The sequence below is a fragment of the Eximiradius proteiniborus genome (genome assembly GCF_058546985.1).
Map to the genome: position 1 here is coordinate 519,043 of NZ_CM178592.1, position 57,671 is coordinate 576,713.

Sequence of the window (57,671 nt, forward strand, 5' to 3'; positions counted from 1 at the left end):
ATTCGAAATTTAATAAAACGAAAGACGAACAAGCATACTTGAAAGGAGTTACATTTACACAAATCGGTGCATTTTATATGCCGAGAATTGTTGATTTCTACATAATCGAAGCAAGTCTTCACGAACTAAAAGGCGACCAGGAAAAAGCAATGGAAGCTTATAACAAATATGTAGAAAATATTAAACCTGAATTAGATTTTGCAAAAGCAAACAGTATTTATATTAATTTCCCGACTGAAAAATTAAGTGAAAAGTTTGGGAAACCATCGAAAGTAAATTCTTCAATCAATATGTCGGGCGATTCGATAAGAACGGATACATATATTGTTAAAGGTCGTACTGTTTACTTTTTCTCCGATAAGGCAAACGGACAGTGGCAAGTTGCAGGCTGGCGTGTGAACCCACCAAGAGATTGGTTACCTACTGAACAAACACAATTTACTCCTCTAAATAGTTCTCCGATTGGCGCTCTTGCTTCATATTATTATCATAATGTGAAAAATAAGGAAGCTGCTCTCAACTATGTCAAATTGCTGACGATTTTAGAACCATATAATGCTGATGCCAATACATCGCTTATTAATCTCTATATTGAATTGGATAAAAAAGATGTTGCTATTAAAGAAATGGAAGAGTTAATTAAAGCTGAACCCGAAAATAAAATTTATTGGGAGCAATATGGTTCTCTATTAATGAATTTCGGTGATTATGATAGTGCAATTGAAAAATATCAAAAATCACTTTCAATCGACCCCAATTATGATTTTGCACTAAGAAATATTGCTTCTGCGTATAAAAACAAAGCTTATAAAATCCAAGTTGCAGAACAAGACAAATTGGACAAAGATCCGAAATATAAAATTAATGTTGAAGCATTTATGCCTTATCTTAGAAATTCCGCAGATTACTTTGAACGCTCTCTAAATACTCAACAATTCAAAGATGATATGGACGTTCTTGCAGAGCTTGCTAACATTTATTTAGTAACGAACGAAAAAAATAAATTAGATGTTGTCGTTTCTAAATTAGAAGCAATTGAAAATAAAATTGACGATAGTAAAAAATCTAATTATTATCTTAAAATGATTAAAATTTACAGCGATATGAAGAACGAAAAGAAACTAAAAGAAGTTCAATCAAAGTTTGAAAGTATTAAATAATTAAGGTGTTTTTATGGATAAAAAAGAAAATCAGCCACAACAAATCAGTATAGAACTTGGTGAAAAAGAAGCTGAAGGTATTTATTCAAATTTGGCGATTATTTCTCATTCTCCAGCAGAGTTTGTATTTGATTTTACTCGCTTGCTTCCGGGAGTGCCGAAAGCAAAAGTTATGTCTCGGATTATTATGACACCACAACATGCGAAATTACTACTTCGTGCTTTGAATGATAATATTCGTAAGTACGAAGCTACTTTCGGCGAAATCAATGTAGATGGACCTATGGGCAAACTGTTTGAAGGTTTCGGTTCTGGAACACCAAAGGTCAATTAATTTTGATGTAGTTGTAAAAGAGGCTGATTTTTTATCAGCCTCTTTTTTTATTTAGTTATTTCCAAACTCAAATATTAATATTCGGAATATCTTCAGAAAAATAATCAATGGAGGTTAATAATATGTTAATTTTTTTGTAATTTTCGTATAAATCAATTGCAAAATAACAAAGGTGAAAAATGATTGAAAATTTTGATGATTTAAGAAAATATGATACTTCCAAAATGTTTCAGGTATTACTTGATTTTCCTGAACAAATAAAAGAAGCAATTGAAATTGCTCATAATTGCCATACATTTAAAAATACTGACATTTTGCCGACAAAATTTCTAATACTTGGAATGGGAGGTTCAGCAATTGGTGGGGATTTGCTTCGTTCCTTTTGTAGAGAAGTTCCCGGAGCTAATCATCTTCAGATTATCATTAATAGGAGCTATGAAATTCCTGCTTTTATCGACGAAAGTTGGTTTGTGATTGCTTCATCTTATTCCGGAGGGACAGAGGAAACAATTTCAGCGTATAATTTTGCAAAATGTAGAACAAAAAATATTATAGCTATTACAAGTGGTGGGCAACTTGAAGAATTAGCAAGACAAGATGGTTTCCCAGTAATAAATATTCCTTCTGGCTTTATGCCAAGATGTGCGTTGGGTTATTCTTTCTTTATATTACTTTTGTTGCTGATTCGCATCAATGCTATAGATAGTAATCTCGCTAAGTCAATATTAAACAATACTGAAAGAACTATAGAATTATTAATAAATAAGTCAAAAATCTATTCAGAAAATACGGGCAATAATCTTTCATTATTAATTGCTAATAAAATTAAAGGGAAAATCCCTGTCATTTATTCATCTGAAAATATTCTTGATGTTGTTAATTTACGTTGGCGAGGTCAAATCCAGGAAAATTCCAAGAATTTGGCTTTTGGTGGTTTTCTTCCGGAAATGAATCATAACGAAATTAATTCCTGGATTGAACCAAGTTCCTTAATCCATCACTTTGTTTTCATTCTGTTGCGTGATAAAGAGGAAAATCAGCAAATTTCAAAACGTTTTGAGGCAATTAAGCAGATTTTTTCTGAAATGGGTAATGAAGTCATTGAACTTCAAAGTGATGCTGATAATTTGCTTGCACGAATTTTTGATTTGATATATTTAGGTGACTGGGTAAGCTATTGGCTTGCTTTGCTGAATGGGCAGGATCCCACTCCAATACCGCTTATTTCTAAAATGAAAGAAATTTTAAGTAAATGATTTTGCATTTCTAAATTCTTTTTTGAAGTGATGATACAGAAGCAAGTTGCTATTGTTTTACATTCTTTTGATTTTGGTGAATCGAGCAAAATTATTTCAGCATTTACCCGCGAAAAAGGAAGAATTTCACTTATTGGTAAAGGTTTACGAAATCCCAAAAGTAAATTGCATTTTGCTTCGCAACCGTTGAGCATTTTGGAAATTACCTACTATGAAAAAAATAGGGAAGGGCTACACTTGCTTTCAACTGCTTCGAATTTTATTCCTATGAATGCAATCTTATCTTCGCTTGAACATATTACTTGTGGAATGATGATGCTCGAATCAATATATCATACCTTAGGTGAAAATAATCCATTTGAAGACTTATTTGATTATTGTATTGAAGTGCTCAAATTATTGAACAATGTTGCTCCCAATCCATTCAACTTTTTTATAGCTTCACAGTTTAAACTTGCAGAAACTCTTGGTTTTTGGTTGCAGTTCGATTTTATGCTCGATGATGATGTTAATAGAAGTGAAAAGTATGCTTTTTCTATTGAAGATGGTCGCCCAATAAAGTTAGGTTCAAATCTGAAAAATTCATTTATTTTTGACTATCATACTGCTTTTTATTTACAAAAAATATTTAGATTGCCATTGGAAGATTTACATTCTGTTTCTGAAGATAAATCGTCTTATTCAAAAATAATTTCATTTTTCGAAAAATATTTTAGCTTTCATCTTGAAAAATTTTTTGAATATAAGTCATTTAACTTAATTCGATTGATTTAGTTTTTATTTAATTTATCTTGGAGTGTGATAATGATAAACGGTTATTTTGAATTTTTAGAAGGTTATCTGGCACAAATACAAAAAGATTTTGAAAATTATCAAAATAATTATTTCCCAAAACGTAGTCCTGAGTTTTTCTGTTTAGAATTGAACGGTGAAGCAGGAGAATTAGCAAATTTAGAGAAAAAAATCTGGAAAGGTAAGCATATTCAAATGTGTGAAATCGCAGATGAAGCGGCTGATACTTTTATTGCCTTACTAAATTATGTCAATTCTCGTAAAATTAATCTTGCCGAAGCAGTTGCAAATAAACTGAAAATAATAGAGAAAAAAAGATTGGAACTTGCTCAAAAAGGTGAGGATTACTAATGTTCGATATTGTTATTGCACTTATTATTGGCATTATTGCTGGTGTCGCGGCAGGTATGTTTGGCATAGGTGGTGGAGTAGTTATCGTTCCGGCTTTAATTATTATATTTTCATTACCTTTGCATATGGCAACGGGAACTTCTCTGGCATCGCTTTTATTACCTGTCGGTATTTTTGCTTGTATAAAATTCTACAAATCTGGATTTTTAAATATTAAAGTTGCTGCTTTGATTGCTTTTGGATTATTAATTGGAGTATATTTTGGAGCAGAAGCGGTTGTAGCAATAAGCCCTAATATTCTTAAAACAATATACGGCTTTTTTCTATTATTTGTAAGTTTCTATTTTATTAAGCCATTAGAGATAATTAAAAAAAATAAGTCTGAAAAAATTGTATATGAATATAAAAATACGGTTTCACCGTTATTCCCGTTTCTTGTTGGAGTATTAGCAGGAATTCTTTCAGGAATGTTTGGAATTGGAGGTGGGCTTGTAATTACACCGTTTTTAATGTATGTGCTTCGATTCCATCCAAAAAATGCAATTGGAACATCATTAGGTGCGTTGCTACTGCCTGTTGGATTGCCGGGTGTAATAGTATATCTGAATAATGGTTTTATTGTATTAAATATTGCTGTTGCTATTGCAGTTGGCATTGTTTTTGGGGCAATTATTGGAGCAAAAATAACATTATCTTTAAAGACAAAATATGTAAAGTTTGTTTATGGTGTTTTTTTATTACTAATGGCATTGGATTTTATTGTTGGAGGCTCGATAGCAAATAAAATATAAATATTTATGCTATTTTGTTAATTTTGTATAAATGCTTATAGGGAAATAATGGTAACAATAAATGTTGAATACTTAGGCGATTTACATTGCAAGGTTACTCACGAACCTTCCAAAACAAGTTTTTTTACTGATGCACCTTTGGATAATCAGGGACGTGCTGAATATATATCGCCAACTGATTTGACGGCTGCCTCTATTGCTTCATGTATTGCTACAATTATGGGAATTGCTGCTCGTGCCCGTAATATTGATATTCAAGGTTTGCATATCTCTGCTAAAAAGGAAATGACTAACGTTCCATTCAGAAGAATTTCTGCTATTTATCTTGATATTGATTTTCCTATTGAACTTGATGAAGAATCTAAGAAATTATTTATTAACATTATTAAAAATTGTCCTGTTTCAAGAAGTTTAAACCCAGAAATTAAGATAGAAACTACTTTCAAAATTAAAGGTGAATTCGTCGATATTAATGAGTATTTGAAATGAAAAAATACATTTTTTTTATTTTTATCTATTCCATTTGCTTGGCAAATGCTCAATTGAGTAAGGATATTTCATTAATTTTTAATGAGTCAGTTCGAGAGTATAACAACAAAAATTATCAATCTGCTTTATTGCTAATCGATAGTGTTCTTTTGCATGCTCAAAATGAACACACTTACAATCTTAAAGGGGTGATATTATTTGCAATGGATAGTGCTAGTTTAGCTGAATGGTATTTCAGAAAAGCCATTGAGTTAGATAGCAGTTCCATTGAATATCGGGAAAATTTAGTGCAATCATTAATGAAACAAAAAAAATTCGACGAATCGATAGATGAAATTAATAAAATAATAAAGATAGACCCAGAAAAATCATCTACTTATTATAGTCGTGGTGTTCTTCATTCAGAAAAAAAAGATTATCAGAAAGCAATTGCAGATTTTTCTGCTGCAATAAATCTTAGTCCAAATAATCCTAATTACTATCAAGCCCGTGCTGAAATGTATTATCTTATTGCTGAATATCAAAGGGCTTTATCCGATATATCCCAATCTATCAAGCTAAACCCGGACCAAATTTCCAATTTGCGTCTGCGTGCTTTTATACTTTCGCAACTAAATAATTATAAAGATGCTCTTAGTGATTTTAATAAATATCTTCAATCAAGTCCTAATGATAAAGATGCTTTGCTCGGTCGTGCAATTGCCTTGTATGAAACAGGGAAAAAAATTGATGCTCTTAGTGATTTAGATAAAGTAATTGAACAAAATAGCGTTAATGAAAATGCTTTACTTAATCGAGCTGCGATATATTTTGAACTTGAAATGTACGATCGTGCTTTGAGTGATTATGACAAAGTATTGCAAATCGATCCATTGAATTTTAATGCTAATTTTGGTCTTGGAGAAATCTTTTTTGAGAAAAACGAATTTGAAAAAGCTTTAGCATATTATTACAAGGCAATTGATATTTCCCGGGATAATTCAAATCTTTTTATCAAGGCAGGCAATGCTGAATACAACTTGAAAAATTATTCCAAAGCAGTAGATAATTTTTCTCGAGCCTTGTCGATAAATTCAAATCAGCCGCAAGTATTCTTCAATAGGGCTCTGGCTTATAAAATGCTCGGTCAAAATGAGAATGCTATTAATGATTTTTCTGAATTCATTAAAATAGCAAAAAATCTACCTGAACTTTCTTCTTATAAAGAAAAAGCAGAAAAAGAAATTAAACAACTTAAATCCAAATAATTATGAAAGATAAATTTATCATCATTGCCGGTCCGTGCCTTGCTGAAAGTGAGGAAATTGTTGCCCAAACAACTGAGCAATTATCACAAATTGCTGGTAAATATAATATTGATTTTTATTATAAAGCATCATTTAGAAAGGCAAATCGAACGAGTATTAATTCATTTCAAGGTGTTGGTGATGAACTTGCACTTGAGTGGATAAAAAAATACTCTTCAAAATATAACCTAAGGTCTCTTACTGATATTCATACTCCTGATAATGCTCAGCTTGCAGCCAAATATGTAGATGTGTTGCAAATTCCTGCTTTTCTTTCTCGTCAAACTGATTTACTTATTGCTGCAGGTAATACCGGTAAAATAATAAATATTAAAAAAGCACAATTTATGGCACCGAAAGATGTTATAAAAGCTGCTGAAAAAGTGATTTCAACTGGCAACAATCAAGTTTGGTTAACTGAACGTGGTACTTTTTTTGGCTATCATGATTTGGTTGTTGATATGCGTTCTTTAATAGTTATGAAAAGTAGTGGTTTGCCTGTGATTTATGACGCAACACACTCACTTCAGCAACCATCGGTTGGCGAACAATCTGGTGGTTACCGTCAGTTTATTAAATCACTTGTTCGTTCAGCTGTTGCAATTGGAATAGACGGAGTATTTTTTGAAACACATCCTAAGCCGGAAAAAGCAGAAAGCGATTCTGCTACTCAGATTAAGCTTGATGAGGCAGACAATTTCATTTACAATATATTAGAATTAAATGAATTTATTAAACGGCAATTGAATGCTTAAATTATTGATAAAAAATGTTATTTATTTAATTATTTTTCTAACGATTATTTTTGTAGCTACATCCTGCAATGAGAAAAAAGCTGCAAAGCCCAATACTCTTGATTCGCTTGATTTAGATATTCAACCTGATCAGGTAGCAATGAATTTTAATATAAGATTTATTGATTCAAACTGGACGCGTGCAATTCTCATCGGGAAGCGAGGCAGGATTTTTTCTTCTCGTAATGAAACTTTAATTGATGGTGGATTGAAGCTTGAATTATTCAATAAAGATCAAGTATTAACTACTTGGCTAATAGCTGATAGTGCTCGTGTTGATGATAACAGTCGCGATATGTTTGCTTTTGGGAACATTGTGGTTTATTCTGATAGCACACACACGCGATTGGAAACATCTTTTTTACAATGGAGTCATTCCCAACAGAAGTTCTTTTCTAACGTTTTTGTTCGAATTACTTCTCCAACTGAAATTATTGAGGGATTTGGCTTCGAATCAGACCAAGATCTAAAAAATTATAAAATATATAAAGTAAGTGGAGTGAAACAATGAAAAATATGTTGATAGCCGGCAATTGGAAAATGAATACTAATGTATTCGAATCGCAAAAGCTTGTTGAATACATCCTTGGATTTGTAAAGACTAATGCAACTCTAAAATCGAAAGTTTTGGTTTGTCCTCCTTTTACTAGTGTTTATGCTATTGGGCAGATGATTGAAAACACAAAACTGCTATTAGGTGCTCAGAATTGTTATTATGAAGAAAAAGGAGCGTTTACAGGAGAAATTTCAATTCCGATGCTTGAATATTGTGGCGTTAGTCATATAATTATAGGTCATTCAGAACGACGTTCTTACTTTAAGGAGGAAGACGAAATAATTAATAAGAAACTGTTAGCTATATTAGAACATAATTTAACACCAATTTTGTGTATTGGTGAAACACTCGACGAAAGAAACAAAGGCAGGACTTTCGATATTCTACAGAATCAATTAGATAAAGATTTAGCTGGTTTAACAGGTGATACAATTGAAAGAGTTGTAATTGCTTACGAACCTGTTTGGGCAATCGGAACCGGTATTTCTGCTACGCGAGAGCAAGTTCAAGAGGCACATGATTTTTTACGTAATTTAATAGTAAACAAATTTGGTGCAAAGGCAAATAGAGTTTATCTATTATATGGAGGTAGTCTGTCTGAAAAAAATGCAGATGAGATTTTATCAATAGAAAATGTAAATGGTGGGCTGATTGGAGGAGCTTCGCTAAAAGGTGATAGTTTTTGCAGCATTATTCAAACAGCCGAAAAATACATAATATGATAAACAAAATACCTAATATTCTTACTTTTTTTAGAGCTTTGGCAGCACCGTTTTTTTTTGTGTTGTTTTTGAGTAATAATAGAGATTTGATTCTTTTAGCTGCGATTATTTTTGTATTAGCTGCAATTACTGATTTTTTTGATGGCTATTTGGCAAGAAAAATGAATGTTACTTCTGAATGGGGGGCTTTTGCAGATCCACTTGCGGATAAATTCCTGACTACATCGGTTTTTATTGCTTTTGTAATTATTAAAATAGTGCCACTTTGGATGGTCGCTATAATACTATTACGTGATTTTTCAACAACTTTCTTGAGGCTGGTGAAAATATCTAATAGAAAAATTAGGACTTCTTTAACTGCAAAATTCAAAACTTCTCTTCAAATGATATTTATTTTTGTAATTCTCTTTCTTTATATATCAGGTTTATTTTTAAATGGTGGTATTGCTATAACACTTCGAAACATTGTTTTTTCTGATTATGTTTATTACTCAATGCTGTTGATAACTATTATTTCATTAGTTTCACTAATTGAATATGTCTATCAATTACTAATTCCTAAAACTGATGCTTAAAAGATACGACATCTTAAACTTTTGGGGCATAGGGGAGTTAAAGCATTTTTCTTTAGCTTTATCGGTTTTAATTGTTTATTTTATTTTTTCTCTTATTCCATATGATTATCGAATTATTTTTATTAATCTCTTTTCGTTAGCTTCAATACCGGTTTCTTTAGTAATAATTTCTAATGAAAGAAAATCTTTTGTTAGCAGAAAAATCAATTTTGATAAGATATTACCATTTATTTTGATAAGTAATTTTGATTTTGTGAGTATTGATGAGTTAAGGTACCTGATTTTTGCACTTCTCTATATTTTTTTGCTTAATTTACCGATTATCAAGTATAATTTTTATAAATCTCGTCCAATAGAAATAATTAGTAAATTAACTTTTGCAACTCTTTTATCATTATTTATTGCACAATTAATTGCTTTAGGATTATTACTCTTGCAGATTTCATTATATAATAAATAATTATTTTTTATTACTCAATTTTGTATTATTTTTGATAATTACATTAAAAGTGTATTTATCGTATGGCTAATCGTCGGCAATATAAAATTTCTGGAAGTGAAGGGGAAGTTAAGTCCAATTTTTCAGTTGAGCAGAAAGAATACATCGAAACACTTGAAAATACTGTTAATTACTTGAAAAATGAAATTGAGAGACTTAAATCTGATACCAATAATGTTGAGGTCTATCAAAAATATCACTATTTTCAGAACTTGATAAATTCAGCAATTGACATTTCTTTATCTACATCGGACAAAGAATTTGCTGACAAAACTCATAAATTATTTGTGCAGAATGCATCTGCAATTGAAAGTAATTTCTATTTTTATAATAAAAACAGCGAATTAAAGCCGATTAGTATTTCCGAAACTTCTGCTTTTTTGGATAACTATATTAATCATTTGGAAGAACAAGGCATTTTGGATTGGATTTTCGAACAAAATTGTTTAAAAGTAATACCAAACTTAGATGAAACTGCAATCAAACAAAATTCTATCTTTATTTTTCCTATTGCTCGAAATGAAAAGCGTTTTGGAGTTTTTCTCGCAAGCACAATACTTCACCACGATGCTATTGAAGACGAATTGTTATCTGTTTTTCAAAACACCTTATTAATAATATCTACAGCATTATTGAATTTAATATTATTAAAGCAAATTGAGGACATTTCTAATAAGTTTAATGTATTAAATCATCAATTGCTGAATACCTCGATTTTAATGTCTGTAGGTGAAATTTCGGGTGTTGTTGCACGCGAGATGGATAGTCCCATTAATATTATTCAAGCTAATGTTGATTTAATTACTCGATCGATTGGGAATATTGAACGTCGTGCTGAAATTATTCAAACAAATATTAAACGTATTGAATATCTGAATAGTTTTATTAAGAACTTGATTAATACTGGTGAATCCAAAGAGATCATTAATTTGCAAGAATTGATAAAAGAGACAATTTCAATTCTACAATATCAAATTGAAAATAAAGATGTTAAAATTATTGCTTCTTTTGACACTGATAATATATTTTGCGAATGTTATCGCAACCAAATCCAACACGTTCTGCTAAATATTTTGCTAAATGCTCGTGATGCTATGCCTAATGGTGGTTCAATAACTATTGGTTGTTTCAAGCAAAGCGATAAGAAAGTATCAATTAGTATTGCTGACACTGGAGAAGGTATTTCAGAAGAAGACTTCCAAAATATTTTTGAACCTCATTTTACTAATAAATCGGGTTCTGAAAAACTCGCAATCAATCTTTATATTTCAAAACTTATTATTGATAACCATAAAGGACGAATTTCATTTGCTTCTGAGCTGGGAAAAGGCACTACTTTCAAGATTGTATTACCTATCGCAAGAACTGAGTGAAAATTAATTACAAAATATTGATTTTTGTTTTTTCTTTGTTTTTTTGCGGGAATGTTCTTTTTTCGCAACAAATGTTGAGAAATATTTCTATCGATAATAAAAATAATGTCTTTCTATTTTTCAGGAATTATCCAATAAACTTTAAATCCAATTTGTCTGACGACAAAATGAAAATTATTCTCAACCTTAATAATTGTCTTGTTGCTGATTCTGTTCGTATGAAACAAGGGAAAGGCATTATTAATGACGTTTACGTTAATTCACAAAAAAATGGAATAACAGTATATGTTTCCTTAAATGAACAAACAGGATATACTGCTGTTTCGTTGCCTTTTACACGTTCAATACTTGTTGAAACTTTCCGTTGGGTTCAATTAACACCATCAGAAGATACACTTCGGCAAGGGTTACTTGCGTTAGAAGATAATATTACGGAGGTTGCTCAACGGTTGTTGTTTGCTGCTAGTGTTCGTCAAGAGCCGTTAGCTGCATTTCACCTTGGACTTCTGTATTTACAACAAGGTAAAATTAATTCTGCTTTGCACAACTTACGTTTTGCTGGGCTTCACGGAGTGGATATCCCTGATTTATATGCTGCTCTATCGCAAATCTATTCGATAAAAGACCAATTAGATAGTGCTTCGAAGTATGCTAAATTATTTCAATCTAAAACTGGGTTTTCTTATTCTCCCAAAATTCCGATTGCAAACATTATTGAAACTGACACAATTTGTTTGGAACCTGTTTCACATTTAAAGTTGGTTCCCAGAGTTTCTCAAGATACCTTATCGACAAAAGATACTAGTGAATTAGCAAAGAAATTTGAAGCTATATTGAAAGATACAGTTAAAACTGAGGATGAGATTCCCGCAATATATAAACAAATTCTTACATACATTGGTGGTGTAGCTGCAGGATTAATCTTGCTAATAGTATACTTGTATCTTCGTTGGCGGCAGAAAAAGCAGAAAGAAGTTATGAACAAATCACGCCAGCCAAAAAATAAAAACACTTCCGCAAAAACAGAACAAAAGAAAAATAATGACATCACAGCTAAATTAATGGCAGCACGTGCTTACTCAAAGTCGCAAAAAAATACTATTGATGAAAAAAAGCAAGAAAAAACTGAATTAAAGACTGAAAATATTAAATTTGAAGATAAGCAAAAAGCAATTGAAAATATTATTGAAGAAATACGTTCCGAACAAGCTGAAAAAGAGACAGATACTCAAATTAGTGATATTGAACCGATCCCTCAGCCCAAGAAAGTTGTTCCCGCAAAATTTGAAATTGCTATGAATCTTGTTGAAGAGCAAAGAAAAATAAAACAGAAGAATATTGAGAAGCTCGGGAAAGAATTTATCATCGAAACATCAAGATTAAATGAAATTGCTCGTTCGCTTGGAATCGAAAAAGGAAGTTTAGAAACTCGTAAAGCAATTGAAAATATCGAAAAAGATCCAGAAAGAATGCAAAAATTACTCGAACAATTCAAAAAAGATTAGCGATTATAATGTCGTTCTCCGAAAATTGCTGTTCCAATACGCACCATTGTAGCTCCCTCTTCAATTGCAATTTCATAATCGTGACTCATTCCCATAGATAGTTCATTCAAGTTTAAACCAAGTTTATCGTTGATTTCTTCTAATTTACTTCTGAGTAATCTAAACTCTTTTCTAATAATTGTCTCATCATCAGAAAATGTGCCGATAGTCATAAGCCCTTTGAGCTTGACGTTTGGCAATGAAGAAACTTTCTTAGCAAGAGTTATTGCTTCATCGGGCTCGCAGCCAAATTTTGAAATTTCTCCGGAAGTATTAATTTGCAACAGAATATCAATTGTTCGATTGTTCTTTTCTGCTTGACGAGAAATTTCAGAAGCTAATTTTTCGCTATCAACCGAATGAATTAAAGATACGAACGGAGCAATATATTTAACTTTGTTGGTTTGTAAGTGTCCAATGAAGTGCCATTCAGGGAAAATACCTTTTTTTGACAAAAGAGATTGCTTCTCTACTAACTCCTGAACATAATTTTCACCAAAAATCGTTGCTCCACCGTAGAATGCAGCAGAAATTGCTTCAATTGACTGTGTTTTGCTTACAGCAATAATTTTAATTTTTTCTACATTTCTAGAAAATTTTTTCGCTGCTTGTTCGATATTACTTTTAATTAATGAAATGTTTTGTTTTATATTTTCATTATTCATAATTTCACCTATGCTTTTTTGACAAAAATAGTAATTCAATTTGAGATAATCAATTTAAATGGAAACTCTATTAGGAATAGACTTATATTTGTTCAAATTGTTCAATCAAGCCTTTGTCAACCCAGTTTTTGATGTGATAATGCCAATTCTCACAAAGGAAAAGAATTTATTGCCTGTGTATGCTATTGCTCTGTTTATACTGATATGGAGAGGTGGACGTCGCGGACAAATTGTTGCATTGCTTTTAATTATTACCATTGTGATATCTGACCAGTTGAGCAGCACTGTTATCAAAAATCTTGTTGAAAGATGGCGACCTTGCCACGAACTAATTGATGTTCGATTATTAGTTAGCTGTGGTAGCGGCAAGTCGTTTCCTTCCTCTCACGCAGTTAATAATTTTGCAGCAGCGATTTTGTTGTCTGGATTTTTCAAACGATATTGGTATATTTTTATTTCAATTGCTGTAATTATTGCATATACACGAGTTTACTGTGGGGTGCACTATCCATCAGATGTGCTCGCTGGTGCATTGATCGGTTCTATGATTGGCTACCTGTGTTATAGATTATTTCTTATGGTAAAAAATAAATTTAATATTGTTTTTTAGCGTTTTTTTCTTATATTAACTCGTGAGATTACTTTCTGATTGTAGATATTTTGTAGTATTTAGGAGATTATTTATAATAGTATTATTATCAAATATGTGATTTTATTAATGGGAAAAGATGTTTATTGATTTTCTTTACTTTTTTTATTTTGTCATAAATTATTTTACCATAGTATTTTTAACAATATAAAAGGTTCTTTATGTTTAATTTTTTCAAACGATTTTATTTAATATTAGCAATTGCTTTGGGTGCTGCTTCATTTGCAAGTGCGCAAGTGATGATTGATGGCATTCAATACAGCAATCTAAAAGCAGCTTTCGATGCTATTAATGCTGGTACGCATCAGGGCAATATCAATGTCGAGATTATCGGCAATACAACTGAAACAGCTACAGCTGTTCTTAATGCCTCTGGTGTGGGTGCTGCTAATTACACACAAGTTTTCATTTATCCTACTACTACTGCAACAATTACAAGTAGTGTACAATACGGTATTATCGAATTGCAGGATGCCGATTTTGTTACTATTGATGGCCGTATTAATATGGCTGGTTCCACACCTGCACTTACAATTCAAAGTACGGCTACTTCTAATGGCGTTTGCGTAAGATTGACTAAGTCAGCATCTGGCGATGGTCCTAAAAATAACACTATTCAATATGTTAATTTTGTTGGTGCATCTGCCACTGCTTCAACTATCTACGGTATTCTTGCAGGTGCAATGGGTACTACTTTGACTACAGGAGCAACTGGTATTGACAACTTAACAATCCAATACAATAATTTCCGCACATTATACTACGGTATTCGTATTAATGGGATAAGCGGTGGTCTTGCTCAAAATGCAAATATATCAAACAATAATTTTGGAAATAACGCTACGGTGGGTAACGGGCTTTATTATTCAATTTATTTAAGTTATTGTTCTGCTCCGAATGTTAGTGGTAACATTTTCAATGTCAATACGGCATCCGCACAATACGGCATTTACCTCTCATATTCTTCAAATGCTGTTATAACAAATAATACATTAGAAAACAGTGTTACTACTGGTAGTAATTCATATTATCCTATGTATTTTACATCCTCTACTGGTGCAACAGTTTCAAATAATACTATTAAAAACATTACCAGTTCTTCTTATTTTTATGGTATCTATTTTACAAGCTCAAGTGGCAACTTCAATGTATCAAACAACTTAATTGAAAACTGTGCTGGTTCTACTTTCTATGGTATCTATGCTAGCTCAAGTTCCGGAAATACTTTTAACAATATTATAAGAAGTTGCAATACTTCATCAACTACTTATGGAATTTATTATTCTTCAAGTGCTAATAGTAATATTTCTAATAATACTATTTCAAATATTAATTCAACAAGCACTTGCGGAGGTATTTATCTTTCTAGTTCGGGTACATCAAATGTTTCTCAAAATACAATTAGTAATATTACTGGTGGTGGTGATGTTCGAGGAATATATTCATCCGGTTCTGCAAGCGTAAATTTCAACAGCAATATTATTAAAAATATTACTTCTACTTCAACATCAACTTCCAGTCAAGCTGAAGGAATTTGGATTGGTGGAACTAGTCCAAATAACTGTATTCTTGTTAATAATGAAATTGCGGGTGTTTTCGATAATTCGAATAAAACTACTGTATCTTACGCACTTGCTGGAATTAGAATTGTTGCTGGAACAGGACATCAAATTTATCACAATAGTGTGAATTTGTTTGGCACAGCAACTGCTACAAATGCTGCAGCAAACTTATCAGCAGCCTTATTTATTACATCTACATCAACTAATGGTTTGGACATACGTAATAATATTTTTGTGAACTCAAGAGAAGGTTACACCGGTTCAAAAGCGTATGCTATTTATTTGGCTGGCACTGGCAACTTGACAAGCTCCACGATTAATTATAATGATTATTACGTCTCTGGCTCTCAGGCAGTTTTGGGATTTGTGGGTAACGATTGTGTTTCGCTCAACGATTGGCAGGCAGTCGTTACTCAAGACTTAAATTCTGTAACACTTAATCCATTGTTTAATTCTAATATTAAGTTAATACCTTTTACTGGTTCACCAGTAGTTGGATTAGGTACTCCAATAGCAACAGTTACAACCGACATACTTGGTAATGCACGTTCAGCGACGGCACCAACTTTAGGTGCTTATGAACAAGCGGGTGATTTTGTTCCTCCAACAATTACATTTACACCACTTGGTAATACTGCATTGCTTACAAATAGAACATTATCTGCTGTTATTACAGACTTAAGTGGTATCAATGCAGGGAACTTACCACGTATTTATTACAGAAAAACAACTAACGCTAACACATTTATTGATAACACAAATACAACAGATGGATGGAAATACTCTATAGCTAATCCTGGCGGACCCGATGAATACATCTTTACTATTGATAATTCATTGATTTATGGTGGCGTCCAGGCAGGTGATGTTATTCAATACTTTATCGTTGCTCAGGATGCTTCTGCAAATGCTCTATTGAGGGTTTCCAGCGGTACTTTTGCTACAGCTCCAACATCTACTGATTTAACTGCCGCTAACTTTCCAATAACTGGTGTGTCTACAAGTTATAATATTTCTTTTGCTTTAAGTGGCACATATCAAGTTGGTGATGGGCAAACTTTTACAACATTAACTGGCACAAATGGCTTCTTTGCTATGTTAAACAATAATGTTGTAACCGGAAACGTAACTGTTGAAATTGTTTCTGATATTAGTGAGCCTGGCACAGTAACACTTAATCAACAGATCGAAGAAGGTGGTGGCGGATTTACTATCACGATTAAACCTGTTGGTGCTCCACGCACATTAACATTCAATAAATCCGGCTCTTGCATTGTTATTAATCAAGCTGATAGGATTACAATCGATGGTTTATTAAATAACCAGAATGGTTTAACAATCATTAACATCAATCCAGCTACAAGTTCCAATAACATTGAAATTATAGGAAGTGCTACAAATGGTGCAACTGATATTACATTGAAAAACCTAAATATTATCGGTACAGTTGGCACTGGCTCTAGTGTGTATGGTATTCTACTCCGCGATGCTTCTGGTGCAGCAAATAATAATTCTACCAGTCATAATGTAAATATTCTTAATAACAATATTAAAAAAGCATACCATGGTATTAGAATACTTGGTAGTGGGTTAAATGGAGTGCAAATTATAGGGAACAAAATTGGTGACATTGTTGACACAATGACAGTTCGTGTCCGAGGCATTATTCTAAACGGTTGTAATGCTCCAATAATAAGAAATAATGAAATTTTTAACCTTGTTTTGAGCACGAGCCCGAATTTAGCAGCTATCGAGCTTGCTGCTGGTAATATTCCAAATCCTGTTATTGAAGGCAATATTATTAGAGATATGGCTAATACTTCTACTAGTGGTTATGGTGCTTGGGGAATAAATATTGCTGCAAATGTAACAAATGCAACAATTGCAAATAATATGATATCAAATCTCTACTCATTTGGTTGGAATAACACAAGCACATCTGATAACGATTTTGCAATTCGTATTGCTGCTTCATCCGATGGAGTAAATATTTATCATAATACAATAAATATGGCAGGGACAATCCAGACAAACACGCAAACACCACGTAATGCTGCTGTTTTTGTAACTACAAATACTGTTAAAAACGTAAAAATCAGGAATAATATAATCATTAACTCAACTCAGCATGTTGCAGCTGCTGCTCAAGCTGTAATTTATTGGCTTAATTTTACATATCATGACTCGCTTGGCTATTATGTAGACTACAACCATTACTTTAATGGTGGCAATAAGCCTGTTTTCGCAGTTTTAGGCTCCTCGACTTATTCTACATTCGATGCTTATAAGACTGCTGTGGCTCCTTTAGGTTTCGACCAGAATTCAACATATGGTAGCTTGAACTTTATTGCACATAACAATCCTATTGTTCAAGGTACATCTTTACTTGATTTAACGTTACGCAAGCCATTATTCACCGGTATGCCTGCTTTGGATATCCACGGTGAAACTCGTACAGAAATCAATAACCTTGCTGGTGCAGACATTGCTAATCCATCAGCTATCACAGTTCAAACAGATCTGCCTGCTCTTACAAAGAAAGGCTCCAATGCTACATTTGAATTAACATTTGTTCCTGCCATAACTGCTTTTGCTGATGGTCTTACTCGTTCTGTTCCTGAAGGGCATTATCCTGGTTTCACATATCAATGGTTATTTAACAATAATCCGATAACAAGTGGAGTAAACGATATAACTCTCAACAATAATATATTATTCATTTCACAGACAAATCCAACGCATGCTGGAACATATAAAGCAATTGTTAGCTACGGTGCGATTTCTGCTCAAACTGGAAATAGTGTTCTTGAAATTGAAACACTCGAACCAGAATTACTATCACCTGCAAATAATTCAACTGATCACCCAATTGAAGAAGTTACATTGACTTGGGTGCCAGCTCTTGATGCAACAGCATACATTTTGCAGGTTTCTACAGATCCAAACTTCAATACAATCCTTGTTCAAGTTGATACTACAGGAACATCTTATAAACTAACTAACTTGCAATATTATACTGATTACTATTGGCGCGTTAAAGGATATAATTCGCAAAATCAAAGTGCATTTACAACACCTTGGAAATTCACTACTCGTCCAGCAATTTATCCTGTAGCTCTTGTTTTACCTGAAAATAATGCTCAAAACTTACCAATACAAAGTACATTCTCTTGGAATTCGAACGTTGATGCTACTGAGTATGAAATACAAATTGCAACTGATGCAAGCTTCACTAATGTTTTCTACACAACAATCACTACAAACCTGAGTGTAACTGTAGATATGCAATATGAAACTAATTACTGGTGGCGTGTACGTGGGAAAAATCCAAATTATACAGGTCTTTGGTCAGAAACACGTACTTTTGCCACACGTCCGGCAATATTCCCTGTCGTGTTACTTACACCTGCAAATAATGCTACTGGTATGAACATAAACGTAACATTTACCTGGCAAAACAATGTTGATGCAACTGGTTACATTCTTGAAATTTATTCTGATTCTCTTATTACAAAAGTAGGTGAAATAAATACAAGTAGTTTATCTCACACTTATTATGGCTTGGACTTCAATCAATCATATTGGTGGAGAGTACGAGCATATAATGCTCAATATCAGAGTGCCTGGAGCCAAGTTCGTAATTTTACAACTGCTGCAACACCTCTTGCTCAGATTACTATTGGAACCGGAACAAGTGGACAGTCATATCCATTGGATAGATACTATAAAATGAGCGCCTCAGAGGCTATTTATCTATCATCTGAAATTGGCATGCCAGCTACTATTACTTCTATTGCATACAATAAAGTTAGTGGAACAGATGTTAATCCTATTGGACCTGTTTCTATATTTATGAAACACACAACTGATAACTCACTTGCTACAGGTACTTATGATACTACTACTTTTACTCGAGTATATCACGGCAGTTTCCCGAACAATGCGACTTCAGGTTGGATGCAAGTGAATTTGTCCACACCTTTTGCATATAATGGAACAAATAATCTTGCTGTTCTTGTTGTTAAACATTATCAAGATTGGATTTCGGCTTATCCAAATTATGCTTATACGACAGTTACTCCTAATCGCCATCGTGCAGCTCGCGATGACAATAATATGCCTACTTCTTTAACAGCAAGTAGCAGTTTACCTAATGTTCGTTTTGGTTTTTCAGTGCAACCTTTGTCAACTCCTGTGCTTGTTTCGCCAGCAAATAATGCTGTCGATGTGCTTGCAAACGTTACATTCACTTGGCAAACCGTGAGCGATGCCTTAATGTATCGCATTCAAGTTGCAACTGATGTTAACTTCACAAATATTGTTGAAAGCAAGGTCGTATCAACTAATTCAGCAACTATACAACTTGGTTATACTACAACTTACTACTGGCGTGTAAGAGCAATTAATGCAATAAATGTATCACCTTGGAGTGAAACTCGTTCATTTACAACTGCACCATATGTATTAATGGGGACTTACTACATTGGTGACGCAGAAAATGCTCATTTCCCAACATTTACTGCTTTCTTCAACGAAATAAACAATAACGGTGCATTAGTAGGTGGCGACGTTACACTTGTTGCAGTTTCTGATATTACTGAGCCTGCTCAGGTTAATATTCCTGAGTTTCCAGAATACTTCGGTACTGGTCACTCAATTACAATTACTACTGATAATGTTGCATTAAGAACAGTTTCTGCAAACGTACCTGATGGTGCAGTATTCAAATTATTGGGTGCTGATAGAATTGAATTCAACGGTGGCAATCATAATTTGAAGATTATTAACACTGCAACTACAAATGGTGTTGCAATTTGGCTTGCTTCTACAAATACTGATGCGGCCGGTGCTGAAAATATTGAAATTGAGAATACTATTTTAGCCACTGCGACTGAAGATATTAACTTATATAATACTGCAGGTATTTTCTCAGGTGCTTCAACTACAATTGGTGCAACTCCAATTGCTCCGAACAATAATGTTGTTATTGAAAACAATATATTCTATAACGCAAAACGTGGTTTTCTTTTCCAGGGGCATGTTGCTAACCGACCTACAGGTATTGAAATAAAAGATAACATATTCGGTGATGAAGAGTTCGATGGGTTGTTATACAATGGCTTTGAACTATATAGTTTAAATGCACCTATTGTTGAAAACAACACTGTTATTAATCCTCAAAACATTGGTATAGTAATTAACTCAGCAAACAATGCTCTTGTTAAAGATAATGAAATCTTTACTTCTAAACCTGAGCTATATCCTGGTGCTCAATACGGTATAAACCTTGTTAGCTCTGCTAATGCCGTTGTTGAACATAATATTATTAAACACTTCCGTTTATACGGTATTTTCGTTCAAACAAGTGCAAATGCCCAAATATTGAAAAACTCAATTACTAATGCTGGTTTGTTGAACAATAACATTGCAAACGTAAGCGGTATATTTATTTCAACAGGTGCTAATCAAGGCTTAACTGTAAAAGGCAATAAGATATTCGATTTGAACAGCACATTATTTACCGCTGCTGCTAATGGAAGTGCATATGGTATTAACATAAGTGGTAATGCAGTCAATAGTGCATCAACTCCAATTATTATTGAAAACAATATGATTTGGGGTATTTCCGGATATGGCAGCGTAAATCCAACTTATGTTCAAAATAACCCTTATGCTATTCTTATTAGTAATGGTCGTTACATAAACATTTATAACAATACTGTGCTTATGAATGGAATGCTTCATAGCGGAGTAGGCTATTCTGGTGTTCTGTTTGTAAGTAATGCTGCAGTTCAGGATGTTGATGTAAGAAATAACCTTTTTGTAAATAAGACTTCAGCATCAACTGCTCAAAACTATATCTATTATGTTCACAGTGCAAATGTATTCAATAATTTAGACCATAATATCTACCAGTTAGCAGGTTCATCAAACTTGAGAATCGGTTATACAATCAACAATACAACTGTACATACTTCACTTTCGGCTTGGCAGACAGCAACCTCAAAAGATGCAAATGCTAAAATGAAAGTTGTTCCATTCCAAACTAGTATGCCATTTGTTACTTATGCAGTATTGTCAGATCCTGATTTCATCAGTCCTTCACTTTTGACAACTACAGATATTTATGGAGTAGCAAGAAATAGTACCAATAACATTAAAGGGGCAAACATCCCAGAAAATAATGATGTTGCTGCTCGCTTTATTGTATTCAGTAATATCGGCACAACTTCATTAAATGCTTCCTGGATAAATGGTAATGGCCAAGGAAGATTAGTTCTTGTTTCTCCAGACGAACTGTCTTCAAACGATTGGTATGAATTGATCGCAACTTTGAGCAATGATCTTTCAAGCTTTGCTTCTACTGATGGCAATCTTTCAAATGCTGTTGAACTGCGCTATGGTAGCAAACGTGCTTATGTAGTAAAGCATCTTACAGGTTCTGCTCGTACTGTTTCAATTTCTGGATTAATACCTTCGACCCGCTACAATGTATTTGTTGTCGAATACTATACTAATGCTGGTGTTCGTTACAATCCATTTGCCGGTGTGATGAATCCACGCTTTGTTGAAACAGCATTTGATGTTACTCCTCCAACAGTTGCTCCTGCAACAAATGTATCTTTCGATATGTTTACTGCTAACTGGAACTACAACGTATCTCAGCCAATTGATGGATTTGAACTTTGGTTGAATAACGATATTGTTGATGTTGGCAATGCTACTTCTAACGGTTCGTATTTTGCAGACTTATTCGCAACTGCTAATACTCAATATCAATACAAAGTACGTGCTAAACGTGGTTTGGCTGTATCAGAATGGTCGGCAATACAGAACGTTAATACATATCCTGTAAATCCAATTTCAGGTCCAAATGCAGTTTGTATTGGTTCCTCAAATGCTTACACTATTAGTCTCGGTAATGTTTCTGTTGCAAATATTAACTGGACTTCTAACTTAAATGCACAGTTTTTAGCAAATGCAAACGGTGTTAATGCTATTTGGAATGAATTTGGCAATGCTACATTAGTTGCTAATATTACTGATACATATGGTAATACTGGTGCTGCATATTATGCAGTTCTTGTAAATTCGCTACCAATTGTAACTGCACCAGCTGATTTTGAAATTTGTGCATTAGGTACTCCACAAACATTAACCGGTGGATTGCCAGTTGGTGGTACTTACAGTGGTCCTGGTGTTTCCAACGGTGTATTTAATCCATCTGTTGCTGGTGTTGGTGCACATACTATTACTTATACGTACACAGATGCCAATGGCTGCACAAATTCAGCTGAATTTACAATTACAGTTATTAATTCAATTGTAGTTACTGCTCCTAATAATATCGAAGTTTGTATTGATGCAGATCCAATTACTCTATCTGGTGCTACCCCAGTAGGTGGTGTTTATACATTGAATGGTAATCCAGTAACTACATTTAATCCTGCTACTGCTGGTGCTGGTGTTCATACTATTACTTACACTTACACAGATCAATATAATTGCACAAATTCAGCACAGTTTACAATTACAGTAAATCCATTGCCTCAAATTTCTGTTCCACAAGACATTTCCGTATGTGTTGATGCACCAATCTTTACTCTTACAGGTGCTACACCAACAGGTGGAACATACACAATTAATGGCAACGCTGTTACTCAATTCAATCCATCAGTTGCTGGAGTTGGTGAACATACTGTAACTTATACTTATACAGATGAAAATGGATGTACAAACTCGGCTCAATTTACAATTACTGTTAATCCATTACCTACAATCAATGTTCCTAACAACCTCACTAAGTGCATTATTGATGCTCCATTTGCATTAACTGGTGCTGGCGGAACATATTCAGGTAATGGTGTAGCAAATAACATCTTCGATCCAGCAGCAGCTGGTGCAGGCACACACACTATTACTTACACATATACTGACAACAATGGATGTGTTAATTCTGGTACATTCGAAATAACAGTTATTCCTCTTCCAGTAATTACAACTCAACCAACAGATGTTTATGCACAAGAATTCTCTAATGTTACATTAACAGTCGCTACTGCAAATCCAACAAATACTATTCAATGGCAGGTTAAGCCTTATGGTAGCAATGATTGGACTGATATTCCCGGTGCTACATCCAATACATTATCACTTAATTACATTTTGAATAGTATGAACGGGAACCAATACCGTGCATTAGTTACTAGTTGTGCGACAATTGCAAGCAATGTTGCTACACTCTACGTTGTTACTCTGCCAAATCAAGCTACTCAAATCAATTGGATTAACTGGGGTCGTACACAAATTACATTCAACTGGACTAATGGTAATGGTAACGGTCGCATTGTAGTAGCTACTAAACAAGGTAGCTGGCCCGCAATTGCTTTCGTTCCTCAAAATAATGTTTATTATGATGCAGATCCATTATTTGGCAATGCAAGTACTAAACATACAGTTGATGGTAATGATTATTATGTAGTTTACAATGGAACTGGTAATGGACCGGTTACTGTAACAGGTCTTGAACGCTTACAAAATTACACATTCCACGTATTTGAATATAACCAAAACGGTGGAACAATTATTTACAATACTTCTTCTGAGTTATTAGCAAACAACCCACGTACTCGCCAGACTTCGCGTAAAGATGCAGACGAAATTGAAGTTGCAACTTCATTGCAGATTTCTTCTGTAACTCCAAATCCTGCAACAGATAGAATTTCGTTTGTTCTTGATGTTGAAAACGCTGGTTTGTATCGTGTTGAACTTGTAAATGTAATTGGTGAAACAGTTTATGTTAATAACGTGAACTTAAATACAGGTTCTCATAACTTTATGATAGAATTATCAAACGCAACTGGTCAATTGCCAAGTGGCAATTACTTCTTACGAGTTTCTGGAAACGGTGAAACTGCTGTTCATAACGTTGTAATAGTGAAATAATATTACTGAACATAACAATCAAAAGCTGCCTCTCAACTTTGAGAGGCAGCTTTTTTTGTATTTTGTAATGATATTATAAATAAGTTCTTATAATAAAAAAATGATTGTCCCCAAAATATCTCCAACTTGATAAGAATATGTAAAAAAAATAATATGATATGAGAAGATAATGATGATAGATTATTAACAAAAAAAGCCTTGAAAATAGATACTTTCCAAGGCTTTTTTCAGCTCCTGAGGAGGGACTTGAACCCCCGACCCTCTGATTAACAGTCAGATGCTCTAACCAGCTGAGCTACTCAGGAATTATTTCGAAATCAAAGAACAATCATCATTAATGAGGATACAAAATTACGGCATATTTTTTAAAAAAGCAAATATTTTTTCGTAAAAAAGTATTTTTTTTTAATTTTTTTTTATTCTAAATTTGCCGAAAAAACTAAAGGTTCATATTTATGCCTGAAGTAATTTTTAAAGGTAAATCTGTTTTTTATAAGTTTTTTGCTAATCTTCTTTGGGTGGTTGGCATTGTAAATATCTTTTATGGTATTTTTTTGGTTATATTCTCATTGATTGAAAAGGATATAGGACTGGCAGGTCCTTTTATTTTGGTAGGTGCCTTATTTGGGCTGGTGCCTTTTTATTTTGGTCACAAAATGCGTAAAAAATATAAATCATATGATAATTTTGGAGTTCTCCGAAAATATGAACAGCTTGTTTTGCGATGCATAGCAGAAAATGAAAATGTTATTAATGCCGCTACTTTAAGTTTAAAAACAGGTTTATCACTTGCAGAAGCAAATTATGCACTTGAACAACTTACAAAAAACGGCTTTCTGACCCCTGAAATAGATGAAAATGGCTCTGTATATTACGTTTGTTCTCAATTTATTAAAAAATAATAAATATCCTTGCTTAATTAGTACGCTGCTTTTTCTTTATTTTTAAAGAATCTTTTTACTAATTTTTTATTTGAAAAAATTCTTTGTAATATTTTGTAAAAAAAAGAATTTAATAGATCTATCTGTATTTACTCTCAAATTAGGTACTTCAAGTATTAAAGCGAAATTCGCTAATTAATTCTTAGAATCCGATGGAGTAATGATAACAATAGGTTGATGAAGTCGGTAATATTTATTATTTTTGCTTACTATAAAATTATAGGAATAGTTAATCGATGGTAGAAAAAGATATATCTTCAATACGTCATGATTATGGCAAATTCAAGCTTGATGAAAAAACAATTAATAAAAATCCATTCGAACAATTTGAAATTTGGTTCAATCAAGCTCTGGAAGGTGATTTTGCAGATCCAAATGCCTTTGCTTTATCAACTGTAAACGGTGAAGGAAAACCATCCTCGCGAATTCTGTTGCTTAAAGGTTTTGATGAACGTGGCTTTGTTTTTTACACAAACTATGAAAGTAGAAAGGGGCAGGAGTTACAAATAAATCCCAATGCAGCAATGCTGTTTTTCTGGGATAAATTTGAAAGGCAGGTCCGAATTGAAGGAAGAATCGAAAAATTGACTGCTGAAGAATCCAACCAATACTTTCAATCGCGTCCATATACAAGTCGTCTTGGAGCATGGGCTTCCGAGCAAAGCAAAGTATTGAAGTCTCGATTTTCATTAATGAGAAAAGTAGCTATGCTAATGCTTAAATACCCAACAAACGTTCCTCTTCCTCCTCATTGGGGTGGTTACCGACTAATTCCTGAGCAATTCGAATTCTGGCAAGGACGCCCCAGTCGTCTCCACGATCGTTTTCGCTATGCATTATTGCCACAGGGTGATTGGCAAATAGATAGGCTTTATCCATAATCCATAAAGGGATTGCAAATGAAAATCGTTACCTGGAATGTGAATGGTTATAGAGCAATTACAGGGCAGAATAAAAGTATTCGCCTTGATAACGTTTCTTTTGAGAATAATTTGTTTAGTTTTATTGAAGAAGAAAAACCTGATATTATTGGTTTGCAAGAAATAAAAGCAAATCCCGAGCAAATCGCTGACCATCTTAGAGTGCCACCGGGCTATATAGCTTTCTATAATCCCTGTAAAGTAAAAAAAGGGTATAGTGGTGTAGCTCTTTTTTCGAAAATTGAACCCAAAAATGTAAATCTCGAGATTGGTATTCCCAGATTTGATGATGAAGGTAGGATTATAGAAGCTGACTTTGATAAATTTGTTTTATTTAATGTATACTTTCCAAAAGGATATACAGACGACCCACGATTAGACTATAAACTTGAATTTTATGATGCTCTTTTGGGGTATGTGAAACAAATTTTGGCGAAAGGTCGTTCAGTTATTATTATGGGTGACTTTAATACTGCACGAACAGAAATTGATCTTGCTAATCCAAAAGAAAATGAAAACACTTCTGGATTTTTAAAAATTGAACGTGATAAAATGGAAGAGTATTTCGAGGCTGGTTTTACTGATGCATTCCGGTTGTTTATCAAAGAAGGTGGACATTATACCTGGTGGAGCAATCGAGCCAATTCTCGCAAAAGAAATATTGGCTGGAGAATAGATTATCATCTTATTTCAAATGATTTAGTTCCATTTGTAAAGAATGCTCGCCAGTTACCGCAAATTTTAGGTTCTGATCATTGCCCGGTTGTTTTAGAACTAAATTTCTAATTTTTTTTGAAACATTGTTTGTGTTCGTTACGTATATCAAATAGAATACGTGATAAGGAATATTGTTATGACAAAAAAATTATATCGCTCATATATTGATAAAAAAATTGCCGGAGTGTGCGGAGGAATTGCCGAGTATTTTGATATTGATCCAGTGCTTGTTCGTGCCTTATTTATTATTACGACAATTTCTTATGCAGTAGGTTTTATTGCATACATTATATTTTGGATTATTGTACCTGAACGTCCTAAACCAATTTTTTCGAATGATTTTATTCCAGTTACTGAGGCAGAAGACTTGTCGGAAATTAATTCGAACAAACCTCAAAGTCGAACTGTATTTGGAATTATTCTTATTGCGATAGGGTTATTGTTTTTTGTTAATGAATTTATTCCAATTTGGGATAGTGGTATCTTTTTTTCAATCATCCTAATAATTATTGGTGTTTTATTATTGTTTTCTAAGAAAAGTTAAAATCAGTTATGGGAAAATCAAGTATATTGTTGGGAACTTTCTTTATTTCATTAGGATTGATTAGTATAATTAATAATTATGTAATTCCAATAAGTTTCAACTTTACGAATTATGTATGGCAATTTTTTCTTGTATTTTTAGGGATTAGTTTTTTCAAAGTATCTGAAAGAGTAAAAATCCTATTGATGATATTATCAGGAATAATAGCTGGATATTATTTTTATGGTATCTTTGCAGATGCAAGTCATAAATGTAATTATGTAGATACGGTAAATTTTTTGACGCTTCAAATTCCAATAAACTATTTTTAGAGACCACACTAATTAGATTCCTCATATTGTTTTGGAAATATATATATTTTTAGTATATTAATTTTTTAATATTTATATGATGATTTATTGTGAACAACGAAATAAACAAAATAGCAATTCTTACATTAGGCTGTAATAAAAATTTAGTTGATAGCGAACGTCTTGCAGGAATTTTGGATGGTAAGCAGTTTGAATTAACGAATAATCTGAATGAAGCGGATGCAGTAATAATTAATACTTGTGGTTTTATTAAGCCCGCCAAAGAAGAAAGCATACAATTAATTCTTCAGATGGCTGAATTACGCCGTAGAAATAAAATAAAAAAACTCGTTGTGTTTGGTTGTCTCACTCAACGCTACCCTGATTTGAAAAATCAAATATTGCAAATTGATGAAGTTTTTGGTATTGAACCCTATAAACAAATTGTTGCTTCTTTTGGGAAAAAATTCGTATCTGATTATAGCCGCCTTTTGATGACACCACCGCATTACAGTTATCTGAAGATTTCAGAGGGATGCAACCATCGTTGTTCATTTTGTGCGATACCGTTAATTAAAGGGAAATATCGTTCCCGAGATATTGAAGAAATATTAAAAGAAGCAAAAGATTTATCGAAACAAGGTGTTCAGGAACTAAATATTATTGCTCAGGATACAACTTATTACGGAAAAGATATTTATGGAACATATAAATTGCCAATTTTGATCAATAATTTAGCAGAAAATTTTGAATTTAAATGGATTCGTCTTCTTTACACATATCCAACAAATTTTCCGAAAGAAGTTTTGAAAGTAATAGCTCAACACGAAAATATATGTAAATATATTGATTTGCCCTTGCAGCATATTTCAAATAACGTGCTCCATTCTATGAAGCGAAGAGCCACAAAAGAGAATATTATTGATCTAATCAAAGAAATTAGGGATACTGTTCCCAATGTGGCTATTCGGACAACTTTTATTGTAGGTTATCCCACAGAAACAGAGCAAGATTTCGAAGAACTATATAGATTTGTTGAGGAACAACGATTTGAAAGGCTTGGAGTGTTTGCCTATTCACCAGAAGAGGGAACAACAGCTTATCCACTTGGCGATCCAGTTTCACAAAAAGTTAAGGATGAAAGGTTAGATAAAATTATGCGATTACAGCAGCAAATCTCGCTTGAACGTAATAAATCGTTTATTGGCAAAACAATTGAAGTAATTATCGATGATGACGAGAATAAGAAATTTTATATTGGTAGAACTCAATTCGATGCACCTGAGATTGACAATGGTGTTATAATAAAATCCAATAAAAAGTTTTTGCCGGGTGTGATTATTAAAGCAAAAGTTTTTCGTGCGGAAGAATATGATTTACACGTTGAATATCCAGCAAATTAGCGAACTTTGAAGGTTGCCATAGTTATTATCGCAAGCATTACGGCAATTATATAAAAACGTGTAACTATTTTTGATTCGTGTATTCCACATTTTTCAAAATGATGATGTAAGGGAGCAATTTTGAACAATCTTCGACCTTCGCCGTATTTCTTTTTTGTATATTTAAAATAAGATACTTGAATTATTACAGATAAAGTTTCTGCAAAAAATATTCCACCAACAATAGGTAAAAGAAACTCTTTTTTTAACAAAATACACATACCTCCTAATGCCCCACCAAGCGCGAGTGAGCCTGTATCACCCATAAATACCTGAGCCGGATAAGAATTAAACCATAGAAATCCTAAGGCTGCACCAATAATAGAGGCTGCGAAAATTGTAATTTCGCCGCTACCCGGCAAATACATTATGTTTAAATATTTGGCAAAGGTTGCATTACCAGAAATATATGCAATTAATGCAAGTGCAAACACTGAAATTCCAACAGTTCCTATTGCTAATCCATCTAAACCATCTGTTAAATTTACTGCATTTGAAGTTGCTGTCATTACAAAAATAACCATTGGAATATATAATAATCCAAAGTCAAAATTGATATTTTTTGAAAATGGAATTGTAGTCAGTGTATTGTATTTATCAAATGATGAGGAAAACAATTCTGGGAAAAAATATATAGTTGTTCCAATAATTAGTCCGATTGAAACTTGTCCAACAATTTTGTATCTGCCAATTAATCCATTTGGGAATTTTTTTACAACTTTGAGATAATCATCAATAAATCCAACAATTCCTAACCATATTGTTGTGAGGAGGATAAGAATAACAAACATATTTGAAACATTTGCCCAAAGTATAGTAGGGAGTAGGACTGCAAGCAATACAATTAAGCCTCCCATTGTAGGAGTGCCAGCTTTTAGCGAATGATTTCCAACTGTAGCAAGTTCTCTTTTGGCTTGTTCGCCAAGTTGATTTTTCCGAAGCTTATTAATAATTTTAGGTCCAAAGTAGAAGCAAATAATTAAAGCAGTAATTGCTGCTGCTGCTGAACGGAAAGTAATATATTGAAATAATCCAATTCCTGGTATGTCAAAATGATTTTTTAATAAAAATGATAAAAAATAAAACATAATTCACTAATAATTAATTCTCAATATTTTTGTTGATTTCTTGAACAGGATTGACAGCCCAGTGGAGCTTTGTGCGTATTAAGTCATAAAAAGCACTTTCCATTGGTTTTATCAATTTTACTCTATTTTTAGAAAGATAAATATTGACAGTGTCTCCATCTGATAGAATTGTTTGCAATTGTCCGTCTGCAACAAAATTTACTTTTCCTGTAGGTGAAAATACAACAAATCTTAAATCGCTGCTATCATCAACTACTAATGGACGTAATGTAAGAGAATGAGGCGAAATTGGTGTAAGACAAATAGCTTTTGTGGAAGGCGAAATGATCGGTCCACCACAAGAAAGTGAATATGCAGTCGATCCTGTTGGAGTTGAGATAATTAAACCGTCAGCCCTGTATTCACCTACATAATGGTCGTTTGCATAAGCCTGAATGGTTATCATTCTCGGAGAATCTTTTTTCTCGAAAACGAAATCATTCAGAGCAAAATAAGTATTACCACCAATTTGAGTTTCTAATACAGAACGATCAATTAATCTATAATTTCCTTCTAATAGATTATTAATTGCTTTTTCCAAATTTTGCACAGAAAACTCAGCTAAGAAACCTAATTTCCCAACATTAAATCCCATTATTGGAACATCATAATTTATTAATTTATGGCAAGCTGATAGGATTGTTCCATCTCCACCAAAGGTAATAACAACATCTGCAACTTTTCCGAAGTCACTAAGTTCAATAGGATTGACTTTTTCTCGAATTTCACCAGAGAATTGTTCTATTGCCTCTTGGCGGGCATAGCAATTAACATTAGCTTCGCATAATATATGGGCTGCCTTTTCAGCCCATTTAATTACATCAGGTTTTTCTGAAATTTCGTAAAGAACAAAATTATTCATTTATTATATGCAAAAAAGTAAAACTACGCTAATATATCAGATAATTCCATCATATAATTGAAGATTTTTTTCTTTTTAGTCCAGGTTTCAACAAGTGGTGTATATACAATATCGTGCATTGATTTGCCAACCATAACGTCGGTTTTTCCATCAAGCAAAGCTTCAACAGCTTTTACGCCTAAATGGCTTGCTAATACACGATCCCTTGCAGTTGGAGCACCACCTCGTTGCATATGACCAAGAATAGAAACTTTAGGTTCAATATCGTATTTTTGTTTCATTAATTCAGCGATGACAGCAGCACCACCATATTCGTCTCCTTCACCAACAATAATAATTGTGCGGCGAGTTTTTCCTTGTTTAAGAATTCTTTGATATAGAATATCTAAGTTTGTGGCAATTTCAGGAATAGCAATATATTCAGCTCCACAAGAGATGCCAACATCCATTGCAATAAAACCCGCGTGACGCCCCATAACCTCAATTAAAAATACTCGCCCGTGAGAATCGGCTGTATCACGGATTTTGTCAATGGCTTGAACAGCTGTGTTTATTGCCGTATCGTATCCGATTGTATAATCAGTGCCATATAGATCATTATCAATTGTTCCCGGTGTGCATACTACTTGAACACCGTGTTCTTCCCATAACGCGTGAGCACCGTGAAAAGTTCCATCGCCACCGCAACAAATAAGCCCTTCAATACCGTTTTCTTTTAATTGTTCAGCGGCAGCTGCTCGACCTCCGGCATTCATAAATTCCTTTGAACGACTTGTTTTAAGTATTGTGCCACCAGAAGAAATGATATTTGCTGTTTCTTTCCGAGTTAATTTTATAAAATTTCCTTCAATTAAACCAGAATATCCACCTACGATTCCATAAATTTCTAAACCGTTGTATATTGCTGCTCTAACTACTGCTCTAATGTGAGCATTCATTCCAGGAGCATCGCCTCCACTTGTAAGCATTGCAATTTTTTTCATATTAAATTCACTATAAAAGTTTATAACATAGAAAATTACTGATTATTTTCCAAAAATAAAGCATTTAATTTAAAAAATAAAACAATTTATTTAATTTCTTGCCAACGATATTTATTCAATGTTTGGTTAAAGTGCTTCTTTAATTAAAGCTCCACCTACAACGTCATCTCCTTCGTAAATAACTACAGATTGTCCGGGAGCAACAGAACGTCTTTTTTCTATAAAATCAACCTGCAATAGACCATCACTATTGATTCTGCAATATGCTGATTTACCTTTGTCGTTATAACGAATTTTTACAGAGAAAACCTTTGTTGCATCTAAATCGTTGTATTTCATTAAATTTAATTTTTCACCGATTAATCCATTATCATATGTTTCGTCGAAAGTATCAACTTCGATGATATTATTTTTCGCATTGATTTTTTTTACATACAAGGGTTCGCTAAAGGAGATTCCAAGCCCTTTACGTTGCCCGACAGTATAGAATGGAAAACCTTTATGTTTGCCAATTATTTTCCCACGAAAAATAATATTGCCGCTGTTTACTTTTTCATTAATGTTCGGAACTTGCTTTTCAATAAATGAGTGATAGTTATTGTTCGGAATAAAACAAATATCCTGAGATTCAATTTTGTTGAAAACAGGTAAATCGTATTTTCTTGCAATTTCTCTAACTTCATGTTTGGTATATCCGGCAAGAGGGAAGATAGTCCTAGCTAATTGTTCTTGCGAAAGTCCCCATAGAGCATAAGATTGATCCTTGCTTTTATCTATTCCTTTACTAATGTAGAATCTTCCGTTATTTTCATTTTTCAAAACTTTAGCATAATGACCTGTTGCAAGGTAATCGGCTCCGTATTCATTAGCTTTTGTCAGAAAAGGTCCCCATTTTATTTTTGTATTACATTCGACGCAAGGGTTTGGAGTGCGTCCGTGAAGATACTCTTCGATAAAGTTATCAATAACTGTATTTTTAAAAGTCTCTGTTAAATCTATAATTTTGTGTTCAATTCCTAATATTTGACAAACCCGATAAGCATCTATGCTTCCAGTGTATGAACAGCAACTTTTTTTGTTTTCAACTGGTCGGCAGTCATCGTCAAGTTTATGAGTGGCAATTGTAAGTCCAATTACTTCAAATCCTTGTTCTAAAAGTAGTGCAGCAGCTACTGATGAATCAACTCCTCCAGACATTGCGACTAATACTTTTTTCTTTTCGTGCATAGTTTATAGTCAATTATGTTATGAATAATTCAACTATAGACGAAAAAAAATAAAAAAATATGTATTCCCAAATATTTAGTTTGATATTAATTATATTTTGTTCTTCATGTTTTTCGATATATAATGAAATAAGTTCTTAGAAAAAAAAGAGGCTACTTTTGATGAGTAGCCTCTTTATATCATTGAATTAATTTCAAATTAATTCATCAAACCTCTTTTTCTGAGTAATGGTTCAATTTGTGGTTCTTTACCTCTGAATTTAATATATAAATTCATTGGATCGTCAGTATGACCTTTTTCTAACACATTTTTTCTGAACGATTCAGCTGTTGCTCTATCAAAAAGTGATGTTTCTTTGAAAGCTTGGAAAGCATCGCTATCGAGCACTCCAGCCCAAATGTAGCTATAATATCCTGCAGAATATCCGCCACCAAAAATATGGTTAAAATATGTCGAACGGTAACGGAATGGGATTTCTTCAGGTAAATTAATTTGTTGAGCTACTCTATTTTCAAATTCTGTAACATCATCAATTCTGTCTGTTGTGTAGTAAAACATATCAAGCAATGAAGCTGCTAAATATTCAACTGTTGCAAATCCTTGATTGAACTTACTGCTTGCTTGAATTTTTTCGATTATTTCATCAGGTATAGGTTGTCCAGTTTGATAATGACGTGCAAAGCTACGCAACACTTCTGGTTCAGAAAACCAATTTTCCATTACTTGCGAAGGGAGTTCAACAAAGTCACGAGGCACATTAGTTCCGCCTATGCTTGGATAGGCATTATTAGCAAACAATCCGTGAAGAGCATGCCCGAACTCGTGGAATAGAGTTTCTGCCTCATCCAGAGAAAGCAATGATGGTGTGTTTTCAGTTGGTGGAGGAAAATTGCAGACATTGAAAACAATAGGATAAATTGTTTTGCCATTTTTGACTTTTCTTTCTCGTAAATTATTCATCCAAGCACCGCCGCGCTTGCTGGAACGGTTGTAATAGTCTACGAAAAATAACCCAATATGTCTGCCATCTTCTTCAGTTACTTCAAAAACACGAACAGTCGGGTCGTATACCGGAACATTTTTAATTTCTTTAAACCTAATTCCCCACAATTTATTTGCAACTGTAAAAGCACCCTGCATAACGTTTTCAAGAGGGAAAAATGGGCGAAGCTTTTCTTCATCAATTTCATATTTTTCGCGTCGCAACTTTTCTGTATAATAACGCCAGTCGTGTGCCTCTAATTTAAAAGTATTTCCTTCTCTATTAATCAATTTCTGCAATTCCTGAGCTTCTTTAATAGAATTTTCTCTTGCCGGTTCCCATAGACGATAGAGTAGTTCGAACACTCTATCAGAAGTTTTTGCCATATTATCGCTTATAACAAACTCAGCAAAATTTGGAAAACCTAACAAACGAGCCTTTTCTTGGGATAATGAAACTATTTCTTTAATAATTTCTTTATTATCATATTCATTGTCATTGTTTCCGCGATGTAAATAAGCTTTAAGAATTTGAGCTCTTAGATCTCTATTTTCAGCATATTGCAAAAATGGCATTATGCTTGGATTTTGCAGAGTAAACAACCATTTATCTGGTTGACCATCACGAGTAGCAGCTTCTTTTGCTGATTCAACAACGCTATTGGGCAATCCGCGCAAATCTTCTTCTTTTTCAATGTATAGTTTATAATTGTTTGTTTCTGCGAGTACATTATCTCTGAATTTTAGTTGCAAAGTTGAAAGTCTCTGATTGATTTGAGCAAGTCTTTCTTTTGCTGCTTTGTCCAATAGAGCGCCATTTTTAACAAAGTCCTGATATTTCTGTTCAAGCAATCTTAATTGCTCGGGTGAAAGCTTTTCTTTGTTACGATTGTCATACACAGTTTTGATTCTTGCGAATAGTTTTTCGTTGAAAAGAATATCATCGTTGAATTTAGATAGTTTAGGAGTAATTTCCTGAGCTATTTTTTGCATACCAGGTGTTGAATTTGAGCTAACTAAATTAAAGAATACAGAAGAAACACGCTGCAGTAATTCGCCCGAAAACTCTAATGCTTCGATTGTGTTTGCAAAATTAGGTGCTTGCTTGTTGTCTGTAATTTTTTTGATGTCAGCATAAGCTTCTTTCAATCCTTTTTCAAAGGCTGGTAAATAATGTTCTTCTTTGATTTTATCGAAAGGAGGAACATCATAAGGAGTATTGTAGGGCTTAAAGAAAGGATTGTCGCCTACAGATTTTTTTTGTGCTTCGACACTCATAACGGTTAATAATAAACTGAAACATAAAAAAAGTAGTTTTTTCATATTACCTCTCCAAATAATAAAATATATTTGAAAAATTGTTCCCCTTATCTATTTATAAATAATAGAAAATTTATTAATCAATCTTTACAATATAGTAAAAATTTGTGTAAAATACTTACAAAACGTTACATTGATAGTTAGAGTAAATTAATGAAATGAGAATAATTCCGAAAATAGGCAGCTAAGTGTCTTGTTCACTGCTATGTGAGAGGTGTGTTATTAGGTAGAGATAGGCTCCACTTCATAGGTGAAGCCTATCTGGTTGCTCGAGAACCTTCCGAAGAAATAAAACCTTCGAAAGGTTGTTAGCTAGGATAATTCATCCATTGACTTTGAGTCATCGGATGATTTTTTTCTAGACTTGGACTCCATCTGTGAGGTAGAGCCCATTTTGGGAAGAGGACCCTTCGGAAGGGTTAATAAAAGAGACAAAATGAGAAAGGCGATAATTCGGCTAAGGTGCTGATAAACCATCGGATAATACGGAGTTGTTCGATGAGGGAGACTACTCTAAATTTATTGTGATAATATCATCTAAATTAGTTGTATAGCGAGGGGATAATTTTTCACGACGCAAATTAAGAATACCTTTCGGATGTTGAGATGCAAGCCTAATGGTTTGTTGCCCGAATTGAGAATTTATCAAATCAACCGCTTCCATAAGCTTTACATGTCTTTCATCTCTATTGAAAAATAGAGTTTGTTGGACTAGATTTTCGGGTACTATATCAAGAACAATTACACCTGCTTTTTTATAACTAAAGCCATTCTTATAAATCTGGGAAAGCGCATCACGTGCAAATTTAGCTAATTCAAGAGATGAATTTGTAGCAAATGGCAGTTTCATAACAATGTTTTTATTATATTGCATAGATTCATTTTTATGCCTATTAGTATTAATAAATACCATTATAGTATTGCAGCAAGATTTTTGTTTACGAAGTTTTTCAGCACAAGAAACAGCAAAAGTAGTAACACGTTCAGCTAACATTTCAAATTCCGAATAATCCACGTCGAAGCTACGAGTAGTTGCAATAGATTTTTTATTTTGAAAATGCTCTAAATTTAATGTAGGGATACCTTCCAAGTCACGTTTAAGACGTAAACCGGTGATCGCCATTCGTTTCTTTATCCAGTCATCTGTTAATTGGGTGAAATCGTAGGCAGTGATAATATTCATTTTTTGTAAAAGTTTAGAATATCGGCGTCCGATTCCCCACACATCTTCAATTTTCAACCATTTTAGAGCCTTGTTGCGTTTTTCTTCGTTGTCAATAATATATACATTTTTTGTATGTTCTGAAAATTTTTTAGCAATTTTGTTTGCAACTTTTGCTAAAGATTTTGTTTTGGCAAATCCGACGCTGATAGGAATACCAGTCCATTTAAGCACTCTACGGTACATTTCTAATCCAATGTCATTTAAACGCGAAATAGAATAATCTGAAAATTTAATAAAACATTCGTCTATACTGTATATCTCGATTTCAGGTGAAAAATCCGAAAGTATTGACATTACCCGGTTGCTCATATCGCCATATAGAGCGAAATTTGCTGAAAAAACCTCAATACCGAATTCTTTGAAGATTTTTTTGTATTGAAAAGCAGGTGCTCCCATCGGGATGCCTAATTTTTTTGCTTCATTGCTGCGCGCAATAACACAACCATCATTATTCGACAATACAACAATAGGGCGATTAATTAAATCTGGACGAAATACACGTTCGCAGGATGCGTAAAAATTATTACAGTCTACCAGAGCAAACATCATTATACCTTTTTAATAACATGAGTAACAATTCCCCATATTAAAAAATCACTGTTATCAGAAATTTTAATAGGGTCATATTTCTCATTTTCAGGCATTAAAAAAACATTTTTTCCCTTAATTTGAATTCGCTTACAAGTAAATTCACCATCGATAAAGCATACAGCGATTTTCCCATTAGTAGGCTCAAGACTGCGGTCAATTATTAGTAAATCGCCATCTTCGATGCCAGCATTTTTTAATGAGTCTCCTTTTACTCTTCCATAGAAAGTTGCTGCAGGATGCTTAATTAAATGCTTGTTTAGATCTATGCTCAAATCAATAAAATCCATTGCAGGAGAAGGAAATCCAGCACGTATTCCACTTTCAACCAGAGGTAAACTCAATTCAGTTTCTGTTTCAGCTGAGTATATTTCAATATGATTACCTTGATATAGTCTTAATGATTTCATTATCTATATTTTAAATAATAGAAAAATTATTAATCAATCTTTACAAAATAGTAAAAATTTGTTTAAAATACTTACAAAACATAAGTTTGATAGTTGGATTAATTTAAATAAATTTTGGATAATGCTAAATAAATAAAATAAGTAGAACGATTATAAAGATGAATTGCTTGTTCACTACGAGGTAAAAGGTACATTGTTATATAAGAAATAGTTTCTACCTTGGAAATGGATCTTTTCTGATTTTCCGAAGGTTTAGAGCCTTCGAAATGTTGACAGCCTTCTGAAGGTTTGAAACCCTCCGGAGACTTTTTTACAGAAATACTCAATCCTTCGAGGTGTTAGACATATATCGAGCTTTTGTCAGAGTGAGTTAAAATTGAGTTAAGTTATTATTATACAATACGTATAGGGATACTAGTGCGTCAAGGTATGATAGAGAGCTCTTTGGAAAGGGAGGCGAAATATTTTTGTTACTTGGGAGCAGTAACCGGGGAGCATCAGTTTTGTCTTGAGCGAGTAGATCGGATTAACTCGATAGAGAGGATACGAGCGATGAATAATGATCAGGGATTAGCGGTAGAATATTTTTGCGGAGGGTATAATTGTAGGCACAGGTAGGTAGCTTTTTGGGGCAAGATGGTGAATGGAATTGCGTCGTATGATTTGTAGAAAAAGGATTATGCGAAAGTGACAAAGCAGGCGAAAGCGGTGATGGAAAGCAAGTGAGCGTTAGCCGAGAATCGATCGGCGCTTGGCAAGTTAGAGTTAAGCATGCAAGGGAGCAGAAACGAAGACGGTGATATGGATATATATTTAGAAGGCGAGGCGAGGCAATGCAATGCAGGTGAAACAAACTAAAGCGCAAAGGGTTGGGGTACTGTAGTAATGTTGCAAATATACTTGAGAAGCTTTATAATGGGACTTTTTGAAGATTATCTTGAAAAAAATAAAAGAAACTGAAGAAGATGGAGAATTGAATAAAGATGTAGCATTTTATGCTTGTGGGGGATTGATATGATGTGTGTAAAGGGGTAATTAACAACGAAGAAGCTAATTAACTGATAGAGAAAATACATATAACGAGAGTAGAGCTGAGAAAGGTTAATTGGTGAATTAGTTTAATTAATATGAACAGATAGGCTCTACCTGCAGTGGAGCTTATCTATTTTTATTCTAGACCGAAAGATCACACGTTATTTTGAGTTATATTGATATCTTTTGCAAAGAGATCAGCGGCATAATCGGCTAATATATCTTCGTTTATCAGGAGTTAATCCTATAAATTCCCATAACTTGCAACTTTACTTGTCTCATTTAAAAGACTTAATATAAGTTAAATAAAACGATATAAATATCAGTTGATCCATTCCGTGAAAAAGACTAATCTTTTGTATTGTTTCTTTTCCTATATGTTATATCTTAAATATATTAAAATATAGTAATAATTTATTTTATTTTTATTCAAACAATTTACATGCTGAATGTCCAATTTGAATTTGTTTATTGTATATTTTTCAATGAAGTTATTAATATTTTTCTGATGTTTGACGATAGCATTTTTCTCTTGTTATGTAGAATCTCCATTTACAATCAAATTTTTATTTATACAATCTTTTAAAAACATTTCTATGGCAATTTTTAGTAAACAAAATAACCTTTCCCGCAAGATGGGATCATAATTATTTTATCCTATATGTTATTATTATTTTTTATACTCAAGAGCATATTAAGTTAAATCAACTATTGCTATTATTATAATGTCTGCTATTTTAAAATATTATTTACCTGCTATTTCGCATTAATAATCATTTCCCAAGTTCCTGATGGGAAAATAACTTTTCAATTCTGGTATTGTTGAATTTGCAAATCATCTATGAAAAGGGATTAATTTTTATAACATTTTGTTAATTAAACTATACTGATATACTGAATTATACCTATTTTTCTTTTAGGTGAATCTAATTTAATCAATAAATCTCGATAAAAATTTATTAATTAATTTGGTAAAAAGTTTAATTCAGTTAAATTTGAAATTAGGCGTAACTAATGTTTGATTTTGAAAATTTTTTAATTGAAAATTGGAGGATATTATGTTTAAAGAATTTGTATTTATTTTTTTCTGGTTTTTATTTGTGATTAATGCTTTTGCTCACGAAAACTGTATAGAAGGTTTTGTTGTTTACAAAAATGGTGAGGCAAAACCAGTTATTGGCGCAACAGTTCGAATATTAAATACCTCACTCGGAGCTGTTACAAATAGAAATGGTGCATTTCATATTAAAGGTATTCCAAAAGGAAATTACGAACTTGTTATTACTGGTGTTGGGCTCAAACCTATTTATTATAAGTTTTCGATTGATAAAGAACTAAAAGAAAATTTGCAACTTAATTTTGAAATGGAGGGATCTTCAATTAAAACAGCTGATGTTGTAATTACAGCTACTCGTTCGGAAAAAATATACGAGGAAGTTCCTGTTAAAGTGTCTGTCATAAGCAATAAAACATTTCAAGCTACAAGTTCTGTTGATATTCGTGATGGATTAAATTTTCAACCTGGACTAAGAACAGAAATTAATTGCCAAAACTGTGGATTTAGTCAAGTAAGAATTAACGGACTTGATGGGCGATATTCACAAATTTTGATTGATGGGAATCCAATTTTTTCATCGTTGAATGGAGTTTATGGACTTGAGCAAATGCCTTCAAATATGATTGATAGAATTGAAGTTATTCGCGGTGGCTCATCTCTTTATGGTGGTAATGCTGTGGCTGGCATTATTAATATTATTTCAAAAGAGCCGTACTCAAATAACTTTAATATTGATTTATTCCAATCATTTATGCGTAGTAAATATCCTGATTACTCTCTGAATTTTAATGGTAGTATAGTTTCCGAAGACAATAGAATAGGTGCTTATGTGTACGGTTTTCAGCGAGATAGAAGTAATTGGGATGAAAATAATGACGGTTTCTCTGACATTGGTAAATTAAACGTTAAAACTTTTGGTATTCGTTCATTTTTTAGACCAGACCATAAAACTAAACTTAGTTTGGGCTATCAAGCCATATTTCATACTATTCGCGGTGGAGACTCAATAAGTAATCCTCCTCATCAAACTAACATTACTGAAAAAGCATCTCATAATTCTAGTTTTACAACATTTAAATATGAACGATATATCAGCAACGAATTAAATAAAATTACTGTCAATTTGGGTTATCAAAATACTAAAAGAGAAAGTTACTATGGCTCAGGACATAATCCAAATGCTTATGGTACTACCGATAACCAAACTTTTGGTTTTGGAGTTCAATATGACCATTTAATAAATAACTTTCTGGGTTACCATATGCTAACCACTGGATATGAATATCATTATGATTGGATGCTCGATCACGCTCCTGCATACGGAAGGAGGATTGACCAAACTACTTTTTCCAATGGAATATTTGTTCAAGATGATTGGACTTTCACTGAATGGCTCAATGCTGTTGTTGGTATTCGTTTTGAGAAACATAATAAAATTGATAATCTGATCATTTCTCCGCGTCTGAATGTTTTATGCAAGGTTTCTAATTCTTTGAATTGGAGAACAAGTATTTCAAAAGGTTACCGTCCGCCGCAAGCCTTTGATGAGGATTTGCATATTACTCAAGTAGGAGGGGAATCACTACTTATTCTTGTTGATGACAACTTACAACCAGAATATTCTGTTTCGTTTTCCTCATCCGTTGATTATTCAACTCGTTTGTTCAATCTTCCATTTGCCTTTTCTATCGAAGGTTTTTTAACAAAATTAAATGATGTTTTTGTTTTAAAAGACTTAGGAAAAGATGATAGCAACAACTTAGTTTTTATGAGGATTAATGACGGAACTGCAACAATTAATGGTATTACTTTTGAAGTTCAAACAGAAATTTCAAAATATTTTGATTTTCGCTCAAGCTTAACTTTTCAGCAGGGATTATACAACAGGAAAATAGAATGGTCTGCTGGTGATATCGATAACGGTATTTTACCACAGTATTCTAATAAATTATTCAAATCGCCAAATATCTATGGAAATTTTGTCTCGAACATTAATTTTTCACAACAAATAAATGTGTCATTTTCGGGAATTTATACAGGTTCAATGTATATTCCTCATTATGCAGGGTATATAGAACAAGATAAGTTGAAAAAAACACCTCAATTTTTTGAATTAGGAGCGAAATTAAGTTATTCTATATTTCCTCTAACTAATTTATATGTAGGTGTGTATAATATTTTTGATGCATTTCAAAAAGATTTAGATACCGGGAAAAATCGAGATTCGGGTTATTTATATGGTCCATCTCGTCCAAGAACTGTTTATGCTGGCATAAAAGTTTCTGTTTAATTTTTTTAATAGAATGAGGATATTAATTAATATATCCTGCAAATGAATTTCTCATTTTGTGTAAAAATAAAAAAGGGCGACAGTCTGTCGCCCTTTTTGTTGAAGCGTAAATATTAGTTGTTTTCAGTGCTTTCGTTTGATTGATTTTCCTCAGTTTTTTCTTCTTCTTTATTTTCAACCGGTTTTGGTAAATAATCAGGAGGATATTCATAATTAAAGATGTCAGTTTGAATGTCCTCTGGATTGTATGTTGGTAATTCATCCGGAGACATTTCGCCTTTAGAATATTTGTCTGCATTTGGAACAGGATGAGCACTGTTATAAGCTTCAATAACTTCAACAGGTTTGTCGCGTAAGCACTCAACTACCGACAATACAATCTTTTTAGCTTCCTTATCAAATTCAACTACCTTTAATGGCAAAACATCACCAATTTTGAAGTATTCGCTAATATTTCTAACTGGTGCGAATGAAAGCTGAGAAACTGGAACAAATCCGTCAACTCTTTCAGGTAATTCGACAATGACGCCTTTTTCGATGATTCTTTCGATTTTTGCTTCGGTTTCTGTTCCAATTTTATAAGTTTCTTCGAAAGTATCCCACGGATTATCATTAATTTGTTTATGACCTAAAGCAATTCTACGTTGTTCAGGATCGACAGAAATAACAACAACATCTAATTCATCACCTTTTTTGACAAATTCGCCTGGGTGACGAATTTTCTTTGTCCACGATAAGTCGCTAATATGAACAAGTCCATCTACACCAGGTTCAAGTTCGACAAATACTCCAAAGTTAGTTAAATTGCGAACGATTCCTCTATGTTTCGAACCAATAGGATACTTCTTCATCAAGTCTTCCCAAGGATCTGGCTCTAATTGTTTCATACCAAGGGCGAGCTTTTTCTCTTCTTTATCAATATTAAGAACAATAGCTTCGACTACTTGTCCCATCGAAACAATTTGCGATGGATGTTTAACGTGTTGTGTCCAGGACATTTCGCTAATATGAATTAATCCTTCAACGCCTTTTTCAATCTCAATAAATGCACCGTAATCTGTTAAGCTAACCACTTTGCCAACTACTTTTGTGCCTTTTTCATATTTATCACCAATTGTATCCCAAGGATGCGGTGTTAGCTGTTTCATTCCAAGAGAAATACGTTTCTTTTCTTTATCAAAATCAAGAACAACTACTTTAACAGTTTGGTCTAATTCAACGATTTCTGATGGGTGAGTAACACGTCCCCAAGATAAATCTGTGATATGGACAAGTCCATCAACCCCACCCAAATCAACGAATACACCGAAGTCAGAAATTGCTTTGACTGTTCCTTCAAGCACCAAACCTTTATCAAGTTTGTCCATAATAGCTTGACGCTGTTCAGAAAGTTGTTCTTCCAGAAGCACTTTATGGCTGACGACTACATTTTCGCTTGGATGGTTTACTTTTACAACTCTAACATCAATGTTTTTCCCAACCCAGCTATCAAAATCTCTCACGGGACGAACATCAATTTGTGAACCAGGCAAAAATGCTTCAATTCCCAATAAATCGACAACCATTCCACCTTTTATGCGGCGAAGGATTTTCACTCTTGTAACTTCTTGAGTTTCGTAAAGCTTCAAAATATCATCCCAAATACGCATAAAATCAGCTCTTCTGCGTGAAAGCAAAACTCTACCTTGGTTATCTTCCATTTTCTCGATATAAACATCGATTTCATCACCAATGTGATATGATTCAGCATTGATTAATTCTGCTTTTGGAACAACACCAAATGATTTAAATCCTATATCGACAAATACTTCGTCTTTAACAATTTTAACGATTTTCCCTTTTATAAGCTGGTCTTCTTTGATAGTTCCAACTTTTTGTTCGAAAAGTGTTTCGAAAGAAGCGTCGTCAATGTCTAACGCATTTTCAAATTCGTTTTCTAAAATTTTTGAAACAGAATTTAGCAATGCATCAACGCTAATGTTTTGAGAGCTGGTTACTTCTGCCATTGGGTTTGGTGCTGATTGCTCAGAAGTTTGAACAAGAGTTTCATTTTCAGACATTAAAATTCTCCAAAATTATTTAAATTAGTTTAACATACGTACATTTCTGTACGACCATTTAATCATCAATAATAAAAAAATTAAGATTACAAAATTAAAAAATAGTTATGTAAAAACAAAATAAAATATTATTTTTCAATGATTTAATTAAATAACAATACGTATTTTTTATAATAAGAAATGAAGGGGATACAAATGAATTTAGATGGAAAAAATGTTGTTGTGCTATTAGCTGAATTTTATGAAGAAATTGAATTTTGGTACCCATACTATCGGATGAAGGAAGCGGGTGCCAAAGTGCTTTCTATTGCATCGTCAAGCAATATATTTATCGGTAAGAATGGATTAAAAGCTAAACCGGATGAAATAATATCCAACATAGGACCTGAAAACTTCGACGCTATAATTATTCCAGGTGGATTTGCTCCTGACTATTTGAGGCGCGACCCTCAAATTGTTGATTTTATTCGACGAATGAACGAACAAAATAAAATTACAGCTGCAATCTGTCATGGTCCTTGGCTTTTGGCTTCTGCAAAAATTATCGAGAATAAAACTGTTACAAGTTTCTATTCAATAAAAGATGACCTTGTTAATGCAGGTGCTTACTGGATAGATCAGGAAGTTGTCGTTGATGGTCAAATTATTACATCAAGAAATCCTAATGATTTACCAATTTTTTGTAAAACAATTATAGAATTATTGTCAAAAGATTAATGTTTTTTTTATATATTATTTTTTTAGATTTATCAATTTCTAATTATATTTTCACAACTTTCAACACTTGGAGGTAAAATGGAAAAATTTAAAAATTACATTAATGGCAAATGGGTAGATGCCGTTTCTGGTAAAACTTTCAAAAATATTAATCCGGCAAATCACGAAGATATTATTGGTGAATTCGCTTATTCAGAAAAAGCAGACGTAGATAATGCAGTTGCAGCTGCAAAAGAAGCTTATAAAAAGTGGCGTCTTGTGCCTGCACCAAAAAGAGGAGATATAATTCGCAAAGCAGGCGATATATTCGCTCGCAGGAAGAAAGAAATTGCTAAAATTATGACACGTGAAATGGGCAAACCAACTTTTGAAACAGAAGGTGATATTCAAGAAGCAATTGATACTGCTTACTATGCTGCAAGTGAAACCCGTAGACTATTCGGCTACAATGCTCCAAGCGAACTCGAAAACAAAATGAATCTTTCTTTCCGTGTTCCAATTGGAGTTGTTGGTGTTATTACTGCTTGGAATTTCCCGATTGCAGTGCCATCTTGGAAAATTTTGCCAGCAATTGCTGCTGGAAACACTGTTGTTTATAAGCCTTCGAAAGAAACTCCTCATTCAGGAGTTGTTTTTGCTGAAATAATGGAAGAAGCAGGTCTCCCACCAGGCGTTTTCAACGTATTAACTGGTGTTGGTAGTATGGGCAATATGATTGTCGAGCATCCTGATGTAAAAGTTATCGGATTTACAGGTTCTACAGATATTGGTTGTAAAATTGGTGAGATTTGCGGTAGATTAAATAAAAGAGTATCCCTCGAAATGGGTGGCAAGAATGCACAAATAATAATGGATGACGCTAATCTTGAATTGGCTATTGAAGGTGCTCTTTGGGGGGCATTTGGTACAACTGGACAGCGTTGTACTGCAACTTCGAGATTAATCGTTCATAAAGATGTTTATGAGGAAGTTCTTCAATTACTCAAAGCTCGTACTGAAAAATTAAGACTTGGCGATGGATTGAAAGAGGGAACAGACGTTGGTCCGGTTATTCACGATAAAGCACTCGAAGGTATTCATAATTACGTTCTTAAAGCATTGCAAGAAGGTGGTCGCCTGATTTGTGGTGGCGAACGTGCAACAGAGGGAGAATTGGCAAAAGGTTCTTTCTACAAGCCGACTATTATTGCTGATGTTGAACCACATCACACAATCTTTAAAGAAGAAATATTTGGTCCTGTTTTGGCAGTTACAAAAGCAGAATCGCTCGACCACGCAATTGAATTGCAAAATGATTGTGAGTATGGTTTATCTTCATCTATTTATACTCGAAATGTAAATCACGCTTTCAAAGCAATTCGTGATATCGAAGCTGGTATCACTTACATTAATGCTCCTACTATCGGTGCTGAAGCTCATATGCCTTTCGGTGGAATTAAAGGAACAGGAAATGGTCATCGTGAAGGTGGTTGGACAGTATTTGATATCTTTACAGAATGGAAAACTGTGTATGTCGATTATTCTGATAGACTTCAAAGAGCACAAATTGATAACTATTAAGAATCATTTTTCAAAAAAATGGGCTGTCCGGAAAGGACAGCCCATTTTTTTTATAACAAGAATAATCACTATAAATTTTTTAGGTTCTCTATTGTTTTTGCTAATGATTCCTCCATACTTACTAATTTTTCTTTTTCGTATTGAACTATTTCAGCAGGTGCATTCTGAACGAATTTTTCATTTGACAGTTTACCCTGACTACTCTTGATATTTCTTTCAAGTCGTTCAATTTCCTTTCTTAATCGCTCTTTTTCCTTTTCAATATCAATTGAAGTTGCTACTTCGAGTATAACTTCAATTTCACGAACAACAGAACTGATTGCACCTTGTTGCTTTTCGAAGTTGTTACCGATTTCTAATGATGATATCTTTGCTAAATTTGCTATTACATTTGATAAATCATTAAAAGTATTCAACAATTCTTTGTTCCCAATAGAAATTTTAGCCGGAACTTTTTGTGAAGGAGGAATATTGATAGATGAGCGAAGCCTTCTCATTTCCTCAACAATCATCTGAACAAGTTCGAAATCTTGTTCTATTTTGTCATTAATACAATCTTTCATCAATTGTGGATATTTCTCTGTGCTTATACTAACGGCATCCGAGTTACGAATAATGCTATAGATTTCTTCTGTAATATATGGCATAACAGGATGCAACATTTTCAATATGTCAATATATAAATTTATTGCAAAACGTACTAATTTTTGCCTGTGTTCTACGTTTTCTGTATTGTTGATATTTACCTTTAAGATTTCAATATACCAGTCGCAGAAGTCGCGCCAGATAAAATCATATAGCAATTTAGAATAATCAGTAACCTTGAAATTATCAAGTGAATCGATAGTTTTTTCCAAAGTAGAATGAAAGCGTGAAAGTATCCATCTGTCTGAGATTGTTTTTTCATTATCGTTTAGAATTTCACCTTCGAGTTTCACATCATTTTCTTCTAATTTCATCATTAAGAAACGTCCTGCATTCCATATTTTATTTGCAAAGTTACGCCCAAGTTCGCAGGAGGGAATATCCTGATGATCTACATCTACATCCAGGCGAACATCTTGACCGAGTGGAGCAAGATAAAGCATAGTGAAGCGAACAGCGTCAGCGCCATATTTATCTATTATTTCGAGTGGATCCGGCGAGTTACCAAGCGATTTAGAAAGTTTTCTACCTTTACCGTCCCGAATTGTACTTGTAAAATATACATTTTTAAACGGAATTGTGTTTTTGAAATACATTGTTGCCATTATCATTCTTGCTACCCAGAAAAAGATTATATCGGGCGCAGTTACAAGCAAATCAGTAGGAAGAAATTTTCTTAAAGTTTCATTATCTTCTTTTCCGTCAACAAGCCATCGCATTGTTGTAAGAGGCCATAGCCACGACGAAAACCAAGTGTCGAGCACATCTTCATCTTGGACTAAAAGAATATTATCCTCTATGCCTAATTTTTGACGGGCTTCTTTTTCATCGCGGGCAGCTGTGTATCTACCATCAGGAGCATAGTAAACCGGGATACGGTGCCCCCACCATAATTGGCGGGAAATACACCAATCACGAATATTTTTCATCCAATGTTCATAAGTTTTTACCCAGTGATTTGGATGAAATTTAATCTCTCCATTTAATACAGGTTTCAAAGCAATTTCAGCAAGTGGCTTCATCCGTACAAACCACTGATCGCTAAGATATGGTTCAATTGGTTCGCCGCCGCGCTGAGAAAAGCCAACATTATGGGTATAATCTTCGATTTTTTCAATTAAGTCGTTTTCTTTTAACTTTTCAACAATGATTTTCCGGGCTTCAAAACGTTCAAGACCTGCAAATTCACCAGCAGCTTCATTTAATGTTCCGTCAGCATTAATAGAATTGATGATTTCTAAATTATGTCGTTCGCCAACTAAAAAGTCATTTGGGTCGTGTGCTGGTGTGATTTTAACACATCCGGTACCAAAAGTAGGATCAGCATATTCGTCAGGAATAATATCGACATATCTGTTTGTAAGAGGAACGCGAACCTTTTGACCGATCAAGTGTTTATATCGTTCATCATTTGGGTTTACCGCGACTGCTGTATCACCAAATATTGTCTCAGGTCTTACTGTAGCGACTTTCAAAAAGTTCTTGTTATCTGGAAAATAATATCTGAGAGTATAGAGATATTCTTTCACCTCTCGGAATTCGACTTCCTCATCGCTTAGTGCGGTTTGAGCAAGTGGAGACCAGTTGATTATCCTTTTGCCTTTATAAATCAAACCGTCATCAAATAAACGAACAAATACTTCTTTTACAGCATTTGAAGCACTGTCGTCCATTGTAAAAAGCGTTCTGTTCCAATCACAAGATGCCCCGAGTTTCCTAATTTGTTTAAGAATAATTCCGCCATATTTTTCCTTCCATTCCCAAACTCTTTGAACAAATTTTTCACGACCTAAATCATATCGTGTTAATCCTTCCTTTCGCAGTTCTGCTTCAACTTTCGACTGAGTTGCTATCCCAGCGTGATCTGTTCCGGGAAACCAGCATGCTTCAAATCCGTTCATTCGTTTCAATCGAATAAACAAATCTTGCAAAGTGATATTGAGAACATGCCCGAAATGAAGTATTCCTGTAACATTTGGTGGCGGCATTAATATGCTATATGGCTTTTTATCAGTATTTTCATATGCATTGAAAATTCCATTTTCAATCCAATTTTCATACCATTTAGTTTCAACATCTTTTGGGTTATATGCCTTTGAGAATTCTTTTTTCATATTCCATTATTTTTCAGTTTAACAAATTATTGAACAGTTGGATTTTTCATTATTATATTAGTATCATTTTTGTCTGCAACTAATCCCATCTTGGCAGCAATCTCATCAATTTTATTGCTTAAAAACATAGCTGCATATTTATAGACGATCGATTCTTGACTTCTGTAATTAGCGAGTAATTTATTGGCTTCGTCGTATGCTTCTTTGAGCTTGTTCTGCTTTACTAAAATATTAATATGCATATAATCTATTCTGACTTTTGTGTCAGCAAGGTTTTGATCTAATATATTAATTTCGTTTTGCGAATAGCCCATATTGATCATTGAGTTTTTGTATGCCTCTACCTGCTTTTCAAATCGAGTTAATATTGCCTTCGCACCATCAATATTTTCCAATATTTCATACATATCCGCAGCAATTTTATAGGGACCGTAAAGCCTACCCATAATCTCCCAACGAACATATTCAGGTTTCAAATATTCTTTATCAATTAATTCTAAACAAGAGTTCAGGCAGCTTTGGGCATATTTACGTAAATTTTCTTTATCTTCTAATTTTTCGTAGGTTCTAATCAATCTGCTTTCTGATTCAAGAACCATCGGGAATTGAACAGGTGAAATAAGTTCGTTCATTTTATCTAAGAGCTTTTTAGCGCGTTCTTTTTCATTACGTTCAATTAATTTATCAGCCACTTGATAGAAAAGAATCCTGTAGCTTTCCATTAATCTTCTATGAACTTCATCGTAGAAAACTGATGGATTGTTGAGATTGCGGAACTTAAATCCGTAATTTGGTTCTTTATGATAATTATTTGAGTTGTCATAATTCAGTAAGCATTTTTCTGTTATATCAACTTCAAGATCACCTGTTTTCATATCACTTTTTCTAACGGGACAAATTCGCCACAACATTCCTTCTAAACGCAGAAAATCGTCAAGACCAACAAACACATCGCCACCACCAACAGTAGTTGAAAAATAAACAGGTCTTTCGAAACGTGTTTGTTTGAGAATATCGTTTATAACTAAATCCTGAACTCTAAAAATATATGTTGTTTTTCCATCCCGACCTTGCTGAGGCATTCCAACAAAAGAATAACTCATCTTACCAGATTCAATTACATCATTCTTGTCGGTATATTTAGCTAATATCTCTTTTTTTACTGGAATTTCTACCTGTCGGGCATCTCCGAATTCATATGTAAGAGCGTCTTCATCGCTTTCATCCTTTCCTTGAATTTGACTGTCAGGGAAAGATAAAGGTATTTTCTTAGCACCCCAAGGTTCTCTGTTCTTTAGTTGGTCTATATACCAAAGCGTATTTGCAAGCGAGAGATTGACTACTCGAACATCGCGTCTAACACCAGCAACATCTTGTAGATACCAAACAGGAAATGTATCATTGTCGCCATTTGTAAAAATTATTGCATCTTTTTCAGAAGACTGTAGAATGTTATATGCATAATCAAAAGGAAGATAATTTCCTGCACGGGAATGTATTTTCCAGCCTCCGACAGCCATATTAAACGGTACAAGCAACATACTTGCAATAATGATAGGAATTACAAAAGCATTTTTGATCTTTTCTTTCGAAATCCAATCAATCAATGCAAATGCACCAAAACCTATCCACATTGCAAAGACCATAAAGGAACCGGCATAGAAATAATCACGTTCTCTTGGTTGTGGATCCTGTTGATTTTGCTGAATTGCTGCAAGTACGCCCATCATCAAAAACATTATTATATAAATAAATGCCATTTTTTTGTCTTTTGCGTAATGGAAATAAAGTCCAATTAATCCAAATAATAATGGCAAAGCAAAAAATCTAACAGGAAACTCATCTTTATAACCAGATTTATAATTCAATGTTTCGTAGTCTTTCTTATCATAGTTAAACCAAGCAACTCCGGCATCTTGCACATCGCTCATCCGACCGACAAAATTCCAGAATAAATATCGGATATACATATGATTAATTTGATATTTCCAAAGATATGCTAATTCGCCAGCAGTATTGATTTTTGTAAATTTCGGCACATTTATCATAGTTCCATCGGAACGGGTAACTGTTTCGTATGTTGGAGGTTCCCATTTTCCATAAACAAAGTTCCCAGCATCATCTCGCAACTCGTATCTGTAAATAAATCTGTCTTCTCTTTGATAGCGTCTTGGCCAGAATGGAGCTTGTCCATATTGTTCGCGACCAATATAGGAAGAAAGCTGGGTGAATGTTTTGGGTTCGTTTTCGTTCATAGGAGGGTTAGCATTTGCACGTAACAAGATATGAGTATAAGTTGTATATCCAATCAACATCAGAAGAATACTTGAAGTTATCAATCTTAATATTTGATTGCCTTTTTTCATAGAATAATAGAAACCATAAATTATTGCCAAAATTGCAATAATCGCCAATGCTTGAAGTGCTAAAGAGTTATTGATACTGTATTCTGCTGCTTCATTTCGTCCAGGTGTGTGTCCAGCTAAAAATGCAGGAATGGATTGAACAATTAAATTATAAATAATGAAGAAAGTTACAATTGATAATATCCCAGCCAAAATAAATGTAGAAAATTTAAAAGTGTACTTACGAAAATAAACAAGTAGAACTATAGAGAAAATCGTAAGTATGCTCAATAGATGCACGCCTGTTGACAAACCAATAAGATAAGCAATAATAAGTAGGTATTTCTCGTTGCCAGGATTATCGGCTTCTTCGTTCCAACGCATCATTAAATATACGACGATAGCTACAAATAAAGAAGAAGAAGCATACACTTCAGATTCTACAGCATTGAACCAAAAAGTATCGCTGAAAGTATATGCAGCAGCTGCAATGAATGCCGAACCATAAATTGCAAATGCACTTGCAAAATTATCATTTTCTTTTTTATAAAAGTTTCGAATTGCCATTACTGTGATTAGATATAATAACCACACTGTTAAGGCGCTTGCAACTACAGACACCATATTAATTCGCCACCCTTCATCTCCAAAAGGAATAAGAGTGTGAAATACTTTTCCAACCATTAAGAAAAGTGGGGCACCCGGTGGATGTGGCACCTGTTGCCATACAGATGCTGCGGAGAACTCTCCGCAATCCCAGAATGGAACGCTCGGTTGCACCGTAAGCACATATGTAATGAATGCTAAAGCAAAGGATAAACCAGCAAAAACACGATTCAGATACTTGTAATTCATTTCTCTTGCCATATATTTATAAACAAATAAATTGCAGTAAATGTAAATCTACAAATTATAAAAATACTTTCTTTTTACAAAGTGATTTAATTCACTATTATCTGTCATACTTGTTTGAATAGTAGTTCATTCCAATAACTGACAGAATACTGAGAATTAAAAAAGGGTACCAGATTACACTTGGATTGTGAATTTGCCATAGGTGATTTGTAAGTTCTGCTGCATTCATTCCAGTTACTTCTTGTGCTTTGGTGAAAGCATCTTGTAGTTGAATACCTTTTATTCCTTTATTTTCTAGCAGAATTTTAGCAAAGTATGCTTTTTCTGCATGATGTTTATACAGCCAACCTCCAATAAGTCCTCCTCCTGCAAGTCCAATTGCCCAAGAAATATTCATTATACCTAAATATAATGATTTATTTGTTTTAGGTGCAATGTTTGCAATATATTCTGGGAATTTCGGATTAACAGTTAATTCCCCAAGTGTATAGCATACAACTCCAAACACCAAAAATATGCCGCTTTGAGAATACCCTGCAACAAATAATCCCATCCCAGCAAATAATATCCCAAAAGTTAAAGTACGAGTGATTTTAATTTTATTTGTAATCCTTGCCATTACGAGCACTAACAGCACAACAAGCCCTGAATTTAAATTATATATCCATTCATATGCTATCATCCGACCACGAACAGTTTCTGAGGTCATAAAATCAGGTAGGTATTTGGCAATTGATGAAGTATCAGACCAGTCAAAAATATAATTAGGCAATGTTTCATAAAATTGCATATATGTTATTGTAAAGCCCGACATTATTAGAATAAAAAAGATAATTTTAGGCGTCATTATAACTTGAAACAATTCTTTGAATATTTGTTTATTTCTTATTATTTCAGAATAATTATACTTAATGAAAGATAACAATATAAGGTTCAAAGAAAAAATTATAGCTGAACCAAAGAAAACTGCTTGCCAGGAAATATTTTTCAGATATATCGATAATATTGGTCCAGCAAATACTGACAAATTAACAAGAAAGATATATATACCCCAACCTAATGATGTATTTCTTCCTTCTATTTCTTTTGCAATCCAACCTTGTATTGCTGGTTTGTAAGAACCAAGCCCAAAACCTAATACAAGTGTTCCAAATAAAAACAGTAGAAACTCTCTTTGCGTTGCTAATAGACAATATCCAATTATTATCACAATCGAGGAAATAAAGAGCGAACGCTTTTGTCCAATTTTATCTGATACTGCACCCCAAAATACAGGAGTTAAATTTTGAACTAATGCCCACCAGAAAAAAATGAGTCCTTTTGTAGTTTGAGCAAAATGAAGTCCACCAGGCACATCTTTTTGAGCAATGTAGATAGGTATTTGTATTATTGTTATCCAGTAGGCGAGCCGCTCTATCATTTGAACAGCGTTTAATAGCCAAAACTTGATGCTATAATTATTTTTCATTTTTATCTTTTGCGATTAAAATAATTGCAAGTTACTGCATTTGAGAAAGAAAATCAAAAATGATTGAATAAGGAATAATAATTGGAAATATTTTTTGTTTTATTTTATAAGTTAAATATTAATTGTTAATTTTACTTTTGAATTATTTTTTATAATGATAATATATGAACGAACTGTTCGAACAACAGAACGATCAAAAAAAATCACCGCCACCATTAGCTGAGCGTTTGCGTCCCAAATCCATAGAGCATTTCTATGGTCAAGAGCATATAATTGGCAATTTTGGTAGTTTGAGAAAATTGATTGAGAACAAGGAAATCGCTTCTGTGATTTTTTGGGGTCCACCTGGAAGCGGAAAAACAACTCTTGCTCGACTTATTTCCCAATATTATGAAGCTGATTTCATTAGAATTTCTGCTGTCGAATCAGGAGTGAAAGATATTCGGGCTGTTATAGAAAAGGCTAAAATTAATCAAAAGCACGGGAAGCCTACCGTTTTATTTATTGATGAAATTCATAGATTTGATAAAAATCAACAGGATGCTCTTCTTCACGCAGTAGAAACCGGATTAATTACTCTAATTGGTGCTACTACTGAAAATCCTTCTTTTGAAGTCAATTCAGCTTTGCTTAGTCGTTGCAATGTTTACCATCTGAAAGAACTTGATGATGATGCATTAGAAAAAATATTAGACAGAGCCATATATGAAGACGAAATATTGAAACAGTATGATTTTAAATTTGCTGATAAAAAACTTCTTTTGAAAGTTGCAGGAGGTGACGCACGAAATCTACTCAATATATTAGAACTAATAGTCAAATCCAATAAAAGTTCTAAGACAATTATTGTTGATAAGCAAAACATAGAACTCGTAATAAGTAAAAAAATACCTAAGTACGACAAAAATGGAGAAAATCATTACGATACAATTTCTGCGTTTATAAAATCATTGCGAGGTTCGGATCCTGATGCAGCAATTTTTTGGTTGGCAAAAATGCTTGATGCAGGCGAAGATCCAAAGTTTATCGCAAGAAGAATGGTTGTATTTGCCAGCGAGGATATAGGCAACGCTGACCCGTTTGCACTTACTCTTGCAATAAGCGTCTTCGATGCTGTCAATCTTATTGGGTTACCTGAGTGTAGAATAAACTTGGCTCAGGGTGCTACTTATCTGGCATCAGCTCCAAAATCAAATGCTTCATATATTGCTATCAATAAAGCGCTCCAATTAATAAAAAGTGGAGTAAATACATCTGTTCCGCTTCATCTGCGGAATGCACCTACAAAATTGATGAAACAAGAGGGCTATTCTCTTAATTATAAATATCCTCACGATTTCGAAAATCATTTTGTCGAAGAAAATTATTTCCCCGACACAGATACATTTCAAGTGTTTTATTATCCTACTGAACAGGGAAGAGAAAAATTAATCAAAGAACGACTCGAAAAATTGTGGAAAAAACGTTATAACAAATGAGACTAAAAGAACACATCGATAAAGTCAGTTGGTCTGTTGCTGATAAATTTTTGTTCGTTATTTACGGAATTGTTACAATTGTTCAGTTCAACGCAATGAAGCCCGAAGAAATGGGGCTGTTTGCTTTATTAATTACAATATTCAACTGGATTTTTATTATTAGCGATTCATTTGCTCTGCAAAATTTGATACAATTTGGTCAGAGAAAACACGACAGAGGATTTATTAATTTTGTTGTTAGTTCTTTTCATATTACAATTACGTTAGGTGCATCATTATTAATGCTTCTTTTTGGAAATCCATTAAGTGTATTTTTTAATGAACCCAGGTTAATTGAAGTATTTGAATTTTTAATAATATTGACATTTTTTAATATTCCACGGACGTATGCAATAAAAATATTCTATCGTGATACTAATATGCGGCGTTTGTTTTTTACAAATGCTATGTATTTCGGAGTAATGACCTTTGCTACTTTATCTGTCGTTTTTTATAAGAGATTTCTTACTTTCAATGAACTTGTTTATATCTATTTAATTGGAACTCTCATTAGTTCTTTAGTAGCTTTATTTTATATTAAAAATGAATTAACTTTCAGACTCAAAGGACAAACTCGGCTAAAAGAAATAATTAACTTTTCAGTTCCATATACTCTAACCAGTGCTATTCACCTTGCACCACGTCAATTAGATGTTTATCTTATTCAATATTTTTTCCAAACTAAAATTGTAGGAATATATTTTCTTGCTAAAAATTTATTCAGAGCATTTGAGGAAATTGTAAATGCAGCAAATGGACTGATTTATCCTGCAGCTGTCCGTCAAATTGCTAAAAACGACTTTAATTCTTTATTTGATATGGCAACAAAAGCTTTGTCGTATATCTTATTTTTTAATATGTTTACGATTATTTTGTTGAATTTAGGTCTGACTGATTTATTTATTAAATGGTTTTTGCCTGAAAAATATTACTTAGCTATTCCTTTTTTTAATTTGCTTTCATTTGTAGCGATTGGTTTGCCTTTTACAATACTTGGTTCTGTTTTGATTGCTTTCAATCAGCCCACTAAAACAATGAAAATTATGTCTATTTCACTAGTATTTTGGCTTCTTAGTTTTATCGTAGTTGGGATTATTAACCGGCCATTGTTAATACCAGTTCCTCATATTATATATTTTTTCATTCTTTCCTTATTACTATTTTTAGAGACAAACAAGCATATCAATATCAGTTTTAAAGATATTTTGAGATTTATCCCTGATGTTTTCAATATAGTGATTAACTTGTTGAAAACTCGTAAATAATTACCAATATAGAGGTAAATATGTTTGCTAAAATTCTACGATATTTCAATTTAGAGCACGAATTAGATGATTTTGATACACTACATAGAAATATTGAAGCCGAAAGTATTTTCCGAGGCACAAATCTCTGGATATTAATGTTTGCCATACTTGTTGCTTCTGTTGGTTTGAATATGAATTCTACTGCGGTCATTATTGGTGCGATGCTTATCTCACCATTGATGGGACCTATAAATGGAATGGGATATAGTGTAGCGACTTATAATTTTGAGTTATTAAGGAAGTCGGTAAAACATTTTACTTTTGCAGTTATCGTTAGTCTTGTTACTTCAACAACGTATTTTGCAATAAGCCCGGTGTCATCTCCACAATCAGAATTATTGGCAAGGACAAGCCCAACAATCTACGATGTCTTTATAGCTCTTTTTGGAGGGATGGCCGGAATAATTGCTGCAAGTAGTAAAAAGAAAGGCAATGTTATTCCTGGTGTTGCTATTGCCACTGCATTGATGCCGCCACTTTGTACGGCTGGTTATGGTCTGGCAACTTTTCAGCCAAAATTCTTTTTTGGGGCTATCTATCTTTTTACAATTAATACCGTTTTCATTGCTATTTCATCTGTTCTCGTGTCTCAAATATTAAAATTCCCAATTCGAACATTAATTAACGAAAAACAAAAGAAAAAAATTAATCAGGCTATTTGGGTAGTGATTTCTATAACTATTCTACCAAGCATTTATTTTGGTTATAACTTAGTAGAAAATGAGAGATTTTTACAAAATGCTTCTAAATTTATAAGTAGCATAAGCATTGTAGATGGTAGTT

Annotated in this window: 41 protein-coding genes and 1 tRNA gene (2 of these 42 only partly in view); 29 read left to right on the forward strand and 13 right to left on the reverse strand. The window is 33.4% G+C overall.

Annotation, left to right across the window (positions count from 1 at the left end; translation table 11 throughout):
• The 15 genes from ACY2LT_RS02215 to ACY2LT_RS02285 form a co-directional block, all read left to right on the forward strand.
• Positions 1 to 1,160, forward strand: partial view of a tetratricopeptide repeat protein gene (locus ACY2LT_RS02215; protein ID WP_491816072.1) — the 3' portion only. The gene continues 346 nt to the left of window position 1, outside the view; only the last 1,160 of its 1,506 coding nucleotides appear in the window; its start codon lies off the left edge, out of view; it ends in the stop codon at positions 1,158 to 1,160.
• A 13-nt stretch (positions 1,161 to 1,173) separates the two neighbouring features.
• Positions 1,174 to 1,494 (forward strand): DUF3467 domain-containing protein, encoded by a 321-nt coding sequence (locus tag ACY2LT_RS02220; protein WP_491816073.1) that lies wholly within the window; start codon positions 1,174 to 1,176, stop codon positions 1,492 to 1,494.
• 179 nt (positions 1,495 to 1,673) lie between these two features.
• Positions 1,674 to 2,750: a bifunctional phosphoglucose/phosphomannose isomerase gene (locus ACY2LT_RS02225; RefSeq protein ID WP_491816074.1), complete on the forward strand. Its 1,077-nt coding sequence runs from the start codon at positions 1,674 to 1,676 to the stop codon at positions 2,748 to 2,750.
• A 30-nt stretch (positions 2,751 to 2,780) separates the two neighbouring features.
• Positions 2,781 to 3,524: a DNA repair protein RecO gene (recO, locus tag ACY2LT_RS02230; RefSeq protein WP_491816076.1), complete on the forward strand. Its 744-nt coding sequence runs from the start codon at positions 2,781 to 2,783 to the stop codon at positions 3,522 to 3,524.
• Positions 3,525 to 3,554: 30 nt separating this feature from the next.
• Entirely contained in the window at positions 3,555 to 3,893 is a 339-nt protein-coding gene (locus ACY2LT_RS02235; RefSeq protein ID WP_491816077.1) for a hypothetical protein, read from the forward strand.
• Positions 3,893 to 4,684, forward strand: coding sequence for a sulfite exporter TauE/SafE family protein (locus ACY2LT_RS02240; RefSeq protein ID WP_491816079.1), 792 nt, complete (start codon positions 3,893 to 3,895; stop codon positions 4,682 to 4,684). The genes ACY2LT_RS02235 and ACY2LT_RS02240 overlap by 1 nt, the downstream gene beginning before the upstream one ends.
• Positions 4,685 to 4,732: 48 nt before the next feature.
• Positions 4,733 to 5,173, forward strand: coding sequence for an OsmC family protein (locus ACY2LT_RS02245; RefSeq protein ID WP_491816080.1), 441 nt, complete (start codon positions 4,733 to 4,735; stop codon positions 5,171 to 5,173).
• Positions 5,170 to 6,420 carry a tetratricopeptide repeat protein gene (locus tag ACY2LT_RS02250; protein WP_491816082.1) on the forward strand — a complete coding sequence of 417 codons (1,251 nt, stop codon included), beginning with the start codon at positions 5,170 to 5,172 and terminating at the stop codon, positions 6,418 to 6,420. Before ACY2LT_RS02245 ends, ACY2LT_RS02250 begins: the two co-directional genes overlap by 4 nt.
• Before the next feature lie 2 nt (positions 6,421 to 6,422).
• Positions 6,423 to 7,214 carry a 3-deoxy-8-phosphooctulonate synthase gene (kdsA, locus tag ACY2LT_RS02255; protein ID WP_491816083.1) on the forward strand — a complete coding sequence of 264 codons (792 nt, stop codon included), beginning with the start codon at positions 6,423 to 6,425 and terminating at the stop codon, positions 7,212 to 7,214.
• Entirely contained in the window at positions 7,207 to 7,764 is a 558-nt protein-coding gene (lptC, locus tag ACY2LT_RS02260; protein WP_491816084.1) for an LPS export ABC transporter periplasmic protein LptC, read from the forward strand. Before kdsA ends, lptC begins: the two co-directional genes overlap by 8 nt.
• On the forward strand, positions 7,761 to 8,531 hold the full coding sequence (gene tpiA, locus ACY2LT_RS02265) for a triose-phosphate isomerase (RefSeq protein WP_491816085.1): 771 nt from the start codon (positions 7,761 to 7,763) through the stop codon (positions 8,529 to 8,531). The genes lptC and tpiA overlap by 4 nt, the downstream gene beginning before the upstream one ends.
• Positions 8,528 to 9,106, forward strand: coding sequence for a CDP-diacylglycerol--glycerol-3-phosphate 3-phosphatidyltransferase (gene pgsA / locus ACY2LT_RS02270; protein WP_491816086.1), 579 nt, complete (start codon positions 8,528 to 8,530; stop codon positions 9,104 to 9,106). The genes tpiA and pgsA overlap by 4 nt, the downstream gene beginning before the upstream one ends.
• Positions 9,099 to 9,566 carry a hypothetical protein gene (locus tag ACY2LT_RS02275; RefSeq protein WP_491816087.1) on the forward strand — a complete coding sequence of 156 codons (468 nt, stop codon included), beginning with the start codon at positions 9,099 to 9,101 and terminating at the stop codon, positions 9,564 to 9,566. Before pgsA ends, ACY2LT_RS02275 begins: the two co-directional genes overlap by 8 nt.
• A gap of 62 nt (positions 9,567 to 9,628) precedes the next feature.
• Entirely contained in the window at positions 9,629 to 10,978 is a 1,350-nt protein-coding gene (locus ACY2LT_RS02280; RefSeq protein WP_491816088.1) for a sensor histidine kinase, read from the forward strand.
• A 167-nt stretch (positions 10,979 to 11,145) separates the two neighbouring features.
• Positions 11,146 to 12,483 carry a hypothetical protein gene (locus ACY2LT_RS02285; RefSeq protein ID WP_491816089.1) on the forward strand — a complete coding sequence of 446 codons (1,338 nt, stop codon included), beginning with the start codon at positions 11,146 to 11,148 and terminating at the stop codon, positions 12,481 to 12,483.
• Here ACY2LT_RS02285 and ACY2LT_RS02290 read toward each other — a convergent pair.
• Complete coding sequence (locus ACY2LT_RS02290; RefSeq protein ID WP_491816090.1) at positions 12,480 to 13,187, reverse strand: YggS family pyridoxal phosphate-dependent enzyme; 708 nt, start codon at positions 13,185 to 13,187, stop codon at positions 12,480 to 12,482. The genes ACY2LT_RS02285 and ACY2LT_RS02290 overlap by 4 nt on opposite strands.
• A gap of 58 nt (positions 13,188 to 13,245) precedes the next feature.
• Between ACY2LT_RS02290 and ACY2LT_RS02295 the strand changes: the two genes are divergently transcribed.
• On the forward strand, positions 13,246 to 13,797 hold the full coding sequence (locus ACY2LT_RS02295; protein WP_491816091.1) for a phosphatase PAP2 family protein: 552 nt from the start codon (positions 13,246 to 13,248) through the stop codon (positions 13,795 to 13,797).
• Positions 13,798 to 13,997: 200 nt separating this feature from the next.
• On the forward strand, positions 13,998 to 24,344 hold the full coding sequence (locus ACY2LT_RS02300; protein ID WP_491816093.1) for a right-handed parallel beta-helix repeat-containing protein: 10,347 nt from the start codon (positions 13,998 to 14,000) through the stop codon (positions 24,342 to 24,344).
• A gap of 231 nt (positions 24,345 to 24,575) precedes the next feature.
• Here the strand turns inward: ACY2LT_RS02300 and ACY2LT_RS02305 are convergent.
• Positions 24,576 to 24,649 (reverse strand) — tRNA-Asn (locus tag ACY2LT_RS02305).
• A 150-nt stretch (positions 24,650 to 24,799) separates the two neighbouring features.
• Between ACY2LT_RS02305 and ACY2LT_RS02310 the strand changes: the two genes are divergently transcribed.
• The 6 genes from ACY2LT_RS02310 (at position 24,800) to rimO (ending at position 29,159) form a co-directional block, all read left to right on the forward strand.
• On the forward strand, positions 24,800 to 25,246 hold the full coding sequence (locus tag ACY2LT_RS02310; RefSeq protein ID WP_491816095.1) for a hypothetical protein: 447 nt from the start codon (positions 24,800 to 24,802) through the stop codon (positions 25,244 to 25,246).
• 275 nt (positions 25,247 to 25,521) lie between these two features.
• Positions 25,522 to 26,166 (forward strand): pyridoxamine 5'-phosphate oxidase, encoded by a 645-nt coding sequence (gene pdxH / locus ACY2LT_RS02315; protein WP_491816096.1) that lies wholly within the window; start codon positions 25,522 to 25,524, stop codon positions 26,164 to 26,166.
• A gap of 18 nt (positions 26,167 to 26,184) precedes the next feature.
• The gene (locus ACY2LT_RS02320; protein ID WP_491816097.1) at positions 26,185 to 26,991 is read left to right on the forward strand and encodes an exodeoxyribonuclease III; all 807 of its coding nucleotides are present in this window, start codon (positions 26,185 to 26,187) and stop codon (positions 26,989 to 26,991) included.
• 67 nt (positions 26,992 to 27,058) lie between these two features.
• A complete protein-coding gene (locus tag ACY2LT_RS02325; protein WP_491816099.1) occupies positions 27,059 to 27,466 on the forward strand; it encodes a PspC domain-containing protein in 408 nt (135 codons plus the stop codon).
• An 8-nt stretch (positions 27,467 to 27,474) separates the two neighbouring features.
• The gene (locus ACY2LT_RS02330) at positions 27,475 to 27,777 is read left to right on the forward strand and encodes a hypothetical protein (RefSeq protein ID WP_491816101.1); all 303 of its coding nucleotides are present in this window, start codon (positions 27,475 to 27,477) and stop codon (positions 27,775 to 27,777) included.
• An 89-nt stretch (positions 27,778 to 27,866) separates the two neighbouring features.
• Positions 27,867 to 29,159: a 30S ribosomal protein S12 methylthiotransferase RimO gene (gene rimO / locus ACY2LT_RS02335; RefSeq protein WP_491816102.1), complete on the forward strand. Its 1,293-nt coding sequence runs from the start codon at positions 27,867 to 27,869 to the stop codon at positions 29,157 to 29,159.
• Here the strand turns inward: rimO and mraY are convergent.
• From mraY to ACY2LT_RS02370, 7 genes are all read right to left on the reverse strand, one after another.
• A complete protein-coding gene (mraY, locus tag ACY2LT_RS02340) occupies positions 29,156 to 30,286 on the reverse strand; it encodes a phospho-N-acetylmuramoyl-pentapeptide-transferase (RefSeq protein WP_491816103.1) in 1,131 nt (376 codons plus the stop codon). The two genes, rimO and mraY, sit on opposite strands and share 4 nt — an antisense overlap.
• A 13-nt stretch (positions 30,287 to 30,299) precedes the next feature.
• Positions 30,300 to 31,187: an NAD(+)/NADH kinase gene (locus ACY2LT_RS02345; RefSeq protein WP_491816105.1), complete on the reverse strand. Its 888-nt coding sequence runs from the start codon at positions 31,185 to 31,187 to the stop codon at positions 30,300 to 30,302.
• Positions 31,188 to 31,210: 23 nt separating this feature from the next.
• The gene (pfkA, locus tag ACY2LT_RS02350; RefSeq protein WP_491816107.1) at positions 31,211 to 32,170 is read right to left on the reverse strand and encodes a 6-phosphofructokinase; all 960 of its coding nucleotides are present in this window, start codon (positions 32,168 to 32,170) and stop codon (positions 31,211 to 31,213) included.
• Between the two features lie 126 nt (positions 32,171 to 32,296).
• Positions 32,297 to 33,397 (reverse strand): tRNA 2-thiouridine(34) synthase MnmA, encoded by a 1,101-nt coding sequence (gene mnmA / locus ACY2LT_RS02355; RefSeq protein WP_491816108.1) that lies wholly within the window; start codon positions 33,395 to 33,397, stop codon positions 32,297 to 32,299.
• 198 nt (positions 33,398 to 33,595) lie between these two features.
• Complete coding sequence (locus tag ACY2LT_RS02360; RefSeq protein ID WP_491816110.1) at positions 33,596 to 35,701, reverse strand: M3 family metallopeptidase; 2,106 nt, start codon at positions 35,699 to 35,701, stop codon at positions 33,596 to 33,598.
• A gap of 505 nt (positions 35,702 to 36,206) precedes the next feature.
• Entirely contained in the window at positions 36,207 to 37,472 is a 1,266-nt protein-coding gene (locus ACY2LT_RS02365; RefSeq protein ID WP_491816111.1) for a Y-family DNA polymerase, read from the reverse strand.
• Positions 37,472 to 37,921, reverse strand: a complete 450-nt coding sequence (locus ACY2LT_RS02370) for a LexA family protein (protein WP_491816112.1) — start codon at positions 37,919 to 37,921, stop codon at positions 37,472 to 37,474. Before ACY2LT_RS02370 ends, ACY2LT_RS02365 begins: the two co-directional genes overlap by 1 nt.
• 2,090 nt (positions 37,922 to 40,011) lie before the next feature.
• Between ACY2LT_RS02370 and ACY2LT_RS02375 the strand changes: the two genes are divergently transcribed.
• Positions 40,012 to 42,300 carry a TonB-dependent receptor gene (locus ACY2LT_RS02375; protein ID WP_491816114.1) on the forward strand — a complete coding sequence of 763 codons (2,289 nt, stop codon included), beginning with the start codon at positions 40,012 to 40,014 and terminating at the stop codon, positions 42,298 to 42,300.
• A gap of 113 nt (positions 42,301 to 42,413) precedes the next feature.
• Here the strand turns inward: ACY2LT_RS02375 and rpsA are convergent, their stop codons facing one another.
• A complete protein-coding gene (gene rpsA / locus ACY2LT_RS02380) occupies positions 42,414 to 44,360 on the reverse strand; it encodes a 30S ribosomal protein S1 (RefSeq protein ID WP_491816115.1) in 1,947 nt (648 codons plus the stop codon).
• A 195-nt stretch (positions 44,361 to 44,555) separates the two neighbouring features.
• Here rpsA and ACY2LT_RS02385 point away from each other — a divergent pair, with 195 nt between their 5' ends.
• Together ACY2LT_RS02385 and ACY2LT_RS02390 are read left to right on the forward strand one after the other, a co-directional pair.
• Positions 44,556 to 45,077, forward strand: coding sequence for a type 1 glutamine amidotransferase domain-containing protein (locus tag ACY2LT_RS02385; protein WP_491816117.1), 522 nt, complete (start codon positions 44,556 to 44,558; stop codon positions 45,075 to 45,077).
• 78 nt (positions 45,078 to 45,155) lie between these two features.
• Positions 45,156 to 46,637 (forward strand): aldehyde dehydrogenase family protein, encoded by a 1,482-nt coding sequence (locus ACY2LT_RS02390; protein WP_491816119.1) that lies wholly within the window; start codon positions 45,156 to 45,158, stop codon positions 46,635 to 46,637.
• 68 nt (positions 46,638 to 46,705) lie between these two features.
• On the opposite strand, the gene ACY2LT_RS02395 is transcribed toward ACY2LT_RS02390, so the two are convergent.
• The 3 genes from ACY2LT_RS02395 to ACY2LT_RS02405 all read right to left on the reverse strand — a co-directional run bounded on the left by ACY2LT_RS02395 (position 46,706) and on the right by ACY2LT_RS02405 (position 54,064).
• Positions 46,706 to 49,396, reverse strand: a complete 2,691-nt coding sequence (locus tag ACY2LT_RS02395; protein ID WP_491816121.1) for a valine--tRNA ligase — start codon at positions 49,394 to 49,396, stop codon at positions 46,706 to 46,708.
• Positions 49,397 to 49,422: 26 nt separating this feature from the next.
• A complete protein-coding gene (locus tag ACY2LT_RS02400) occupies positions 49,423 to 52,596 on the reverse strand; it encodes a glycosyltransferase family 117 protein (RefSeq protein WP_491816122.1) in 3,174 nt (1,057 codons plus the stop codon).
• A gap of 97 nt (positions 52,597 to 52,693) precedes the next feature.
• A complete protein-coding gene (locus ACY2LT_RS02405) occupies positions 52,694 to 54,064 on the reverse strand; it encodes an MFS transporter (protein ID WP_491816123.1) in 1,371 nt (456 codons plus the stop codon).
• Positions 54,065 to 54,228: 164 nt separating this feature from the next.
• Here ACY2LT_RS02405 and ACY2LT_RS02410 point away from each other — a divergent pair, with 164 nt between their 5' ends.
• The 3 genes in view from ACY2LT_RS02410 to ACY2LT_RS02420 are tightly spaced (at most 20 nt apart) and all read left to right on the forward strand, a layout consistent with a single transcriptional unit that may run on beyond the window.
• Complete coding sequence (locus tag ACY2LT_RS02410; protein WP_491816124.1) at positions 54,229 to 55,542, forward strand: replication-associated recombination protein A; 1,314 nt, start codon at positions 54,229 to 54,231, stop codon at positions 55,540 to 55,542.
• Entirely contained in the window at positions 55,539 to 56,846 is a 1,308-nt protein-coding gene (locus ACY2LT_RS02415; protein ID WP_491816125.1) for an oligosaccharide flippase family protein, read from the forward strand. The genes ACY2LT_RS02410 and ACY2LT_RS02415 overlap by 4 nt, the downstream gene beginning before the upstream one ends.
• A gap of 20 nt (positions 56,847 to 56,866) precedes the next feature.
• Positions 56,867 to 57,671 carry the 5' portion of a DUF389 domain-containing protein gene (locus tag ACY2LT_RS02420; protein ID WP_491816126.1) on the forward strand. Its footprint extends 506 nt past the window's final position, so 805 of the gene's 1,311 nt are visible here — the first part of the coding sequence; it begins with the start codon at positions 56,867 to 56,869; the stop codon falls past the right edge of the window.

Bases quoted from the DNA above. Each gene is read 5' to 3' on its own strand.
- ACY2LT_RS02365 (WP_491816111.1), bottom strand. From the start codon at position 37,472: ATGATGTTTGCTCTGGTAGACTGTAATAATTTTTACGCATCCTGCGAA.
- ACY2LT_RS02240 (WP_491816079.1), top strand. From the start codon at position 3,893: ATGTTCGATATTGTTATTGCACTTATTATTGGCATTATTGCTGGTGTC.
- ACY2LT_RS02325 (WP_491816099.1), top strand. From the start codon at position 27,059: ATGACAAAAAAATTATATCGCTCATATATTGATAAAAAAATTGCCGGA.
- ACY2LT_RS02375 (WP_491816114.1), top strand. From the start codon at position 40,012: ATGTTTAAAGAATTTGTATTTATTTTTTTCTGGTTTTTATTTGTGATT.
- tpiA (WP_491816085.1), top strand. From the start codon at position 7,761: ATGAAAAATATGTTGATAGCCGGCAATTGGAAAATGAATACTAATGTA.
- kdsA (WP_491816083.1), top strand. From the start codon at position 6,423: ATGAAAGATAAATTTATCATCATTGCCGGTCCGTGCCTTGCTGAAAGT.
- ACY2LT_RS02275 (WP_491816087.1), top strand. From the start codon at position 9,099: ATGCTTAAAAGATACGACATCTTAAACTTTTGGGGCATAGGGGAGTTA.
- ACY2LT_RS02290 (WP_491816090.1), bottom strand. From the start codon at position 13,187: ATGAATAATGAAAATATAAAACAAAACATTTCATTAATTAAAAGTAAT.
- mnmA (WP_491816108.1), bottom strand. From the start codon at position 33,397: ATGCACGAAAAGAAAAAAGTATTAGTCGCAATGTCTGGAGGAGTTGAT.
- ACY2LT_RS02410 (WP_491816124.1), top strand. From the start codon at position 54,229: ATGAACGAACTGTTCGAACAACAGAACGATCAAAAAAAATCACCGCCA.
- ACY2LT_RS02330 (WP_491816101.1), top strand. From the start codon at position 27,475: ATGGGAAAATCAAGTATATTGTTGGGAACTTTCTTTATTTCATTAGGA.
- rpsA (WP_491816115.1), bottom strand. From the start codon at position 44,360: ATGTCTGAAAATGAAACTCTTGTTCAAACTTCTGAGCAATCAGCACCA.
- ACY2LT_RS02345 (WP_491816105.1), bottom strand. From the start codon at position 31,187: ATGAATAATTTTGTTCTTTACGAAATTTCAGAAAAACCTGATGTAATT.
- pfkA (WP_491816107.1), bottom strand. From the start codon at position 32,170: ATGAAAAAAATTGCAATGCTTACAAGTGGAGGCGATGCTCCTGGAATG.
- ACY2LT_RS02250 (WP_491816082.1), top strand. From the start codon at position 5,170: ATGAAAAAATACATTTTTTTTATTTTTATCTATTCCATTTGCTTGGCA.
- ACY2LT_RS02220 (WP_491816073.1), top strand. From the start codon at position 1,174: ATGGATAAAAAAGAAAATCAGCCACAACAAATCAGTATAGAACTTGGT.
- ACY2LT_RS02300 (WP_491816093.1), top strand. From the start codon at position 13,998: ATGTTTAATTTTTTCAAACGATTTTATTTAATATTAGCAATTGCTTTG.
- ACY2LT_RS02400 (WP_491816122.1), bottom strand. From the start codon at position 52,596: ATGAATTACAAGTATCTGAATCGTGTTTTTGCTGGTTTATCCTTTGCT.
- ACY2LT_RS02245 (WP_491816080.1), top strand. From the start codon at position 4,733: ATGGTAACAATAAATGTTGAATACTTAGGCGATTTACATTGCAAGGTT.
- ACY2LT_RS02405 (WP_491816123.1), bottom strand. From the start codon at position 54,064: ATGAAAAATAATTATAGCATCAAGTTTTGGCTATTAAACGCTGTTCAA.
- ACY2LT_RS02235 (WP_491816077.1), top strand. From the start codon at position 3,555: ATGATAAACGGTTATTTTGAATTTTTAGAAGGTTATCTGGCACAAATA.
- lptC (WP_491816084.1), top strand. From the start codon at position 7,207: ATGCTTAAATTATTGATAAAAAATGTTATTTATTTAATTATTTTTCTA.
- ACY2LT_RS02395 (WP_491816121.1), bottom strand. From the start codon at position 49,396: ATGAAAAAAGAATTCTCAAAGGCATATAACCCAAAAGATGTTGAAACT.
- ACY2LT_RS02310 (WP_491816095.1), top strand. From the start codon at position 24,800: ATGCCTGAAGTAATTTTTAAAGGTAAATCTGTTTTTTATAAGTTTTTT.
- ACY2LT_RS02285 (WP_491816089.1), top strand. From the start codon at position 11,146: ATGAAAATTATTCTCAACCTTAATAATTGTCTTGTTGCTGATTCTGTT.
- pdxH (WP_491816096.1), top strand. From the start codon at position 25,522: ATGGTAGAAAAAGATATATCTTCAATACGTCATGATTATGGCAAATTC.
- recO (WP_491816076.1), top strand. From the start codon at position 2,781: ATGATACAGAAGCAAGTTGCTATTGTTTTACATTCTTTTGATTTTGGT.
- ACY2LT_RS02225 (WP_491816074.1), top strand. From the start codon at position 1,674: ATGATTGAAAATTTTGATGATTTAAGAAAATATGATACTTCCAAAATG.
- pgsA (WP_491816086.1), top strand. From the start codon at position 8,528: ATGATAAACAAAATACCTAATATTCTTACTTTTTTTAGAGCTTTGGCA.
- ACY2LT_RS02360 (WP_491816110.1), bottom strand. From the start codon at position 35,701: ATGAAAAAACTACTTTTTTTATGTTTCAGTTTATTATTAACCGTTATG.
- ACY2LT_RS02320 (WP_491816097.1), top strand. From the start codon at position 26,185: ATGAAAATCGTTACCTGGAATGTGAATGGTTATAGAGCAATTACAGGG.
- ACY2LT_RS02280 (WP_491816088.1), top strand. From the start codon at position 9,629: ATGGCTAATCGTCGGCAATATAAAATTTCTGGAAGTGAAGGGGAAGTT.
- ACY2LT_RS02415 (WP_491816125.1), top strand. From the start codon at position 55,539: ATGAGACTAAAAGAACACATCGATAAAGTCAGTTGGTCTGTTGCTGAT.
- ACY2LT_RS02385 (WP_491816117.1), top strand. From the start codon at position 44,556: ATGAATTTAGATGGAAAAAATGTTGTTGTGCTATTAGCTGAATTTTAT.
- ACY2LT_RS02295 (WP_491816091.1), top strand. From the start codon at position 13,246: ATGGAAACTCTATTAGGAATAGACTTATATTTGTTCAAATTGTTCAAT.
- ACY2LT_RS02390 (WP_491816119.1), top strand. From the start codon at position 45,156: ATGGAAAAATTTAAAAATTACATTAATGGCAAATGGGTAGATGCCGTT.
- ACY2LT_RS02370 (WP_491816112.1), bottom strand. From the start codon at position 37,921: ATGAAATCATTAAGACTATATCAAGGTAATCATATTGAAATATACTCA.
- mraY (WP_491816103.1), bottom strand. From the start codon at position 30,286: ATGTTTTATTTTTTATCATTTTTATTAAAAAATCATTTTGACATACCA.